At 34.5% G+C, this 57671-nt stretch carries 54 protein-coding genes, 2 pseudogenes and 1 other annotated feature (2 of these 57 running past the window's edge); of the genes and pseudogenes, 32 read left to right on the top strand and 24 right to left on the bottom strand.

From position 1 onward, the window contains the following. Together MHH69_RS14720 and MHH69_RS14715 are read left to right on the top strand one after the other, a co-directional pair. Nucleotides 1-752 carry the 3' portion of a GAF domain-containing sensor histidine kinase gene (locus MHH69_RS14720; protein WP_122970891.1) on the top strand. Its footprint begins 364 nt before the window's first position, so the window shows 752 of its 1116 coding nt (coding positions 365-1116); its start codon lies off the left edge, out of view; the stop codon is at nt 750-752. Between the two features lie 10 nt (nt 753-762). After that, complete coding sequence (locus MHH69_RS14715) at nt 763-1410, top strand: response regulator (RefSeq protein WP_122970890.1); 648 nt, start codon at nt 763-765, stop codon at nt 1408-1410. Between the two features lie 65 nt (nt 1411-1475). Here the strand turns inward: MHH69_RS14715 and MHH69_RS14710 are convergent, their stop codons facing one another. Together MHH69_RS14710 and MHH69_RS14705 are read right to left on the bottom strand one after the other, a co-directional pair. Further along, nucleotides 1476-2375, bottom strand: coding sequence for a cation diffusion facilitator family transporter (locus MHH69_RS14710; protein WP_122970889.1), 900 nt, complete (start codon nt 2373-2375; stop codon nt 1476-1478). Between the two features lie 87 nt (nt 2376-2462). Continuing rightward, nucleotides 2463-3785 carry a hemolysin family protein gene (locus MHH69_RS14705; RefSeq protein WP_174232642.1) on the bottom strand — a complete coding sequence of 441 codons (1323 nt, stop codon included), beginning with the start codon at nt 3783-3785 and terminating at the stop codon, nt 2463-2465. A 742-nt stretch (nt 3786-4527) separates the two neighbouring features. Here MHH69_RS14705 and MHH69_RS14700 point away from each other — a divergent pair. From MHH69_RS14700 to MHH69_RS14690, 3 genes are all read left to right on the top strand, one after another. Further along, the gene (locus MHH69_RS14700; RefSeq protein ID WP_341362617.1) at nt 4528-6273 is read left to right on the top strand and encodes an ABC transporter ATP-binding protein; all 1746 of its coding nucleotides are present in this window, start codon (nt 4528-4530) and stop codon (nt 6271-6273) included. Next, nucleotides 6270-8003: an ABC transporter ATP-binding protein gene (locus MHH69_RS14695; protein ID WP_341362616.1), complete on the top strand. Its 1734-nt coding sequence runs from the start codon at nt 6270-6272 to the stop codon at nt 8001-8003. Before MHH69_RS14700 ends, MHH69_RS14695 begins: the two co-directional genes overlap by 4 nt. Nucleotides 8004-8187: 184 nt before the next feature. Then, a complete protein-coding gene (locus MHH69_RS14690) occupies nt 8188-9480 on the top strand; it encodes an MFS transporter (protein ID WP_445954573.1) in 1293 nt (430 codons plus the stop codon). Nucleotides 9481-9517: 37 nt separating this feature from the next. On the opposite strand, the gene MHH69_RS14685 is transcribed toward MHH69_RS14690, so the two are convergent. Further along, nucleotides 9518-9727, bottom strand: coding sequence for a YheE family protein (locus MHH69_RS14685; RefSeq protein WP_341362615.1), 210 nt, complete (start codon nt 9725-9727; stop codon nt 9518-9520). A gap of 129 nt (nt 9728-9856) precedes the next feature. Between MHH69_RS14685 and MHH69_RS14680 the strand changes: the two genes are divergently transcribed. The 4 genes from MHH69_RS14680 (at nt 9857) to MHH69_RS14665 (ending at nt 14812) form a co-directional block, all read left to right on the top strand. Further along, nucleotides 9857-11002 carry a DUF445 domain-containing protein gene (locus tag MHH69_RS14680; RefSeq protein ID WP_341362614.1) on the top strand — a complete coding sequence of 382 codons (1146 nt, stop codon included), beginning with the start codon at nt 9857-9859 and terminating at the stop codon, nt 11000-11002. 20 nt (nt 11003-11022) lie between these two features. Then, a complete protein-coding gene (locus tag MHH69_RS14675) occupies nt 11023-11367 on the top strand; it encodes a YlbF family regulator (protein ID WP_122970883.1) in 345 nt (114 codons plus the stop codon). 235 nt (nt 11368-11602) lie between these two features. Continuing rightward, nucleotides 11603-13120 (top strand): coproporphyrinogen III oxidase, encoded by a 1518-nt coding sequence (locus tag MHH69_RS14670; RefSeq protein WP_341362613.1) that lies wholly within the window; start codon nt 11603-11605, stop codon nt 13118-13120. A gap of 279 nt (nt 13121-13399) precedes the next feature. Next, nucleotides 13400-14812 (top strand): tetratricopeptide repeat-containing diguanylate cyclase, encoded by a 1413-nt coding sequence (locus tag MHH69_RS14665; RefSeq protein WP_122970881.1) that lies wholly within the window; start codon nt 13400-13402, stop codon nt 14810-14812. A gap of 172 nt (nt 14813-14984) precedes the next feature. Here the strand turns inward: MHH69_RS14665 and MHH69_RS14660 are convergent, their stop codons facing one another. Beyond that, entirely contained in the window at nt 14985-15599 is a 615-nt protein-coding gene (locus tag MHH69_RS14660) for a PH domain-containing protein (RefSeq protein WP_341362612.1), read from the bottom strand. Nucleotides 15600-15823: 224 nt separating this feature from the next. On the opposite strand from MHH69_RS14660, the gene MHH69_RS14655 reads away from it, so the two are divergent. After that, nucleotides 15824-16612, top strand: a complete 789-nt coding sequence (locus MHH69_RS14655) for an HAD family hydrolase (protein ID WP_122970879.1) — start codon at nt 15824-15826, stop codon at nt 16610-16612. A gap of 54 nt (nt 16613-16666) precedes the next feature. Here the strand turns inward: MHH69_RS14655 and MHH69_RS14650 are convergent, their stop codons facing one another. The 6 genes and pseudogenes from MHH69_RS14650 to serA all read right to left on the bottom strand — a co-directional run bounded on the left by MHH69_RS14650 (nt 16667) and on the right by serA (nt 23893). Next, the gene (locus MHH69_RS14650; RefSeq protein ID WP_158599663.1) at nt 16667-16825 is read right to left on the bottom strand and encodes a hypothetical protein; all 159 of its coding nucleotides are present in this window, start codon (nt 16823-16825) and stop codon (nt 16667-16669) included. Nucleotide 16826: 1 nt separating this feature from the next. Beyond that, nucleotides 16827-18047, bottom strand: a pseudogene (locus MHH69_RS14645) (Ger(x)C family spore germination protein); the annotation flags it as partial. Between the two features lie 49 nt (nt 18048-18096). After that, nucleotides 18097-19430, bottom strand: a protein-coding gene (locus MHH69_RS14640; protein ID WP_341361629.1) for an IS3 family transposase whose coding sequence is annotated in 2 segments (ribosomal slippage) — nt 18097-19043 and nt 19043-19430 — 1335 coding nt in all. Because the reading frame shifts where the segments join, the coding sequence is not laid out codon by codon here. Between the two features lie 103 nt (nt 19431-19533). After that, nucleotides 19534-20643: a GerAB/ArcD/ProY family transporter gene (locus MHH69_RS14635; RefSeq protein WP_341362611.1), complete on the bottom strand. Its 1110-nt coding sequence runs from the start codon at nt 20641-20643 to the stop codon at nt 19534-19536. A gap of 2 nt (nt 20644-20645) precedes the next feature. Continuing rightward, nucleotides 20646-22133 carry a spore germination protein gene (locus tag MHH69_RS14630; protein WP_341362610.1) on the bottom strand — a complete coding sequence of 496 codons (1488 nt, stop codon included), beginning with the start codon at nt 22131-22133 and terminating at the stop codon, nt 20646-20648. A 140-nt stretch (nt 22134-22273) separates the two neighbouring features. Beyond that, entirely contained in the window at nt 22274-23893 is a 1620-nt protein-coding gene (gene serA / locus MHH69_RS14625) for a phosphoglycerate dehydrogenase (protein ID WP_122970875.1), read from the bottom strand. A 103-nt stretch (nt 23894-23996) separates the two neighbouring features. Next, nucleotides 23997-24233: a binding site (T-box leader), on the bottom strand. Between the two features lie 356 nt (nt 24234-24589). Here serA and MHH69_RS14620 point away from each other — a divergent pair. Together MHH69_RS14620 and MHH69_RS14615 are read left to right on the top strand one after the other, a co-directional pair. Next, complete coding sequence (locus MHH69_RS14620; protein ID WP_341362609.1) at nt 24590-26236, top strand: FAD-binding dehydrogenase; 1647 nt, start codon at nt 24590-24592, stop codon at nt 26234-26236. 63 nt (nt 26237-26299) lie between these two features. Continuing rightward, nucleotides 26300-27082, top strand: a complete 783-nt coding sequence (locus tag MHH69_RS14615; RefSeq protein WP_122970874.1) for an enoyl-CoA hydratase — start codon at nt 26300-26302, stop codon at nt 27080-27082. A gap of 47 nt (nt 27083-27129) precedes the next feature. Here MHH69_RS14615 and MHH69_RS14610 read toward each other — a convergent pair whose 3' ends face one another. Further along, nucleotides 27130-27315, bottom strand: coding sequence for a YhzD family protein (locus tag MHH69_RS14610; RefSeq protein ID WP_122970873.1), 186 nt, complete (start codon nt 27313-27315; stop codon nt 27130-27132). Nucleotides 27316-27509: 194 nt separating this feature from the next. Between MHH69_RS14610 and yhaM the strand changes: the two genes are divergently transcribed. Further along, on the top strand, nt 27510-28448 hold the full coding sequence (gene yhaM / locus MHH69_RS14605) for a 3'-5' exoribonuclease YhaM (protein ID WP_122970872.1): 939 nt from the start codon (nt 27510-27512) through the stop codon (nt 28446-28448). A gap of 141 nt (nt 28449-28589) precedes the next feature. Here yhaM and MHH69_RS14600 read toward each other — a convergent pair whose 3' ends face one another. Further along, nucleotides 28590-29498: a peptidylprolyl isomerase gene (locus MHH69_RS14600; RefSeq protein ID WP_341362608.1), complete on the bottom strand. Its 909-nt coding sequence runs from the start codon at nt 29496-29498 to the stop codon at nt 28590-28592. Nucleotides 29499-29640: 142 nt separating this feature from the next. Between MHH69_RS14600 and MHH69_RS14595 the strand changes: the two genes are divergently transcribed. After that, nucleotides 29641-29736 (top strand): YjcZ family sporulation protein, encoded by a 96-nt coding sequence (locus tag MHH69_RS14595; protein ID WP_122970870.1) that lies wholly within the window; start codon nt 29641-29643, stop codon nt 29734-29736. Between the two features lie 135 nt (nt 29737-29871). On the opposite strand, the gene MHH69_RS14590 is transcribed toward MHH69_RS14595, so the two are convergent. From MHH69_RS14590 to MHH69_RS14565, 6 genes are all read right to left on the bottom strand, one after another. Beyond that, complete coding sequence (locus tag MHH69_RS14590) at nt 29872-30057, bottom strand: hypothetical protein (RefSeq protein ID WP_122970869.1); 186 nt, start codon at nt 30055-30057, stop codon at nt 29872-29874. 71 nt (nt 30058-30128) lie between these two features. After that, a complete protein-coding gene (locus MHH69_RS14585) occupies nt 30129-30668 on the bottom strand; it encodes a DUF3267 domain-containing protein (RefSeq protein WP_341362607.1) in 540 nt (179 codons plus the stop codon). A 179-nt stretch (nt 30669-30847) separates the two neighbouring features. Then, a complete protein-coding gene (locus MHH69_RS14580) occupies nt 30848-31402 on the bottom strand; it encodes an HTH-type transcriptional regulator Hpr (RefSeq protein ID WP_122970867.1) in 555 nt (184 codons plus the stop codon). Between the two features lie 185 nt (nt 31403-31587). Next, nucleotides 31588-31965, bottom strand: a complete 378-nt coding sequence (locus MHH69_RS14575) for a YtxH domain-containing protein (RefSeq protein WP_122970866.1) — start codon at nt 31963-31965, stop codon at nt 31588-31590. A 172-nt stretch (nt 31966-32137) separates the two neighbouring features. Further along, on the bottom strand, nt 32138-32671 hold the full coding sequence (locus tag MHH69_RS14570; protein WP_122970865.1) for a tryptophan transporter: 534 nt from the start codon (nt 32669-32671) through the stop codon (nt 32138-32140). Between the two features lie 162 nt (nt 32672-32833). Further along, a complete protein-coding gene (locus MHH69_RS14565; RefSeq protein WP_122970864.1) occupies nt 32834-33259 on the bottom strand; it encodes an HIT family protein in 426 nt (141 codons plus the stop codon). A gap of 186 nt (nt 33260-33445) precedes the next feature. On the opposite strand from MHH69_RS14565, the gene MHH69_RS14560 reads away from it, so the two are divergent. Continuing rightward, nucleotides 33446-34186: an ABC transporter ATP-binding protein gene (locus tag MHH69_RS14560; protein WP_122970863.1), complete on the top strand. Its 741-nt coding sequence runs from the start codon at nt 33446-33448 to the stop codon at nt 34184-34186. Next, complete coding sequence (locus MHH69_RS14555) at nt 34179-35378, top strand: ABC transporter permease (protein ID WP_122970862.1); 1200 nt, start codon at nt 34179-34181, stop codon at nt 35376-35378. Before MHH69_RS14560 ends, MHH69_RS14555 begins: the two co-directional genes overlap by 8 nt. Nucleotides 35379-35431: 53 nt before the next feature. On the opposite strand, the gene MHH69_RS14550 is transcribed toward MHH69_RS14555, so the two are convergent. Further along, complete coding sequence (locus MHH69_RS14550; RefSeq protein WP_122970861.1) at nt 35432-35932, bottom strand: helix-turn-helix domain-containing protein; 501 nt, start codon at nt 35930-35932, stop codon at nt 35432-35434. A 215-nt stretch (nt 35933-36147) separates the two neighbouring features. Here MHH69_RS14550 and MHH69_RS14545 point away from each other — a divergent pair, with 215 nt between their 5' ends. After that, nucleotides 36148-37476, top strand: a complete 1329-nt coding sequence (locus MHH69_RS14545) for an MFS transporter (RefSeq protein WP_122970898.1) — start codon at nt 36148-36150, stop codon at nt 37474-37476. A gap of 27 nt (nt 37477-37503) precedes the next feature. Continuing rightward, nucleotides 37504-38487 (top strand): ornithine cyclodeaminase family protein, encoded by a 984-nt coding sequence (locus MHH69_RS14540; RefSeq protein ID WP_341362606.1) that lies wholly within the window; start codon nt 37504-37506, stop codon nt 38485-38487. A 35-nt stretch (nt 38488-38522) separates the two neighbouring features. Here the strand turns inward: MHH69_RS14540 and MHH69_RS14535 are convergent, their stop codons facing one another. Beyond that, nucleotides 38523-39044, bottom strand: a complete 522-nt coding sequence (locus MHH69_RS14535) for an antibiotic biosynthesis monooxygenase family protein (protein ID WP_122970859.1) — start codon at nt 39042-39044, stop codon at nt 38523-38525. Between the two features lie 437 nt (nt 39045-39481). On the opposite strand from MHH69_RS14535, the gene hemE reads away from it, so the two are divergent. The 4 genes from hemE (at nt 39482) to MHH69_RS14515 (ending at nt 43652) form a co-directional block, all read left to right on the top strand. Beyond that, nucleotides 39482-40534, top strand: coding sequence for a uroporphyrinogen decarboxylase (hemE, locus tag MHH69_RS14530; protein WP_341362605.1), 1053 nt, complete (start codon nt 39482-39484; stop codon nt 40532-40534). A 75-nt stretch (nt 40535-40609) separates the two neighbouring features. Continuing rightward, a complete protein-coding gene (gene hemH / locus MHH69_RS14525) occupies nt 40610-41542 on the top strand; it encodes a ferrochelatase (protein ID WP_122970857.1) in 933 nt (310 codons plus the stop codon). 33 nt (nt 41543-41575) lie between these two features. Then, nucleotides 41576-42973 (top strand): protoporphyrinogen oxidase, encoded by a 1398-nt coding sequence (hemY, locus tag MHH69_RS14520; protein ID WP_241559262.1) that lies wholly within the window; start codon nt 41576-41578, stop codon nt 42971-42973. A 142-nt stretch (nt 42974-43115) separates the two neighbouring features. Continuing rightward, nucleotides 43116-43652, top strand: coding sequence for a FixH family protein (locus MHH69_RS14515; protein WP_122970855.1), 537 nt, complete (start codon nt 43116-43118; stop codon nt 43650-43652). A 126-nt stretch (nt 43653-43778) separates the two neighbouring features. Here the strand turns inward: MHH69_RS14515 and yhfH are convergent, their stop codons facing one another. Further along, nucleotides 43779-43904: a protein YhfH gene (gene yhfH, locus MHH69_RS14510; RefSeq protein WP_122970854.1), complete on the bottom strand. Its 126-nt coding sequence runs from the start codon at nt 43902-43904 to the stop codon at nt 43779-43781. 137 nt (nt 43905-44041) lie between these two features. On the opposite strand from yhfH, the gene MHH69_RS14505 reads away from it, so the two are divergent. From MHH69_RS14505 to tnpA, 9 genes are all read left to right on the top strand, one after another. Continuing rightward, entirely contained in the window at nt 44042-45034 is a 993-nt protein-coding gene (locus tag MHH69_RS14505) for a lipoate--protein ligase (protein ID WP_341362604.1), read from the top strand. A 164-nt stretch (nt 45035-45198) separates the two neighbouring features. After that, nucleotides 45199-45903, top strand: a complete 705-nt coding sequence (locus MHH69_RS14500; protein ID WP_191707950.1) for a response regulator transcription factor — start codon at nt 45199-45201, stop codon at nt 45901-45903. Further along, nucleotides 45903-46880 (top strand): sensor histidine kinase, encoded by a 978-nt coding sequence (locus MHH69_RS14495; RefSeq protein WP_122970851.1) that lies wholly within the window; start codon nt 45903-45905, stop codon nt 46878-46880. Before MHH69_RS14500 ends, MHH69_RS14495 begins: the two co-directional genes overlap by 1 nt. Nucleotides 46881-46907: 27 nt before the next feature. Then, nucleotides 46908-47684, top strand: a complete 777-nt coding sequence (locus MHH69_RS14490; protein WP_122970850.1) for an ABC transporter ATP-binding protein — start codon at nt 46908-46910, stop codon at nt 47682-47684. Then, the gene (locus tag MHH69_RS14485) at nt 47656-49587 is read left to right on the top strand and encodes an FtsX-like permease family protein (RefSeq protein ID WP_122970849.1); all 1932 of its coding nucleotides are present in this window, start codon (nt 47656-47658) and stop codon (nt 49585-49587) included. The genes MHH69_RS14490 and MHH69_RS14485 overlap by 29 nt, the downstream gene beginning before the upstream one ends. Before the next feature lie 192 nt (nt 49588-49779). After that, nucleotides 49780-51330, top strand: coding sequence for a fatty acid--CoA ligase family protein (locus MHH69_RS14480; RefSeq protein WP_122970848.1), 1551 nt, complete (start codon nt 49780-49782; stop codon nt 51328-51330). A 157-nt stretch (nt 51331-51487) separates the two neighbouring features. Beyond that, nucleotides 51488-53479 (top strand): S9 family peptidase, encoded by a 1992-nt coding sequence (locus MHH69_RS14475; RefSeq protein WP_341362603.1) that lies wholly within the window; start codon nt 51488-51490, stop codon nt 53477-53479. Between the two features lie 142 nt (nt 53480-53621). Beyond that, complete coding sequence (locus tag MHH69_RS14470; RefSeq protein ID WP_318241022.1) at nt 53622-54092, top strand: S-ribosylhomocysteine lyase; 471 nt, start codon at nt 53622-53624, stop codon at nt 54090-54092. Between the two features lie 608 nt (nt 54093-54700). Beyond that, nucleotides 54701-55156: an IS200/IS605 family transposase gene (tnpA, locus tag MHH69_RS14465; protein WP_341362949.1), complete on the top strand. Its 456-nt coding sequence runs from the start codon at nt 54701-54703 to the stop codon at nt 55154-55156. A 294-nt stretch (nt 55157-55450) separates the two neighbouring features. Here the strand turns inward: tnpA and MHH69_RS14460 are convergent, their stop codons facing one another. Together MHH69_RS14460 and MHH69_RS14455 are read right to left on the bottom strand one after the other, a co-directional pair. After that, entirely contained in the window at nt 55451-55843 is a 393-nt protein-coding gene (locus tag MHH69_RS14460) for a thiol-disulfide oxidoreductase DCC family protein (RefSeq protein WP_122970845.1), read from the bottom strand. 23 nt (nt 55844-55866) lie between these two features. Next, nucleotides 55867-56658: pseudogene (locus tag MHH69_RS14455) on the bottom strand (sporulation-delaying protein SdpB family protein); the annotation flags it as partial. Between the two features lie 81 nt (nt 56659-56739). Here MHH69_RS14455 and MHH69_RS14450 point away from each other — a divergent pair. After that, entirely contained in the window at nt 56740-57120 is a 381-nt protein-coding gene (locus tag MHH69_RS14450; protein WP_122970843.1) for a hypothetical protein, read from the top strand. A gap of 72 nt (nt 57121-57192) precedes the next feature. Here MHH69_RS14450 and MHH69_RS14445 read toward each other — a convergent pair whose 3' ends face one another. Beyond that, nucleotides 57193-57671, bottom strand: partial view of a hypothetical protein gene (locus tag MHH69_RS14445; RefSeq protein WP_122970842.1) — the 3' portion only. It continues 22 nt past the right edge of the window; the window shows 479 of its 501 coding nt (coding positions 23-501); its start codon lies off the right edge, out of view — the gene reads right to left on this strand; the stop codon is at nt 57193-57195.

The raw sequence follows: 57671 nt of genomic DNA, 5'->3' as shown, positions 1-57671 counted from the left end.
CAACAGTACCATTGCAATCGGGGGAAGAACGATTTGGTATTTTAAATGTGGCTTCTCCAAATACAGTAAGTTATACAGAGGAAGAACTGGAATTATTAGAATCGGTTGCCTTTCAAATGGGGTCTGCCATTAAGCGTATTAATTTAACAAAACAAGAACAGGAGATTGCCCTTGTACAGGAAAGAAATCGCCTCGCTAGAGATTTGCACGATTCTGTTAATCAGTTATTGTTTTCCGTCACTTTGACTGCCCGAGCAGGAATTGAGATGAGTGAACAGCAGGAAATAAAAGAAACTTTTAAAGAGATTCAACAACTTACCCAATCAGCTTTAACGGAGATGCGTGCACTGATATGGCAACTGCGTCCAAAAGGATTGGAAAGTGGGTTAATTGAAGCAATAAAAGCCTATGCTGAAATGTTAAATATTAAATTAACAGTAAACGTTTCGGGCGTTATTCAATTCCCGTCCCGTGTGGAAGAAACGTTATTTCGAATTACACAAGAAGCATTAAACAACGTACGAAAACATGCAGGTGTACAAGAAGCGATTATTTATATCACAGTTACATCAACAGATATTTTATTTGTTATTAAAGATGAAGGAAGGGGATTTGTCATCGATCCCAAATTAAGCCTTCCTTCGATTGGATTACAATCGATTAAAGATCGTGCCATTGCTATTGGTGGTACAGCTGATTGGGTTAGTGAAATTGGTAAGGGGACGGAACTGTTAATCCGTCTACCTTATTAGGGGGAGAAAAATGATTCGAGTTTTAATTGCAGACGATCATCATGTCGTACGTCGCGGTTTATTATTCTTTTTAAAAACACAAAAGGATATAGAAGTAATTGGGGAAGCGAAAAATGGGTTTGAAGCGGTCGAGCTGGTAGAATCACTACAACCAGATATCGTCTTAATGGATCTTGTTATGCCTGAAATGGACGGGATACAGGCGACGAAAAAAATTAAAGCAAAATGGCCGAACGTTGCTATCTTAATGCTGACGAGTTTTTCTGATAAAGATCATGTTTTACCTGCCATAGAAGCAGGTGCTGCAGGATATCAGTTAAAAGATATCGAACCAGATGAATTAGTAAATGCCATTAGACAAATTATTCGCGGTGAAAACATTATTCATCCTGTTGCCACTTCCCAATTAGAAGAGGTACTACGGGAAGAAGAAAATTTACCCCATGTGAAAAATCCTTTAACACCGCGGGAAAGGGATGTGTTAGCTGAGTTAACGAAGGGGAAAAGCAACCGAGAAATTGCTTCTTCATTATTTGTAACGGAGAAAACGGTTAAAACCCATATTTCGAATATTTTTACGAAGTTGGAAGTGCAAGATCGAACACAAGCTGCCCTTTATGCAGTAAAACACGGTTTAACCGAAGGCAGTGGGCTATGAATAAATGGGTAAAGTACGAATAAAAAGCAACTTTAAGGAATACCTTAAAGTTGCTTTTTAATACTTTAGAAATGATAATCCTCTTCCACAGCGGTAGGAATTTCATGGGGTTCGATATGGACGAGCACTGTACAAAATGGATTGAATCGTTTCACAGTGGAATCGATTTTTTCTGTAATTTGATGACTTTCCCAAACATTTAAATATGGATTTACTGTTACGGTTACATCGATAAAATGGACATTTCCATGGGTTCTCCCTTTAAAATCCACTAAATCAATAACCCCATCAACATTTTCAATGAGGACGGATAATGTTTCGGTATCTTCAATATCAAAACTGTCCGTTAAAGTTTGAACCGACTCCCAAAAAATTTCGATTGCTGTTTTAATAATAATAATCCCAATAACGAGTGCGGTTAACGTATCAATAATTGGATAACCGATAATTGCTCCGAATATTCCGATTGCTGTCCCGATACTAACAAGGGCATCAGAACGGTTATCATAGGCTGCCGCCTTGACTGCTGAACTATTAATCTTTTTAGCAAGGGACAAGTTATAGCGATATACCGCGTACATAACGAAGGCACTTCCTATTGCAACGACTGCTGTTAACGTAGAAGGGCTTTGGCGTACAGGATTCCATAAATTCATGACCGAACTAAGGAGGACTTGCAAACCAACCATCATCATAATAAATGAAGCGATCATGGAAGCAATCGTTTCCGCTCTAAGATGGCCGTAAGGATGATTTAAATCAGGAGGACGTTGAGAAATTCGAAGTCCAATTAGTACGGCGATAGAAGCAATGATATCTGTTGTATTATTTAATCCATCGGCTTTTAATGCTTCTGAATCTCCAAAATAACCGATTGTAAGTTTGATGGAGCTTAAGAATAAATAGGCAATAATGGAAAGCCATGCCCCTTTTTCCCCAGCTCGTAAATTTGTATATAGCTCCACTTTGTTTCCTCCTGGCAAAACTTTAGAACATGATAAAACGACCTTCCGAAATTCGGAAAGTCGTTTTTAAATAAAGTAAATGTTTAATTAGTTATCTTCTTCTGATTCCTCTTCTTCTGTTTGTGCGGATTCAGGTAATTTTGTTACTTCTATATAAAGAATATGATGTCCATCGGATTCTTTTATTTTAAATTCGTAGCCTTGGAAATCAAAGCTATCGCCTTCAACAGCATCAAATCGTTGTGTTAAGAACCAGCCACCGATAGTATCCACATCTTCATCGTCGATTTCAATTCCTAACATGTCATTTACTTCTTCTACTAACATTTTTGCATCTATTATATAATGATCATTACTAATTTCTTGAACTTCGGGAATTTCATCATCGTCAAATTCATCTTGAATTTCCCCGACAATTTCTTCAATAATATCTTCAATTGTGACTAAACCAGATGTTCCGCCGTACTCATCCATTAGTATTGCCATATGAATTCGTTCTTGTTGTATTTTAAGTAATAAATCACTGATCGGAACTGTTTCAAAAACACGGATAATTGGTTGCATATATTCTTGGATAGATTTGTTACCGTTTGCAGGATCTTTAATATAAGCCGTTAATAAATGTTTTAAGTTTACTAGACCGATTACATGGTCTTTATCTCCATCAATAACAGGGTATCGTGTATATTGTTCCACGCCCATAACTTCAAATACTTCTTTTATAGTTAAATCTTTTTCGATACTAGTAATTTCAGTTCGAGGTACCATAATTTCCTTCGCAGTACGGTCAGAGAATTCAAAAATACTATTAACGTACTCGTATTCTGAATGATTAATCTCTCCACCTTTATAACTATCGGTTAAAATAATGCGAAGTTCTTCTTCAGAATGCGCTACTTCAGATTCAGAAACCATTTTATAACCAAATAATCCAGATAAAGCGCGGGCAGATCCGTTTAACGCTTTAATGAATGGGTACATAACATTATGGAACATAATTAATGGTCCTGATAAGTTTAAAGTAAGTGCTTCTGATTTTTCGATGGCAAACGTTTTGGGAGTTAATTCCCCTACGACAACGTGTAAGTAAGTTACGATGATGAATGCAACAACGACTGAAAGCACTCCAGATATTCTTGGATCTAAATTAAACATATCAAATAAAGGATGTAAAATTAAATCAAAGGTAGGTTCACCTAACCAACCTAAACCTAATGCAGTAATTGTAATACCTAATTGACAAGCTGATAAATACTCATCTAGATTTGAAATAACTTTCTTTGCTTTCATTGCTTTTTTGTTGCCTTCCGCAACTAATTGATCAATACGTGTTGATCGCACTTTTACAATTGCAAACTCTGTTGCAACGAAAAATGCCGTAGCAGCAATTAACAACACAAATGCTGCCAACCGAATGGTTAGCTCTACTATGTCTACGTCCAAATATTTTCTTTGTTTCCAGCCCGAATGAGGGGAGCAAACAAAGAGTACACCTCCTGTTAAATAAAAAATAATTGAATAATACAATGATAAAATATTTTATGCAAAAATACAAATTGAAAACATGCTCTTAGGAAGAATATTCACATTTTTAGAGACGAATTTCCTAGTAGGATTAGATTAATAGATGGTTAAAACAGAAGAGTTACATAGCTTACATAAAAATGTTTTCCCTATTTTCTAAAAATTGTTGACTTTCAAAAAATGGGTGTGCTACCCTTTAATAGAAAATAAACTTAAGGAAAGGGAGGTTAGGATTATGAAAATTAAATTAAATTTGCCGCCAGCAATTCAATATGTTAATCCAAGCCTTCCTATATATTTCTTATGTTTATAGCTTAAACGCGCATAAATTTAAGCAAAAAGGGATACAGGTATTGGATACTTGTATCCTTTTTTTATTGAGCATCTATCACAAAAAAGGATAGGTGCTTTTTTGCTTATAAGACATTCCAAATTATGGATATGTTCGGTGTAGAAGACAATCGAATAAGACATCATGGAAAGGATTTATGTAGAGTTGTTTAAGTACAAAATGTAAGAGAGGGAGAGATGTAATATGAAAAAGTGTTACGTAAGAAAGTTGTTAAAAGATGGGTTTGTAGATAGTGGATAGGAAAGAGAATGATGAATAGGAAAAGAAGGTGCCTAAATGTTTGATGTTTTATTTAAATTAAAATGGTTTTTTAAAAGTTATTGGAAAAGATATACGATTGCAGTCGTTCTCCTAATGATCGCCAATGTAGTGGAAGTAATTCCACCGTGGATAATTGGTGCTGCGATCGATGAAATTGCTATGAATTCGATGACGGCTGACTCGCTACGTAATTATTTATTAGCGATTATTCTAATTATCGTTGTTGGATATGCGATGAATTTCACTTGGCAATATCAATTGTTTGGTGGGGCTATTACCCTCGAACGAATTTTTCGAAAAAAATTGATGCACCAATTTTTAAAAATGACACCAACTTTTTACGAAAAAAATCGAACGGGCGATTTAATGGCTCGTGCTACGAATGATTTAAATGCAGTGTCATTAACGGCAGGGTTTGGCATTATGACCTTGATGGATTCTACAATTTACATGGGTGCCATTATTTTAGCGATGGGGTTTTTAATCTCTTGGAAGCTAACGCTTTTCTCCATGCTCCCGATTCCAATTATGGCAGTACTTATGCAATATTTGGGCAAAATTGTTCATGAACGTTACATGACAGCCCAGGAATCCTTTGGTGAAATAAATGATAGTGTACTTGAGTCGGTAGCGGGTGTTCGGGTTATCCGAGCATATGTACAAGAAAAGAAAGATGAAAAACGCTTTGCACAAATGAGTGAAGAAGTGTACCAAAAAAATATCCATGTAGCGAAAATTAACGCGTTATTCGGTCCGATTACAAAAATTGGTACAGGGATAAGTTATGTCGTTGCTTTAGGATATGGTGCTGTTCTTGTATCAAATGGTGATATGACAGTAGGTCAGCTTGTTACCTTTAACGTCTATTTAGGTTTAGCAGTATGGCCGATGATGGCTATTGGAGAGCTCATTAATGTAATGCAACAAGGTAACGCTTCCCTAGATCGTGTTCAAGAAACTTTAGACTATGAACAGGATGTAAAAAATATAAATAATCCAATAACAGTAGAGAGTCCATCATCTATTGGATTTGATCAATTTTCTTTTAAATATCCGATGTCTCAAATGACAAACTTACAAAATTTATCATTACATTTAAAACAAGGTGAAACTTTAGGAGTTGTCGGGAAGACTGGTGCCGGAAAAACAACTTTTGTAAAACAACTCCTTAGAGAATATCCATTAGGTGAAGGGCAGTTTACGATTGGAGACATTGATATAGCAAAATTATCGAAGGAACAGTTATTAGAGTGGATAGGATACGTTCCGCAAGATCATGTTCTTTTCTCCAGAACAATCCGTGAGAACATTTTATTTGGGAAAGAAGATGCAACAGAAGAAGAAATAAATGAAGCGGTAAGAATGGCTTACTTTGAAAATGATTTAAAAAATTTACCGTTAGGAATGGAAACATTAGTTGGTGAGAAGGGAGTTTCCCTCTCTGGTGGACAAAAGCAGCGGGTATCGATTGCCCGGGCGCTCATTAAAAATCCAGAGATTCTTATATTAGATGATTCCTTATCCGCAGTCGATGCAAAAACGGAAGCAAAAATTATCGAAAATATTGGTCGTGTCCGAAATGGAAAAACAACCATTATTACAACCCATCGTTTATCAGCTATTCAGCATGCAGATCATATTATCGTATTGGATGATGGCCGAATTATAGAAGAAGGTACCCATGAGGAACTTCTTCAAAAGGAAGGCTGGTATAAAGAACAGTACGATCGACAACAGCTAGAGGAGGTGTCTAGCGAATGAGTACGAGTAAACGTTTAGTTCAATATGCATTACTATTTAAAAGACCTATTTATATCGGATTATTTTTACTAACAATCGCGGTATTAACCGATTTGGCAGGACCATTCATCGCGAAATATATTATTGACCATTATATGACACCAGGTTCATTACAGTTTGAACCGATTATTCATTTATTAATTGTGTTTTTTGTATTAGCGATTGCAACTGCTGTTTTAAGATACTTTATGTATATTTATTTACAAATTGGGGCGAACCGAATTATTCAAAAGCTACGCCAAGACGTTTTTGGACATATTCAAACAATGCCCATCGACTATTTTGATAATTTACCTGCTGGGAAAATTGTAGCGCGGGTAACGAATGATACGGAAGCTATTCGTAATTTATATGTTCAAGTGTTATCCCAATTTGCAACAAGCTTTATATCCATTTTCGGAGTATATATAGCTCTTTTCATATTAAATGTGAAAATGGCCCTTGTTGCATTAGTCGTTGTCCCGATCGTTTATTTTTGGATGATTGGTTATCGGAAATATGCTGCCCAATATAACCATGTTGTTCGAACTAAGATTGCAGATATTAATGCGATGATTAATGAGTCGATTCAAGGAATGACCATTATTCAAGCCTTCAAACGGGAAGAGCAAATGAAGGAAGAATTTGCTGAAATGAATAATGAGCATTATGAATATCAAAGAAAATTATTGTTTTTAGATTCAGCGACAGCATTTAATTTAGTGAATGTTTTACGTTTAATCATCTTCGCTATTTTTATTTACTATTTTGGTACCCAGTCCATGACTACTACAGATGTCATTACTGCGGGAACTTTATACGCTTTTGTTGACTATATTACGAGATTATTTAGTCCGATCGTTAATATTGTCAATCAATTCTCCCAATTGGAACGGTCCCTTGTTGCTGGTTCTCGTGTCTTTAAATTGTTAGATCGAAAAGGAGAGCCGATAAGCACACAATCCATTCCAAGATATGAGGGGAATGTAGTGTTTGATAATGTATCCTTTGCTTATAAAGATAATGACTATGTATTGAAAAATATTAATTTTACTGCAAGAAAAGGGGAAACAGTAGCCCTTGTTGGTCATACAGGATCAGGGAAAAGTTCTATAATGAATTTGTTATTCCGCTTCTATGATCCTCAAAAGGGAAAAATTTTAATAGACGGTCAAAATATTCTATCGATCCCCCGTCAAGCCTTTCGTGAGCATATGGGAATCGTATTACAAGACCCTTATTTATTTACAGGAACGATTGCAACAAATGTCAGTTTAGGGGATCCACGTATTTCTAGAGAAACGGTTGAAAAAGCGTTAACTGCAGTAGGGGGAGAAAGGGTTTTAAAAAATCTTGAAAAGGGATTAGATGAACCGGTAATTGAAAAGGGAAGTACCCTATCTTCAGGGCAAAGGCAATTAATATCCTTCGCACGGGCATTAGCCTTTGATCCGGCGATTTTAATACTAGATGAAGCAACGTCTAATATTGACACGGAGACAGAAGAAATTATCCAGCATGCGATGGAAGTTTTGAAAAGAGGAAGAACGACTTTCATTATCGCCCATCGTCTATCAACAATTAAAAATGCTGATCAGATTTTAGTATTAGATAGGGGAGAAATTGTGGAACAAGGGACCCATGATGAGTTAATCGCATTAGGTGGTCGTTATGAGACGATGTACCGATTACAGGCAGGGGCCCTTCAATAAGAAGAAAAGTGAAGCTAGTCCTAAATGAGTTCCCATCGTTATTACAAAAGGGAAGCATTTGGGCTAGCTCTTTTTTATAAAAGTATTGCAGTTTTATAACGAAGGTCGTATATTTAGGGTAACGAAATATATAGAAAATTCGAATTAGTCTTTACATAGTTATGTAAGTGAACGAGTGAAATGTTTGGAAAGCGGTGTAGTCGCTATGTACAAATGGATGAAAAATAGTTATAAAACAATCAAGTCATTTAATCGAAATGTTCGATTGTTTATGGTTGCCAATGTGCTTATTCAAATAGGCATGGGTGTATTTATGGTAATGTACAATCTTTACATTCGGGAGTTAGGTTATTCGGAGGCAGTCAATGGAAGCGTTATTTCTATAAATTCACTCGCAACGGCATTAATGTTAGTACCTGCTGGAATTATTAGTGATCGTTATGGAAGGAAATCCATTCTTTTAATAGGGACGCTTATAACAGCTATAATGCTTTTTGGAAGGAGTATCGTTTCAGTCGAACAACCAATTCTCACCTTTGCCTTTATAACTGGTATCGTTTGGGCGTTTGTTCAAGTATCAGGTGTTCCTTTTCTAGCTGAGAATTCAAAACCAAATGAACGGATTCAATTATTTAGCATTCATTTTTCTTTCGTGACGATAGCAAATGTCCTTGGAAATTTACTTGGGGGATTTGTAGCAGATGGCTTTCAATTCTTTTTCCAATTGGGAGAAGTAGAAAGTATTAGAGGGTCGTTAATGATAGGAGCAGCAATTTTTACAGTCGGATTAATTCCGCTCCTTCAATTAAAAACGAGTGAAAGGTCCCAAAAGGATGAAAAAGCGTTACAAAATAAGCGATTAAAAGAAGATGATAATGGTGACAGCAGCTTTAAGAAAAACTTTAAAATGATTGTTTTATTTGGCATAGCCAATTTAATTATAGGAACTGGATCTGGATTAGTTATTCCGTACTTAAATTTATATTTTGCCAATCGTTTCGATGCATCGAATTCCTATGTAGGGTTCATTATTGCATTAGGATCTGCAATGACAGCCGTTGCAATGTTGATAGGACCGATTTTAGTCAAAAGAGTAGGGAAAGTTCGGGCGTTAGTCATTTTTCAACTTCTATCAATACCATTTTTATTTTTAACTGCTTATACAAATTCGTTGTTCATTGCTTCCGTTGGATTTTTAATGAGGCAGGCATTGATGAATGCAGGAAATCCAATTCAGAGTGCCATTGCGATGGATGTTGTTCATGACAAGTATAAAGGTCTTGGTAACTCGGTAAGTCAGATGGTTTTTAATATTGGTTGGGCAACGATGGGGCTTCCTGCTGCTTGGCTCGTTACGACCTATGGAAATTACTGGGGTTATGCTTATACCTTTACGATTACGGGATGTTTATATTTAGTAGCCTCCACATACTTTTATATCGTTTTTGCTCGAAAATATAAAGTAAAGGAAGTATAAAGAAGGGCGAGTTCGACATATCCGAACTCGCCTTTTATCAATCATAAACATGGAAAAGCATTAATTCATGAATCATTTTTTTAACTGTTTCTTCTTCTTCCTTAGAAGGTTTGGTACCTAACCATACAATTTTTCCATCTTTTTTATACTCAGCTTTATATTGTTGCTGTTTGTAGTAAAAAGATATCGCCCACCCCGGCAATAAATTGTTTTCAAATAAAGGCTTAAATTGAAAATGTTGAATCATACGAATCCCCCTTGAAACTTTCGATTACGTTTATCGTACTAAAAGTGGGAAAGAAAGGCTAACATTATCTTTAAATACATTTCCTTTGATATAATTGGAACACAGTTTGAAAGAAATGAGAGGATTTAGATGGAAAATGTAGTAGTCACGATCATTTTTATGGCAGTAGTTGGAGCATTAATCGGGGGATTTACGAATTATCTTGCGATTAAAATGTTGTTTCGACCATATAATGCACTATACATCAAAAATTGGCGTATACCGTTTACACCAGGTCTCATTCCGAAACGTCGTCAGGAATTATCAAAACAAATTGGTGCAACTGTAAAAAATTATTTATTAACTCCTGAAGTTTTTCAAAAGAGACTATTTAATGAAGACATTCGTTCGTCGGTTTTACAATTTGCCCAAAAGAAAGTCGAAAAAACAGTTTTTACAGATGATAAAACAATATATGACTGGTTAAAGTTAGGCGGATTTGAGCATTTGCCAAATACAATTGAAGAAAAAGTAGATTTGTTAATTGAAAAGCAATTTAACACGATGAAAACAACAATTTCTACTAAATCGATTGAGGAACTTTTACCAAACGATATTCAACAGGCTATCGATAAAAAAATTCCTGAAATCACTTCATACCTTTTAGCAAAAGGGGAGGAATATTTCCAATCCACAAAAGGTGAGATGACGATTAAAAATATGATGGATGACTTTTTAGGTTCAAAAGGTTCCTTCGGTGGAATGATTCAAATGTTATTAGGAGATTCAACTTCCATCGTATCGAAAATTCAAAAGGAAATTATACATTTTTTAAACGCACCTGGAACGAAACATTTATTAGTTAACATTTTCTTAAAAGAATGGGATACTATTAAACAACAGCCGGTTATAGAGTATCTAGAGAATATTGATTTTGATAACATTTTAAAAAATATTCAACGTTACGCAAAACAAGAACTTAACATTCAAGAACATCTTCAAAAAACGATTAGCTATTATTGGCCACAAGGGAATGAATATGTTAAAAATGAGTTGTTACCTAAATTAGTTCATAAAGGGTTTACGGAAGCTGAAAGTAAACTGGAAGATGTATTAAATCGTTTGAATTTAGAGGAAGTAGTTCGGGAACAAGTGGATTCTTTCCCTTTAGAAAAATTAGAAGAGCTTGTAATCGGGATTGCCAACAAAGAATTGCAAATGATTACGATTTTAGGTGCTGTATTAGGTGGAGCAATTGGTATTGTACAAGGATTAATTGTCTATCTTTTAAATTAAAAATGAGAGTGGGAAATTTTTTGATTAACATTTATGAAGACATTAACAAATTAGAAGCGTCTTTACGTCAAACGGATGAATTTAAAATTTTGAAAGATGCAGTTGAAGCTGTTCGAGCAGATGAAGAAGCGACGAAATTGTTTACGAATTTCCGTGATATTCAAATGAAGCTTCAACAAAAGCAAATGAACGGTGAAGAGTTACAAGAAGATGAATTAATCTTTGCACAAAAGGCTGCTCAATTAGCCCAATCAAGCCCGAAAATTTTAGCTATGTTAGAGGCTGAAATGGCTTTAAGCAAAGTAATTGAAGAAGTAAATCGTATATTAGTAAAACCTATCCAGTCTTTATACGACGGATTGTAATAGTTTAAACCACACAAAAAAATTGTGTGGTTTTTTTATGAAGAAAATAAATGTCAATATAAAAGTAATAATGAGCCATTTTAATGAACAATTTGTTATATTTAAATGACATGTTATAATTAACGTTTGAAAATCTCCCTTCACATACATCGCTGATTAGATAAGCTGTTTAGGGAGTAGGAATTCTCCTTTGTTGTTAAATGAACGAATATTAATAGGGAAGAGAGTATAAACGATGAAAAAGATCCAAGTTAATGAAGTGTTTAAAGAAGATTGGAATCGCGTGTTAAATCATATAGCAAATTTATTTTTTGAAGACTCAAAGATTGTAGTAGCTGCCGACGATGCAGAACTTTCTTTTCGTTTTCATTATTCAATAGATAAAGATTTCTCCATTCATACAGCTTGTGAATTAGAAGTAGAAAACGAAACATATACAAGTGATTATTCGATTCGTTATGAATCGGAAGGAACGGAAAAAGAACAAGGTATCCGTATGAAACGTGCCTTGTCCCATGTGATGTTAGATGCCCTTGAGCAATATACAGGCATGACCCAACAATGGGGCATTTTAACGGGAGTGCGTCCTACAAAGCTTTACCACAAATATCGGAAACAAGGATTAAAGGATGAAGAAATATTTGCTATTTTGAAAAAGGATTTCCGTATATCAGATTCTAAAATTGCCCTTATGCGTGAAATTGTTAAACGCCAATTAGAGACAATTCCAGATTTAGACGAAATCGGTAAGGAACTTTCAGTTTATATTGGAGTTCCATTCTGTCCGACAAAGTGTGCCTACTGTACATTCCCAGCCTATGCTATCGCAAGCAATAGGAAAGCTGGTCGTGTCGAATCTTTTATCGATGGATTGCATATCGAAATTCGTGCAATGGGAAAATGGCTTAAAGAAAATAATATGAATATTACTTCCGTTTATTGGGGTGGAGGTACTCCTACTTCAATAGAAGCCCATGAAATGGATGCCCTTTATCAAACGATGTTTGAATCCTTTCCAAATCCAGAGAAAATTAGGGAAATTACGGTAGAAGCAGGTCGCCCTGATACGATTACGATTGAGAAAATAGAAGTATTAAAAAAATGGGGAATTGATCGTATTTCAGTTAATCCTCAAAGTTATACAGATGAAACTTTAAAAGCGATTGGTCGTCATCATTCTGTACAAGAAACAATCGATAAATTTTGGTTATCTCGTAACTCGGGAATGAACAATATTAATATGGATTTAATTATTGGTTTACCAAATGAAGGAATTGAGGAATTCCAACATTCATTAGACGAAAGTGGGAAAATGCAACCTGAGTCGTTAACCGTACACACTTTATCTTTTAAACGGGCTTCGGAAATGACCCATAATAAAGATAAATATAAAGTCGCTGATCGTGAGACGGTTACAAAAATGATGGAAATGGCAAGTACTTGGACAGCTGAAAACGGTTATGTTCCCTATTATTTATACCGTCAAAAAAATATTTTAGGTAATTTAGAAAATGTCGGGTACTGTAAACCAGGAGAAGAAAGCATCTATAATATTGTGATTATGGAAGAAGTTCAGACGATTTTAGGAATAGGTTGTGGCGCTTCAACGAAATTTGTTAATCCGGTAACAGGTAAAATTACACAATTCCATAATCCGAAAGATCCGGCTGCCTATATTATGACTTTTGAAGAGGCTATTGAGAAAAAAATTGAAATGCTAAATGATTTGTACCATACACAGATTAAGCAGTAGATTTTGTAAGACAGAGAATTGTTCTCTGTCTTTTTTTAACACGAACTGTATAAATACAAGTTATTTTTGTTTCAAAGTACTAACATTTTTGTTTTATTTATGTTTCAAAAATCCTTTCATTTTTACAAAATAATAGGTAAAATGAAAGAACCTAAAAGACAGAAAATTCTTTTTATAGTAAATTTAGTATTTGGAAAAATTTGTAATATACTAAAATTTTATGTATAACTTAAATATAAGATTTGAAAAAGTAGTGGGAAATAGATAGGAAGTGAAAATATGCAAGAACTAAAGGAATTAAACATTACGATGACCGCTCTTTCAAGAGAAGAACGTTTCGAAGAGTTTTTTAATTTGTTTGACCCTACGGTAAGTCTTGCATTAGAAGAACAAAATTTCACCATATTAATAGATCTATATTGGAATCGGAGTTGGATTTCTTATCAATTAGGAGATATTCAATCTTGTATTGCTGATTTAAAAAAGGCTTCAGAGTGGATTGATGAGTATGGAACGACTGAACAAAAAATCAAATATTTTAATTCCTTTGCAGCTGCTTGTGGAGAACTTGGTAACAAAGATAAATATTTGGAATATTTAAATAAGGCGAAAAATTTAGCGGTTCAATATAATGATCTATCATTACTTTGCAATATTTATAATAATTTAAGTGTACATTATATAGATATAGGTCAATCGGAAGAAGCAGTTGAACTTCTTACAAAATGTCTTCAATTATCAAAGCAGTTTTACGAAGAGCGTGGTTTTGATATTCCTGCCTATTTACATATTCGGTTAAATTTAGCCAAGGCCTATACAGAACTTCAGCAATTTGATAAAGCTGAAGAGCTTTTTGATTTTTTATTTTCTTACATTGAAGGTAAAAAAATGGTGAAACCTTCTATTTATGTTTATCAATATAAAGGACTATGGTTTAAAAAACAAAAACGTTATGAAGAAGCGTGTGAAATATTAGAGAAAGCAAAAGGGTTTGCATTAAATAACAATGATTTAATTCAATTAGAAGAGATTAATAAAACTTTAGTAGAAATTATGACGGAGCTAAATGATAAAGATCGTTTAATCGCAATTCAGAAAGATTATATTAATATTCTTTTAAAGTTGAAAGAAATTAATTTAAATCAAAATTTAATGCAAATAGAAGTCTCTCAAAATAATAAACAATACGAATCAATGTCAACGAAGGATCCATTAACAAATTGCTATAACCGTCATTATTTTGAAAAAAATATAAAAGAATGGTTAGTAGAAGCTCAACAGCAAGATGGTCTAATCGGGTTTATCATTTTCGATGTAGATTATTTTAAAGAAGTAAATGATCAATACGGCCATTTAGCTGGTGATGATGTATTAAAGAGAATCGCTTACGAGGCAAATCTTTGTTTAGCTAATTATAATAGCTTTTTGGCTAGATATGGCGGAGATGAATTTATTGCAATTTTAAAAGTGGAAAACTTAAAAGAATTACAATCGATTGTGGAAAATCTTCATAAACATCTCACTTCATTAGTGATAGAGGTAAATGATCAAAAAATTCCGATTCATATTAGTATCGGGGTAAGTACGAATTATCGTGGAATGATTACAGATGAAAAGAAAATTTTTAAATTAGCTGATGATGCATTGTATAAATCAAAACGAAATGGGCGAAATCAATATACAGTTAATTAAAAAGAATAGACAAGGGCTATTCTTTTTTATTGTTCAACGTAAGGCAATCAATGAGTCGATTTGAGAGGATGGTAACTTTAAAGGGAATATAGCAATATAATAAAAGTGGTATTAGAAAAGAACTAATACCACTTTTATTTTGGTAGAATATTTTAATTTGCTTTTAAGATGATTAGTTTTTAATAAATAATTCGAACACATCTCCAAAGTCTTCTTTTGAGTAGTTGTTACTGCTTTCTTTTAACCATTGGTTAGCAAATTCAGCAATGGATTTAAAGGATTCGGCAGGGGATGTTTGACCATAACCAGTCGAAGAAACACTTCTTGTCGCATAGTCTAAACTATCAAACATAAAGTTACGATGTTTTTCGTTATCTCGCATCATACGTTCAATTGTAATTAAGCTTTTATAAAGGTCTTTTATTTTTTCTGCATAACTTTTATTAATATCAATTGATAATGGCGTTTCGCCAATTGTGAATTTTATTTCAATATCAAGGTCAATTGTTCCTGCAGTTTCGAGCGATACTTGGCGTAACGTATTATATTTATAATCAAAACGTCTTAATGTACGCTTTTTACTTACTGCGGAATCACCATCAACATGTATAAGGGCAAAATTAGTAAAACAATATTCATCCGCTTTTGTTTTTATAAGGAAGTAAATTTTTTCGCCCTTCTCATGTAAAACGTAATCATCCGATTCTGTTTTATCGTAGTCTTGAGGTTCAATTACTTTACCGATATCCGAAAGTCCTAAAGCGTCTGCTGCAAATTTCTTAATCATAATTTCTCTCCTTTTACTAGTAGCTGCCGTTTCTAAAAACAGATAATGGCTTGTACTAATTTCAAGTTTAATATATTTTCATTTTTCGAAAATTAACCGAATAATTCTGAAAATATGATAAAATAAATATACCATTTTATTTCTATTTTAGAAAGCTACCAATAATTGGTTTATAGTGGGAAATTAATTTCGTTTCAAATAAATTCATACATAGGGAGATCCAAATGCCAATTCATACAATTATTTTTGACTTAGATGATACATTATTATGGGATAAAAAAAGTATACAAACTGCTTTTGAAAAGACATGTTATTATGCTTCAACAAAATATAATATAAAACCGGAGGAGCTGGAGGCTGCGGTTCGGCTCCATGCTCGTAAATTATATGAATCTTATGAGACCTATGAATATACAGTATCGATTGGGATAAATCCCTTTGAAGGATTATGGGGTACCTTTGACGATTCGTCTGAATCATTTCAATTAATGAAAAAAATCGTTCCGACTTATCGAAAAGATGCTTGGACAAACGGTCTGAAAGCTATCGGGATAGATGATGTCGCATTAGGTGCTGAACTAGGTGAACGTTTTGTAGAAGAACGGAAAAACTCACCTTTCGTATATGAAGATACATATAAAGTACTTGATGATTTGAAGGGGAAATATCAGTTAGTTTTATTAACAAATGGAGCACCTAGCTTACAAAATTTAAAATTAAAAATTACCCCGGAAATTAAATCCTATTTTGATCATATTATTATTTCTGGTGATTTTGGAGTCGGAAAACCGGACGCCTCCCTTTTTGAATATATGATGGAGAAAGCAAATATTCAGCCAAATCAAGGGATAATGGTAGGCGATAATTTAAATACAGACATATTAGGTTCTGCTCGTGTCGGTATGAAAAACGTTTGGATTAATCGGGAAGGGAAAAGTAACGATTCTAAAGTAACACCAACCTTCGAAGTGAAGTCTTTAACCGAATTTAAAGAACTGCTAAAGAATTTATAACAAGGAAAGCGAAATGACAGTGCAAATGTCATTTCGCTTTCTATTTTCCTGATGTCATTGTAAAACAGAGAAAAAAGGAACTACTACAATCATTATCGCCAAAATGAAAACGGCAATGGCACCTTTTTTGTTTTGCTCTTTCCATAGGGTGATGGCAAAACCAACTGCGTATAGAAACATGATGACAATAACCAACCAAATGATTAAGTCCAACCTAATCGCCACTTCCTTCTAAAGCAGGAACTTCACTTTGTTTACCAAATTGCCCAAAATTAATGTTAACCGATACATTCACTTGTAAATCAGGATATTTTTCTCCCCAATTGTATTTTTCGTATGCTGGAATCGTTGGAAATTGTTTTCTAACATCAAGGGACCAACCAAATGGTTCCCCTTTAAACTCCTTTTGCGTCTTCTTAATGAGATTATCAAATTTCGTAGTAATACGTTCTTCAATATCATTTTTTAAAATCTTTCTTTTTTTACTATCTACTGCATAGTTAATCATACTATGATTTGATAGAACTTCCACATATAGAGGAATCGTTATATCAATTGTTGGATTATCCCCGTTCAAATTTATCTTCACTTCATTATTTCTTTTCTTTACTAACCTTGTGACAACCTGATGCTCCCTATCAAAAGGGTCGGGAAATGTTGTTAACATATGCCCAGAATTTAATGTATCATTTAGTAGTATAGTAAGTCTTGTTTCTTCGCTCGTTAAAGTCCCTAACATCCTACCTTCTTTAAAAACAGCAGATCCAGCGAATTCTGAATTATTCGTTTGTCCTTCTGCATTAAATTCCCCAGCTATAAAATTATCTTCGCCTTTACGATTGTCTGAAGTGTCTTTTTCAGTAGTAGCGTATATTCCTAAAAAAATCGATCCTTTTGCTTCGGTAATTCTAAAATATTTGTTAATATCCGTATCAGGTATATAACCTGTTCGAATACCATATTCGAGTATTAATTCAAAAAATTTATGAACCCTCGTTTCAAGTTTAGGTTGAGTTTTTTCTAGAAATTGACTAGCATCCTCCTTTGTTACAATCAACCGAACACCTCGTTTTATTTCCGGTTCCTTTGCAACATCATACATTAATCGTACAAAGTTTTTGTCTTTCGCTAATTCTTCCGAAACAAGAAGATAGCCTAGTTGTGTATATGAAACCTGTTTTGTAATGACCGTATTCGCCATATCCTTCGCAGAAATTAAATCATTCGTTTGAAAAGTAATAATTTCTCTTGGAGGTTCATTCGATCCTTGTCCACCTTCTGATCTAGATAATTCAGGATTCGTAATAAGAAATGTTATTTTAATTTGATTTTCTTCTTCTCCTTTATCTAGTCCAATGGCAAAAGCATAGGCCCTTTCATCTATAGCTAACTGATCCCAACAACCACTTAAAAAAATTAACATTAAAAAAAGGCACGATAATTTAAAGTGTACCCTTTGTAAAGGACATTTTTAAAAAAGGCTTTTAAGCAACTTGAAGAAGATGGTGACTGTATTGTGCAGGCGTCATCTTTTTTAAGTTCCATTGACCTCGGTAATGATTGTAATAAGTCATATAACTCTTAATCTCTCTTTTTACTTCTTCTAATGTTTCACACGATTTAAAGTCTGTTTCATCTTTAAAATGACCAAAAAACGATTCTTGTGGGGCATTATCCCAACAGTTTCCACGACGTGACATAGATTGCTCTAGTCCCATTTTCTTTACCATCTTTTGAAATTGGGGGCTGGTATAGTGGAACCCTTGATCAGAGTGAATGAATGCGCCATCGGCCAATTTTATCCCATTCTTTTTCAACATCTTTAATGTATTTAATGCAATATCTAGTGTAATTTTATCCGATGTCTCATATGCTAAAATTTCATTGGTTTCGGCATCTTTTATAGCGGATAAGTAGGCACGTTTTCCTTTTCCATAACTCAAATATGTAATGTCTGTTAATAATACTTTTCTAGCGATTCCTTGCTTAAATTTACGGTTTAATAGATTTGGTAAAGTTCTATGTTCTTTCGTTGCTTTGGCCATTCTTCGATATGGATTTGCTTTTCGAATGGGGCAGATGATTTGAAACTTTTTCATGATACGACGAATTCGCTTTAGGTTATATGTAATTTGATACTGATTTTCTAACGTCATTTTAATTTGACGTGCACCTTTCTTACGACCACGGAAATTGAACGCTTTTAAAATGATTTCTTTGACTGTCTCATCTGCCTGATCACTAGCTTGTCTACTAAGTTGTGCTTCTTCTGAAAAATAACGATAGTAGCCCGATCGAGAGACTCCAACTAATTTACAAAGGTAGCTTACCATTCTTTTTAAGCGGTGTTTTTCTATCACATACTGGATCAACTGAAATTTTTGTTCCGCTGTTAATTTCTCTTTTTCTTTATCAACAACCTTTCTGCTAAATCGATCTTTTTTAGTAGTTCATTTTCTGCACGTAATAATGCATTTTGCGCCTCTAACCTTGCGTACTTTTCTTCTATACTTAATTCTCGCTCAAGTGGACGTCCTGAAGAGTGTTTACGTGTATCCACAAGCCCAGCTACACCATTCTTTTGATAAGCAGCACGCCATCGCTCTAAAGCAGACTTTGCACGTTTTTTACCTACGATATCAATATCAAATCCTGCATCTTCAAAAATTTGAAGTGGAAATTTCCCTTCCTCATATTCTTTAATGGCTCTTGCTTTAAATTCATCTGTATATGTTATTGCTTTTTCACTCACTGCTTTTACATAAGGATGTTTCTTGAGTAATTTCTGTTCTTGATCTGTAAATAACTTTTTCGACATGTTCTTCCGCTCCATCAACCATTTATTTTATTTCATTATAAATAAAAGTACCCTATAAGAGAGACCTTTTTTCAAGTGTCTTTCTTATAGGGTACATTTTAATTTACTCAGCTGCTTTCTTTTTATCATTTTTTGAACCTCCTTTTAGCTTTGTTAATACCCATATAACAAATGGTAGGAACAAAAACACTGGAGTAACTAGTTTTAAAAATTCTCCTCTTAACGTATAAATTGCAAAGGTTGGAGTTTCAGGTATCATACCGAAAAATACGATTAATGTTGCAAGTATAGGGATAATGAATTCCTTTTGACTAATTTTAAATAGAGTGCTGAATAATAAGACGCTTATATAAAAGTAAAAGGAAAATCTCGCAAAAGTTGCAATTAACCAAAAGGGAAAGAATAGCGACTCTGTATTTCTTATAAACCCGAGTTGGATTGTTCGTATAGACTCATGGTAAGGATAGCCGATTAGCTTTATACCATTAAAATCAAACAGCATTACATAAGACATAATGGCTGTAGAAATTTCAATCGTTATAAAGGCTAACCCAATCCACATCCCTTTTTTTAAAACCTTTGTACTCTTTAAATACGAAGCAATGAATGCAAAATAAAATAAATCTGCAAAAATAGATATATAAGATGTACTTCCTTTTATAATTTCCCATTTTCCTGTTCCAAATAGAGGGAAAATAAATTCGGGACGACCTTGTAAAACTATTAATACTAAAACGGTTAATGCGGTAACTTTTACACCGGCAATAATAATCCATGCATAGGAACTAATATGTTCAAAACCTTTTTTTGCTCCATATGCCGCTACAGAAATTAATACTGCGTAAATAACAATAGTAGGTGTATCGTTAAAGTACATCGTTCCCATAATATCTGTATAAATGGAGGAATCGATGATAAGGGCATAGATTTGAATAATCCATAATGCGAATAGGACGAAAAATCCAACATATTTCCCGAATACTTCTTTAATAATTTCAACAAAAGTTTTATTTGGATATATTGTGAAAATTTTTAGTATAAAAAAAACGGGTAAGATGGTTGTGACCCCAATAATAATAGGTGCCATCCAAGCAGCACTTCCCATACTACTAAAAAATAGACTTGGTGTATCATCCTCCAATTTTGTTCCGATTGTAAGAATAATAATGGCGATAAATTCTCTTGTACCAATTGTCCCCTTTGTTTTGTCCATCGCTATTCTCCTGCTTTTTTATCCATATCTTTCGGTTTTAAATAACCGGGTCTAAATATTTGATTTTGTAATAATTTCCGGAACACAGTATCCTTTGAGGAAACATATTTTGGTGTCATCGGAGATAAATATGGAACCCCAAAAGTCTTGATGGATAGCATATAAAATAAAATGACAGTAAATACTGCTGCCATCCCATAAAATCCGAAAAGTGCCCCTGAGATAATAAATAGAAATCTTAATAATCGAATGGTGAAATTCATATTAATATCACCAATTACAAAGGAGGATAAGCCGCCAAGGGCAACGATAACGACTACAAGTGGACTGACAATATTCGCTTGTACAGCCGCTTGTCCTAATATTAAAGCTCCAACAATGCCAATGGTTGGACCAATCGGGCTTGGCACTCTTAAACCAGCTTCCCTAATAAGTTCGAAGGCGATTTCCATTAACAATATTTCAATGACCGATGGGAATGGTACAATTTCTCTAGTTGCTGAGATTGCTAAAAGTAAATCTGTTGGAATCATTTCCACATGATAATTTGTGATGGAAATATAGGTAGCAGATGCAAATAAAGTGATAAATAAGGCTAAAATCCGTAATGATCTTATAAAGTTTGCAAATAGTATACGTAAATAATTTTCTTCGGAAAGATGAAAAAAAGACCAAAAAGTCGCGGGTAATACTAAAGATGTCGGTGAATTATCCATTAGTAAAATGATAAAACCATCTTCTAAATAGGCAACTGCCCGATCTGGTTTTTCCGTATTTAAAATAGTTGGAAAAATGGATTTTTCCCGGTCTTCAATAAATTGTTCTAATAAAGAGAGGTTTTGTATAGATGCTACATCTAGTGAATTGACTCTTTCTTTCACTGATTGAAGTAATTCGTCATTTACTAAATCCTTCATGTAAAGAATATATAATTCATTATTGGCTCTTACGGAAACTGGGGTTATTTCAACAATGAGACTTTCATTTTTAATCTTCTTCCGAATTAATGAAATGTTCGCCACTGCTTGTTCATTAAATGCTTCCTTTGGTCCTTTAAGGGATACTTCATTTTCTGCTTTTTCTATAGATCTTCCTTGAAATTTGCTTGCATCGATAATATAAGCCATGGAATGTCCATCAACGAGAATTACAACATTTCCTTTATTTATTTCTTTTAATATATCCCCAATTATTTCTACATTTTTAATTGTTTTCGTTGATAGAATATCTTGAACTTCCTTCGAATCATCACTATTTAATAGTAGGTTTTTTATAACTTGATTTTCAATGACTTGGGAATCTGTAATGGTACTTATATAGATGATAGAAGCCTTTTTATTTAATCCGCCAATAAGAAGGTTTCGAACTTTAACATCACTATTGATAGGAATCGAGTAAAAGGAATTGAAAATCTCCATAGTACTTTGTAAATTTCCACTAATTGTTTCTTTCTTTAGAGAAATTGGATCTAATGATAATTGTTCCGACAATGATGGTTGCCCCTTTCTCTTTTTCCAGAAATACAATACTTTTATATTGCTCATAAATAATGGTTTTATGTACTTTATCAAGTATTAAATTAAGAAAAAAGCAGCGCAATTTTTTCTTTGCGCGGCTTTTTATATAAGTATTATAAAGTAATTGCTTTAACTTCATCTATATTTTCAAGTTGAGCTACGTATTGTAAATCGAATTCGGTTACATCGTTATCAATTGTCAACATCATGACAGCAGTGCCGCCAATTTGATCTCGACCAACTTGCATTGTGGCGATGTTAATATTTTTTTCAGCTAATTTTGTGGCAACACGACCAATTGCACCTGGTTTATCTGTATTTTTAATATAAAGTAGGCGACCTTCAGGAATAACATCTACAACATAATTTTCTACTTTTACGATACGAGCCCCAAGGCCGTTTAATAATGTTCCTGCTACTGAGTGTACTTCATGCTCTGTTTTAACTTCTACTGTGATTAGATTCGTAAAACCTTTCGCAGTAGTCGTTTTATGCTCATTAATTTTAATCCCAATTCGTTCAGATAAATAACGGGCATTTACATCGTTTACGTGGTCACCATGATTTTTTATGAGCAATCCTTTTAATCCATTAGATGTTAATGGACGGACATCGTAATTTGCTACTTCACCAGCATAAGAAATATTCACTTCTTTAATGGCTTCAGTCGTCACTTGAGATAAGAAAGAACCCAATTTCTCAGCTAATTCAAAGAACGGTTCTACTTGTGCCAATAACTCTTTTGGAATCGAAGGCATATTCACAGGATTTGTAACCGTACCTGTTTTAAAGAATTTAATAATATCATTTGAAACGTCCACGGCTACTGATTCTTGCGCTTCTATTGTGGAAGCACCTAAGTGAGGAGTAGCAATGACTTGGGGTAAATTCAATAATTTGTGATCTGTCGCTGGCTCTTCAACGAATACGTCAAGGGCTGCACCGGCAACTTTTCCTTCGACGATTGCATCGTATAAATCGTCTTCGTTAATAATTCCACCACGGGCACAGTTAATAATTCGAACGCCGTCTTTCATGATAGCGAATTTTTCTTTATTTAATAAGTTACGAGTCTCCGGTAGAAGCGGTGTATGAACTGAAATAAAGTCAGCAGCTTGAACGACTTCATCTACTGTTCCTTTTGTTACGCCTAGTTCTTTTGCTCGCTCTTCTGTTAAAAATGGGTCATAAGCAATAACGTTCATTCGTTGACCTTTTGCGCGGTAAGCTACCTCTGTACCGATACGCCCGAAACCAAGGACACCTAACGTTTTGTTTTTAAGCTCAACGCCAACGTAAGATTTACGATCCCAAATTCCATTTTTTAAAGAGTTGTAGGCTTGGGGAATATGACGAGCTAGGGAAGTCATCATCGCGATTGTATGTTCAGCTGCAGAATTCGTATTCCCATCTGGTGCATTAACGACGATAATTCCGTGTTCTGTTGCTGCTGCCAAGTCGATATTATCAACACCTACACCAGCACGTCCGATTAATTTTAAGGATTTTGCTGCTTCGATAATTTCCCGTGTGACTTTTGTTTGGCTACGTACTAAAAGAACATGGACGTCAGCTAGTTTAGAAATTAATTGTTGTGGTGTGAGACCTGTATCGACGATTACATTTAAGTTTAATTCGGTTTCCTGGCGAAGGGGGAAAATACCATCTTCACTTAGGGGATCAGCAATAAATACATTAATTTCATCTGTTGTCGTAGCAGTTTTTGTTACCATTTGAATAATACGCTCCTTTAAATATGTTTTTTCTAAAGATTTTGATAATTTAGAAGGGAAAGCTTCTAAAAAATATAAAAAGCCTTTTGCTCCCTACAATTAAGTAAGGGGCGAAAGGCTAAATTAACATTCTTACGCGGTACCACCCTTTTTCGTTGCTGAAATAGACTCAGACAACCTTTAAGCAAATGCGTAACGTGCACGATTACGGATTAGCATACTTGTATTTCCGCTAATCTATTCGGGAGTGGAACTTCAATCATAGAAAACACTGATTTTCACCAACCATCAGCTCTCTTAAGTTTTCGAGGAAAGAGTATGTCTCCGTCCTAATATTTTTCGTTGATTTAATTGTTAACATCATAATCCCTATTGTTCAGTTTTGTCAACATGTTTTCAAAAAAAATTTCGTTATAAGATAATAATACCTATTATATACGAATATTATCTAGTTTATTTTATATAACGTTCGTATTTATATCCATCCTTATACGCTATTAACATTGGGAAAATGGTAGAAGTATCAGAATATTAGGTTGATTTTATTCGATTAAATTAACTAAATTGAGGTTTTTAAGATTTTTCGTCTTTTAAAGAAAATCAGGCAAGTAAGTTAATTTATTCTTCAATGAAAAGAGGAAATAAAAAGAATGTTCAAGAAAGATAACATTATACATTTCAAAAAGGGGTGGAAGTGTGAAATACGACGTCATCATTGTTGGGGCTGGGCTCGCTGGATTAACTGCAGCTTGTGAATTACTTGATGGGAATAAAAAAGTACTAATTGTTGATCAAGAACCGGCAAATTCGATAGGGGGCCAAGCTTTTTGGTCTTTTGGGGGAGTGTTTTTAGTCGATTCTCCAGAACAAAGAAGATTAGGTATTAAAGATAGTAAAGAATTAGCATGGCAAGATTGGCTTGGTACAGCTGGTTTTGACAGACTGGAAGATGAAGATGTATGGAGTTATAAATGGGCACAAGCATATGTAGAGTTTGCAGCTGAAGAAAAGTACGAATGGCTAAAGTTAATCGGCATTAAATTTTTCCCTATCGTAGGCTGGGCAGAGCGGGGAGGGGCGTTAGCTGGCGGACATGGCAATTCAGTGCCTCGATTTCATATCGTTTGGGGTACGGGACCAGGACTTGTAGAGCCCTTTGCAAAAAAAGTACTGCAAGCTGAAAAGGTAGGGAAAATCGATTATAAGCCACGTCATAGAGTTGATGAACTTATAACAAAAAACGGTGAGGTCATAGGGATTAGTGGAAAGGTACTTGAAGAATGTCAAATTGAACGGGGACAGGAAAGTTCGAGAATAGAAGTGGCTGATTTTGAATATTTTGCAGAGTCAGTCATTGTTGCTAGTGGTGGAATCGGAGCGAATATGGAACTCGTTCGACAAAACTGGCCGAAAAGGTTAGGCAACCCACCGAAGCAGATGATTGCAGGAGTGCCCGCCTTTGTTGATGGAAGAATGTTAAAAATCTCAGAAAATGCTGGTGCTCGTATAGTGAACAAGGACCGCATGTGGCATTATACGGAAGGTTTGAAAAACTGGAAACCGATTTGGAACAATCATGGAATTAGAATATTACCGGGCCCTTCTTCCATGTGGTTTGATGCACTAGGGAATCGTTTCAGTGCCCCAAATTTCCCTGGCTTTGATACGTTAAGTACGTTAGAGGCTATACAAAAAACGGGACACGACTATTCGTGGTTCATATTAACAGAAAAAATTATTGAGAAGGAGTTTGCCCTTTCTGGCTCAGAACAAAATCCTGATCTGACGAATAAAAGTTATTTACAGTTATTGAAGCGCGTTTTACCGGGACCTCCGACTCCAATTAAATCTTTTAAAGAATTTGGAGAAGATTTCATTGTAGAAAGAAGTTTAAAAGATTTAGTGGATGGAATGAATCAACTTGTTGGAAATGACTTATTAGATTTTATGAAAATAAAAGAACAAATTTTGGCAAGAGACAGGGAAATAGAGAATAAATTTACGAAAGACATACAGGTAATGGCCATTCAAAGTGCAAGAAATTACGTAGGCGACAAACTAATACGGGTAGCAAAACCCCATAAATTCCTTGATCCACAAAATGGTCCATTAATAGCGGTTAGATTAAATTTGTTAACGCGAAAAACATTAGGTGGCCTACAAACAAATTTAAATGGTCAAGTATTAAATGAAGCAGGAGAAATCTTGAAAGGGTTATATGCAGCAGGTGAAGTGAGCGGCTTCGGTGGCGGAGGTATCCATGGCTACCGATCACTAGAAGGGACTTTTGTTGGCGGCTGTTTGTTTTCCGGGAGACAAGTAGGGAATTATTTAAGTAAATAAAGGATATTTGATGATAGAAATTGAATAGTTAACTATAAATTGTAAAAATTAGGGGATGGTATGATGGCTTATGAAACAATAAAAGTAGAGATGGCAGATCGACGTGCAACGTTAACCTTTAACAGACCGAATGTGGCAAATGCCATGGATTTTCAAATGATGAAAGAACTAGCCGATTGTTTAGAATTTCTGAAAGATAATCCTGAAGTTCAAATTTTAGTAATAAAAGGCGAAGGGAACATCTTTTCAGCTGGCGGGGATATTAAAATGATGATGACGTCCGGTGATCCGAAAGATTTCGGAAACATCATGGAATATATTTCAAGAATGGTTTTAGCTTTGTATCAGTTGCCAATGATTACAATTGCACAAATCCACGGTGCAGCTGCAGGATTAGGGTTTAGTTTAGCGTTAGGTTGTGACATTATTGTTGCCGAAGAGAAAAGTAAACTTGCCATGAACTTTATCGGTATTGGTTTAATTCCTGATGGCGGTGGCCACTTCTTTATGAAAGAACGGGTAGGTACATCAAAGGCAAAACAACTTATATGGGCTGGAAATGTTATGAGTCCAGAAGAAGCCCTTGATTTAGGTTTAATCGATCATAAAGTGGGAGAAGGAGAGTCAGAATCCTTTGTCGATCAATTAGTCGGTAAAATTTTATCTTCTCCGATTTTAGCGATGTTAGAAACGAAGTCGATTTTACATAAACAAAAATTATCTGAACTAACATCGATATTAGAATTAGAATCAGAAGGGCAAGTACGTATGCGTAAAACGGAAGACCATTTAGAAGGCATTAAAGCATTCATTGAAAAAAGAACGCAGCAATTTAAGGGGAAATAATAGATAGGCGTCTCTGCTTTTGGAGACGCCTAATAATTTGTATTAACTTAAATGTGAAATAAAATCAATTTTCCCTTCGAATTAACAAGACGATGGGTTTTATTTTCTACCCCATGCTCTTCAATTTGTTTTTGGCCCTTTTCTTTAGCAACCTCTTCACTTTCGAATGTCCAAATTTCATCAAATAAAATTTCCCCTGTTTTTTCAAATGCTGTAAAACGAAAATTCTCCATTGTACCCCCACCTTTTTACATACTAGAAGATATAATACATTATACATAATCTATCGAATTAATTCATTGAAAATAAAGAAAATTTGATTAATGGAATGTTCTTTTGATTTTAAATCGTATCTATTAGGTTCCCGTGTTACAATAGTAATATAAGAGTTTCATACGGAATGAAGAGAAAAAGGAGTGTTTTCGATATGAAAGGAATAACCCAACTCCAAGCGGGGGAATCAGTGAATCAATTTTTACTAATTAAACAAGCAACAAAAGGAGTTACAACAGTAGGCAAACCTTTCATGACACTCATCTTACAAGATAAGAGTGGGGATATTGAGGCGAAATTATGGGATACGAACGAAGAGCATGAAAATATGTATCGTCCTGAAGTTATCGTACATATTGGTGGGGAGATTCACGATTATCGTGGGAAAAACCAGCTTCGAATTAAACAAATAAGGGTTGCTCGAGCAGATGAAGGTATTCAAATAAATGATTTATTACCGTCTGCATCTACACCGAAAGAAGAGCTTTTTGAAGAACTGACACAATTTTTCTTTGAAATTAAAAATCCAAATATTTCACGAATTACACGATACATTATAAAAAAATATCAATCAGAACTATCCGTTTTTCCAGCCGCTTCGAAAAATCATCATGATTATGCTTCTGGATTAATCGATCATGTTGTGTCAATGCTTCGTCTAGGAAAATCAATTTGTGATCTTTATCCGACGTTAAATCGCGATTTAATTTATGCAGGAATTATATTGCACGATATTGGGAAAGTAAAAGAACTGACGGGTCCGATTGCTACAGCCTATACGGTAGAAGGAAATTTATTAGGCCATATTTCCATTATGGTTGATGAAATTGGTCAGGCTGCTAAGGAATTAGGCATTGATGGGGAAGAAGTTGTCATTTTAAAACATATTGTGTTATCCCATCACGGTAAAGAGGAATGGGGTAGCCCGAAAAAGCCAATGGTTCAAGAAGCTGAAATTCTCCATTACATTGATAATATTGATGCCAAAATGAACATGTTAACAAGGGCATTATCGAAAACAAAACCTGGTGAGTTTACGGAAAGACTTTTCCCACTTGATAATCGTTCTTTCTACAAGCCAACCTTTGAGTAATTAGCAGTTCACAATGAAATAAAAATATTAAAAGCTGTTACCTAATAAGGTAACGGCTTTTTTAGTAGGGAAGGAAACGACAAATATAAAATATGAAAAAGCGTAGTATTTGAAAAATACTACGCTTTTAAATCAATTTGATTATTTATCTGATTTTTCGTCTTCAGTAGCTTTTTCATCTTCAGCAGCTTTATCGTCAGACGCTTTCTCTTCCGTTGCTGTGTAGTGGTCTAAAGCTGTTTTTAAGTCTTTATCTTTAATATCTACTTTAGCTTCTTTTACTAGCTCTACTACTTTTGATTGCCAGTCGCCTTTTTGTGCTAAGGCTTTTCTAATTTCATCTTCTTTTTCTTCCAATGTACCGTAATCTTTTACTTCACGCTTGTCCGTTACTTGGATAATATGGTAACCATATTGTGTTTGAACTGGTTCACTAATTTCATTTACTTCTAAAGCATAAGCAGCATCATTGAATTCATCTACCATTGATCCGACAGTAAACCATCCAAGTTCTCCACCGTTAGAAGCAGAACCGTCTGTTGAATATTCTTTAGCTAATGCAGCAAAATCTTCACCAGCATTTAGTTTTTCTTTCACATTACGAGCTGTTTCTTCGTCAGCTACTAAAATGTGACGTGCATTTAATTCATATTTTCCTTGATTGTAATATTTTTCAATTTGTTCGTCCGTTACATCTTCTGCAAGAGCTTTTTCTTGTAAAAGAGAGAAACGAACGTTATCTTTGAATGCTTCCTCAGTTAGGCCGTTTGATGATAATACAGATTCAAAAGAATCACCATATTGTTCTTTAACAGCTTTGAATTGCTCATCTACTTCCTCATCCGTCACTTTGTATTTACTTTCTAAAATTTGTTCAATGACAACTTGCTCTAATAGGGCATTACCTGCAAGTTTTTTAATATCATCGTAAAATTCATCTTTCGAAATATCTCCATATGAAGTTGAAACAACTACCTCATCACCAGAGTTACATGCTGATAGAGCGAAAACGGAAGTAGCTAGTGTTAGTGCTAAAAACGGTTTTTTCATAAGTAATAAACTCTCCTAACTTCGATTGAAATCAATAGTAACTATAACATAAACGGATTAAAAACAAAAATGGTTGCATGTTTATTTGCCTATATGCCACGAACATGCATGCATACTATAGTTTTTGAAAGGGGGTGTCGTGATGGGAAGCTATAATGGCGGATATGGTAGTGGTTTCGCGTTATTAGTTGTGTTGTTCATTTTATTAATCATTGTAGGTGCTGCGTTCATTTACTAATAAAACAACATACGTAACGAAACAGGCAGGGAGCTAATGTTTAGCATTAGCTCTCTTATCTTTTTATCCATACCAACTTCTTTAAACCCCTATATTGCAACCATTGTAAGTCAAAATTAATTTTTCAAGTTTCTTTTACATTGCAACGTAAACTTCAACGTAAAAGGAAACTAATAAAATGGTAACCAGTACATTTATGGTACGGAATATTTTTTCATGCTTTTCTTCTGGAATTTCTTTTAACATGACAAGTGCATATGTCATGCGGTTTATTTGAAACAAATAAAACACTGAGAATAGCACTACAACGAAAAGTAGCAAGTCTATTCCTCCCCTCTTTCACTTCCTTTAAGGATACAAAAAATGTCAATGTAATACAAGTAATTATACCACTAAAGGGTTCTTACTAAAATTTCACAACCCTTGGGTGTTTCTTCAATGACAGCATCTTTAGGAGCAACAATTAAATTTTTTACATATAAAAGATCCACAAAACAAATACTGCAATGATACCCCAATAAAATACAACTGAAGTGGGTGTACTGGGGAATAGAAATAGCAAATATGATGAGTATTGTATTTATTATGATAAACGGTGCTAATAACGTAAAAATATATCGTTTTTTTGAAATAATAGTTTTAATACGCATGCGAATGATTGGAATAAACTTGTAATCGATACGCATTCGAAATTTAACAAAGACTCGATAATCGAAAAGCGAGTAGTAATGGATAAGCTTATGTAATGGATAGAGTAATAGTAACACAACGACAAATAGCCAAAAATTATCATCCCGATATAAAGTTGGGTGTAAGCGATTAAATACTAAATAAGAAAAGGAAAAAACTAGTATAAATAAGGAAGTTACCATGATCGCTATCCAAGTTGATCCATATTCTTTTTTTATGTTTATTGTTTTCCAACAATGCAAGATAAATGACCCCATTTAAAATTTATAGTGAAAATATTGTAATGGAAAAAAGGTCTTAATGCTACACCAATTTTTTGAAAATCTTTTTAAGAAAAAGAAAAGAGTGTATCGCTACACTCATAATCATCCTTGACATTCTAAAACATATTCATACTTTATAAAGGGTTTTGATTTGTCATTTATCTTTTCACAATCAATTTGTCTTCATCTTCAACGATAGAAGAACGGAAGTTTTTAAATGAACGCTCAAAAATTTCAATAAAATCTTCCCCATAAATGTTACGTATAACGGCCATAACATCAAGAAATTCTGGAAATCTACCATACAATTCTTTTAATGCTAGAGATCCTTCAAGGATTGAATGATGTGTATCGTAATAATGATCGTACATAAGTAGAATTAGATCCTCGCCTTTTTGAGTCAGCTCGACATAAGTATTACGTTTGTCATCATCCCGCTTAGAGAACTTTAATAGGCCCCTTTCTTCTAGTTTTTTTGAGAAGTTAAAAGCAGTTGAAACATGCATTACTCCGAATCTTGCAACATCGGAAATGGATGCTCCTTTTAGATGGAAGGCAATCCATAAAATATGATGTTCATTGATGTTTAAATCATAGGGCTTAATCCATTGTTGCCAGTCTTTCTCTACAGCTTTCCATAATGCTTTTGACAATTGAGCAATTCTTTGGCTATAAAGCATTGCTTCTTTCATTGTGTATGAATCATCAGACAAAGCGAACACCTACTTTCTTCTTTCCTTAACATTATGAAAATATTATAGCAATAAAAGAAAAAAGTTTAAAGTTAGAAAAATTAAATAATTGAATTTTGCCTGAAAAATATTAAAATTTACGATGAAATAATTAAAAATTACCCATTTAATAACCATAAATTAGGTATAAATGAGTAATTGTTTTTTTATTCTTTTTTCTTGTTATTATTGATTTCTGATAAATTATTCTCGATTTCGGCGATAGATCTCTGTAATCCTTCTATTTCTTCTTTTAACTTCTCTGTATCCGATCCAATTTCTTGTCTAAAATTGGAAATGGAACCTTTTAAGTCATTCATTATATTTGGGATATTATTTTTCGCTTCGTTTTTTAAAGTTATAATCGACTCTTTCACTGAACTGGAATGGTGTTGAATTTCAGATAATCTTGTTTTAGCAATTTTTAAATTTCGTGCAACATTTGAACGAAGCTCATTTCCCGATTGGGGAGTAGAAAAAATAATAGCAGTTAATCCTCCGATAATTCCTGTTGATAATCCGATTAAAAATGGTTTCGCACGCATATTTATCACTCCTATATTGTAATCGATAGTTTATTATTTTCTTCTATATATATAAAAGTTTCCCTCTCTTCCCCATATTAAACCATGAATGAACATTTAAAAAAAGTAAGAGCAGAAAGGATTTGTCTAGAAAAAAAGTAGACAAAGTGAATGTACTTTGTCTACTTTTCATTTAAGCTTGGGATATTGACGTGTTGAATTTTGCACGTTTTAATAGGTTTGTAATAATTGGGTAGATAATGATAAACGCAATCGCATTTAATAATACAGCTGGTAAAACAACAAGGACAAATAATGCCCCAAATGCTTGCCCTCCAGGTAATCCTACTAACATTAACGCCATTGACAGGAAAGTAGTTCCAGAAAGTAATGTACCTAAACAAACTAATACTGTTCCAACCGCTATTTTTTGAGCTACTTTACGTAATGCTACCACAATAACAAAGAAGACAATACCTGTCACAACTTTATCAATTATATTCGGAACGAATCCACCGGGGAATGTGGAAAATAGACCAGATAAAATACCCGTTGCAATAGCTAACAAAAATGTCTCCTTAAAGGTAGGGAATAATAAAATCCCAATAAACATCATCGTTAACATAAAATCTGGTTTCATCCCTTCACCGTAACCAGGGATTATAAGATAAAGTGCTGCACCTATACCAACTAAAAGCGCCATTAAAACTAAATTTTTTGTATTCATTTACAAAACTCTCCTCTACTTTTCTATGCTCTCATTTCCTAACGTGCACTCGTTGCCGTTAGCGAAACTTACATTGATTTTAATCGCTTAATAAATATTTTGCAACCTCATATAATAGAATACAATTCAACGAATTTCATATAATTGTAAAAGGATACAATCTTAGTCGTTTAAGTTTTCTTTTATTTGAGATGCGATCGTTTGTAAAACATCAGAAGTAAACTCGTTTTGTTTTGTTTCCCATTTAACTTTTAAACCATCTGTTTCATCATAACGAGGGATAAAGTGTAAATGGTAATGGAACACAGATTGTCCTGCAAAGGCACCGTTGTTATTAATTGTGTTCATTCCTTGTGGATGAAAGGCATCTTTAATTGCATTAGCAATTTTAGGTGCAACGGAATAAAGTTTGGATGCAACTTCTTCTGGCATTTCAAATAAATCTTGGACATGTTGTTTCGGAATTAATAAAGTATGTCCCTTTGTTAAAGGTGAAACATCCATAAATGCATAGACGTTTTCATCTTCGTAAACTTTTGTACTTGGAATGGTACCGTCAATGATTTTACAAAAAATACAATCGTTCAAAATAAACACCCTTTCAAGTAAAGTAGTGAGACATGCCGCCTAATTGGCGATATGCTTAGTTTTTCAAAGACATCGTATACCGCTTGATTAGCAATATTCGTGTTTTTCTTATATTTTAACATATGACAACTGATTCCATTCGCATTTTTTGTTAAACTGTAGAAAGAATAGGAGTGACGTAAAAAAATGACATTGTTACAACTAACAGATGTAACCGGTGGATATACAAGAAAGCCAGTAATAAAAGATTTAACTTTTTCAATTGGTCAAGGTGAGCTTGTTGGTTTAATTGGTTTAAATGGAGCGGGGAAGAGTACGACGATAAAACATATTATCGGTACACTTTTACCACAAAGTGGGGAAATTCGTTTAAATGGTGTCACGTTGAATGAGGATATAAAAAAATATCGATCTTCCTTTTCCTATATACCAGAAACACCTGTGTTATATGATGAATTAACTTTAAAAGAACATTTAGAATTAACAGCAATGGCTTATGACATTGATCAATATACATTGAAATCACGTTCAGAAGATTTATTAAAGGAATTTCGAATGGAAAAACGTTTAAATTGGTTTCCATCCCATTTTTCAAAGGGGATGCGCCAAAAAGTAATGATTATGTGTGCATTTCTAGTAAATCCACAGTTATATATTATTGATGAACCGTTCGTTGGATTGGATCCATTAGGAATTCAATCTTTACTAGACCAGATGGATGAAAAGAAAAAAGATGGTGCTTCTATTTTAATGTCTACCCACATATTATCAACGGCCGAAAAGCATTGTGATCGAATTATTTTATTACATGAAGGTCGAGTTCGAGCACAAGGGACGATGAATGATTTACGAAGAGCCTTTAATATGCCAGATGCTACATTAGATGATCTATATATCGCAATGACAAAGGAGCAAGACCATGAATAATTTGAACGAGGTCTGGTCTAAGCGATTTACCCACTATATGAATGAAGTGCAAAAATATATGCGTTTCGTTTTCACCGGGCATTTGGCGCTTGTTCTAGTTTTTGTCATTGGTGCCGTTGGATATCAATATAGTGAATGGTTAAAAGTTGTCAAACCGTCTTTCCCAGCGGAATGGATTGTAGCGCTTATTATAGGTATCATTTTAGCACTCAGTCGACCTGTTACATTGTTGCGTGAGCCGGATCAAGTTTATTTGTTACCGTTAGAATCTAAAATGTCTTTATATTTTAAAAAGGCACTGACATGGACTTTTTGGTCTCAAATTGGACTAGTATCCGTTGTTTACATTGTGGCGATTCCTTTGTTAAATACAGTGACAGAATTATCATCTGCCCAAATTTGGACTGTATTGATAATCATTATTCTTTTAAAATATTTGAATGTGCAAATTGAGTTTCATTATCGATATGCGAATAGAGGATATAACGTTGGAGTAGACAAAGTAACTCGTGCCGTTCTTTCAATTTTAACGGTGCAATCTATTTTAACTGCACGCTTTTCCTTTGTTATTCTTTTTATCGTTTTACTTTTAATATACGATTGGGCATTAGTAAGACGGGTGAAGGAACAACCAATCCCTTATGAGCATTTTGTAAAACTAGAACAAAACCGCATGATGGGCTTTTATCGATTTGCCAACTATTTTACAGATGTCCCTCATTTGCGTGGTTCGATTCGCCGAAGAAGTTGGTTAAATTTTGTTTATTCTATTGTTCCTTACAGTCAAAAAAGTACCCAAAATTATTTAGTATATCGAACGTTTATCCGAACTGATGATCATTTTTATTTATGGGTACGTTTAACAGCCATTTCTGGCATTGTCGTATTGTTAGTGAACATTCCAATTGTTACGTGGATTGTTGCAGCGGCCCTTTCGTTTGCAACAACGATTCAACTAAAATATGCCCTTCTATCTTCAGGAGATTTTAGAATGGATCGGCTTTATCCAGTTGTAAAGACGCAACGAAAACAGGCAGTTCAAAAAGTGTTACGTCTTTTTATGGTTATTCAAGCCATTATTGTAACGATTTGCGCCTTAGGACAACCTTTGTTTTTTGTATTACCGGTTATTGTTATAGCGATAAGTGAAGTAACCTTTATGATGACAAAGGATCCTTCTGAAGAATATTAAACAAAAGAAAAGGAGTACTTAAGTTGTGAGATGCTTAAGTACTCCTTTTACTATTAATTTGTAGAAACTAATAGAAACTGAACATCTTGTTCACTATTATTCCACCAATTGTGGTTTCTTGTGGATTCTAACATGATGGAGTCGTTTTCTTTCAGTTCAATCATATTGCCTTCAAGGGATAATGTTAATGTTCCAGATAAAACGTATATAAATTCATGTCCATAATGGGTAAGTTCTTTAATTTCCTTTTCCCTCGGTTTTAGTGTAACAAGTATCGGGTGAAAGGATGGGTTTTTAATATTATTTGAAAGATCCTCATAATAAAAGGGGAAGCTTTTCACTTCTGGGCTATCATGATTTGTATCGGAAAAAAATATACTTGGATTAACGTAAAGAGCATCACTAATTTTCCTCAATGATTCTAATGTAACATTACATTTGTTTCGTTCTACTTGAGATAAGAAACTAATGGAAACCCCTGTAAGTTCTGAAAGAGTTTTTAATGTCATTTTCTTCTTTTTTCTTATTTTTCGGAGTCGTTCACCTATCGTCATGTCTAACACCTCCTAATATTTCCATAAAAAATTATACGCTAGTATTCTACTTAACTCAAACCTATAAAAAACTATTGACTGAAAATTCTAAAATGTGTAATATTTGATTTGAAATAATTTAAGTGTCACTTAAATTTTTGTACATACTTTTTTTCTTTCTTCGATTTTTAGTGACATAAAAAAATTAAGGAGGAAATGTAGTGAGTAAAAATCAAATGGTGAAAGTATGGATTGCAAGTTTAGTAGGTAGTTCAATTGAATGGTTTGATTATTTCTTATACGGTACAGTTGCCGCATTAGTATTTAATCAAGTGTTTTTTGTCGCCGATGATCCAACCGTCGGCCTATTGTTATCATATGCTTCATTAGCTTTAGCCTTCTTTATACGCCCATTAGGTGGTGTTATTTTTAGTCATATCGGAGACCGGATAGGACGCAAAAAAACCCTAGTTGTGACTCTTACAATTATGGGTGTTGCAACTGTATTGATGGGGTTATTACCAACTTATCAAGCCATAGGCGTTGCGGCTCCTATTCTATTAATTACCCTTCGTTTAGTTCAAGGAATTGGGATTGGCGGTGAATGGGGAGGTTCATTGCTTCTAGCAGTAGAATATGCTCCAAAGGACAAACGAGGATTATTTGGTGCCTTCCCACAAATGGGCGTTACGATTGGGATGTTTTTAGGTTCAGGTGCTTTAACGTTCATCACTTCGGTTGTTTCTCAAGATGCCTTTATTTCTTGGGGATGGCGTATTCCATTTATAGCAAGTGCAGTTTTAGTTATTTTCGGTCTATGGATTCGTAAAGGGCTTGATGAGACACCTTCCTTTAAAAAGGTACAAGAATCAGGAGAGATTCCAAAATTACCGATTGTTGATATTTTTAAATACCATTGGAAAGAAGTATTAATCGCCATTGGTGGAAAAGTTGTTGAAACAGCTCCATTTTATATTTTTGCAACGTTTATCGTGTCCTATGGAACGAGTAATTTAGGTTTTACCAATACACAAGTTTTAGTAGCGGTTATGATTGCCACAATTATTACTACGCTGTTAATGCCAGTTATGGGGAGTTTATCTGACAAGATTGGACGGAAAAAAGTTTATATTTGGGGTACGATTGGGATGATTTTATACGCATTCCCATACTTCTTACTACTTGAACAACGTACTTTTGCAACGTTATTAATTGCAACGATTATCGGACTAGGTATTATTTGGGCTCCAATTACTGCTGTATTAGGAACGATGTTCTCTGAAATTTTCGACGCAAAAGTACGTTATACAGGAGTTTCATTAGGGTACCAAATTGGTGCTGCAGTTGCCGGTGGAACAGCTCCATTAGTAGCTACTGCTTTATTAGTTCAATTTAACAATTCCTATGTTCCAGTTGCTATTTACATTATATTAACAGCCGTTATTTCTTTAATTGCTGTATTTTCTGTAAGAGAAAAGAGTAATAAAGAATTAGATGAATTCGAAACTGTAAGTAAAGAGGTTAAAACAGAGGGAAAAGAACGGGAAAAGACTGCTGTACATTAGTAAATAAAAATAACGGAGATGTTATGATTGATACTATTAAATGAACAAGAGATTAAAAGTTTTTATACAATTGAAGATGCTATTTCCGATGTTCGAGAAACGTTGATTGCAAAAGGTCAAAATAAAGTTCAATCCCCCCATCGAACGATTTTAGAGTTTCCAGAAAGGAATGCTTCCTCTCTTTATATGCCAAGCGCGGATTTGGAAAATAAAGTGGCTGCGGTGAAAGTTGTCACGATTTTTCCAAATAATTATGAAAAGGGATTACCAACAACTCAAGGAGTCATCGTTCTAACGAGTACGGAGACGGGGGAGCATTTATCTTTCCTTAATGCTTCTTATTTAACGAGATTGCGGACTGGCGCGATGACTGCTTTAGCAACAGATTATCTTGCTAAGGAAAGTTCTGAAGTGTTAACGGTTATTGGAACAGGTGGAATGGCATTTGAACAAGTACTTGGTGTATTAGCGGTCCGGAATATTCGAGAAATACTTTTAGTCAATCGAACGAAGGAACGAGCTCTAGTATTTTTACAAAAGTTAAAGGATTTTGGCGTATCAGCGATTATTACCGTTGAAGAGGAAGTGAATGTAGCCGTCAGTAAAGCCGATATTATTTGTTGTGCTACGAAATCGACAACACCTGTCTTTAACGGGGATTATTTAAAACCGGGTACCCATGTGAACGGCGTCGGTTCTTATTTACCCCATATGCATGAAATCGATGAAACAACGATTGAATCCGCTTCTAAAATTGTGGTAGATGATGTACATGGTGCAAAGGATGAAGCTGGGGAACTTATTAATGCTAATCACAAAGGTGTTTGGTCCTTTGAACAACTATATGGGGAATTGGAATCTTTAGTAAGCGGCCATTTAATAGGAAGAGAAAATGAAAAGGAAATAACATTTTTTAAATCTGTTGGCGCAGCTTATTATGATTTGGCTGTTGCAAAGGGTGTCTATTATAAAGCATTAGAGGATAAACGAGGAATAACGATTGAAGTATAGTGAAGTAGGGGTGTCCATTGACACCCCTATATTTTTTATTGTTCACTTTCCATTAATTTACCTGAATAAGTCGTAAGGTAACTGGCTGCGTTAAAAATATTTTGTTTTTTTACACCCGGTGTTGTACCACTAGGTTTACTATGGGCTTCTTTAAAGGATTGGGAGTTTTTCCATGTTTCAAAGGAGTTTGGACCAGTCCACTGGGTAAGGACGATATACGTATCAGAAGCTAACGGACGTAACAAACGGAAAGCGATGAATCCCGGTTCGTTTTCAATCGTTTTCGAACGTTCTAAAAAACGTTTTTCAAAAATAGGTCTACCTTCATCCGATACAGGGATATGATTAAAAACGAAATACCCCCGTTGCTCAATTTCATTCACACTATCTAATACTTCATATTTTCGTGGAGTAGCAAATAGAGTTTTTCCTTCAGTTTCATGGAGTAAAACGGAAGTTCCAGAACCATGTAAAACAATCATATGTTCCTTTGAACGATATTTTTTCATTAACTTCTCCATATATTCCGCAGTTCCAGATGTTAAATAAATAAACAAACGTAACCAAACCCCTTTCATAAATTTCTATTGATTTCATCAAAGCAAAAGAAGTAACGTTTGTCAAAAATAATTCATGATAAAAACCTTTCGTTAAAGAACAATTTTATGACATTTCGTCGATAAAACTATACAATATGATGGTAAAAGTATATATTTGAAAACGGATATCAATGAACTAATATATTTCTTTGTTCATTTTTTGCTTTTCTTAAGGTGAGTGTAAAAAATGAACAAAGATCACCCAATTGTCTTTATTACGAACTCGTAACGAATGTTTAGAACGGTACGTTTGCATCAACGAGTGAAATGAAATAAAGGTAGTTTTTATTTTTTTGCTTTATTCTTTATAGGGATACCTATACTGAATATAAATATGCTTTGCTCGAAAGAAAAGTAGGAAACAGGGCTTATTAAATTGAGGGGAAGGTACTAAAATGAAAGCGATTAATGATACATTATTGCGGGCTGCAAGAGGAGAGCGTACAGAGTACACACCTGTTTGGTATATGCGTCAAGCTGGCCGTTCACAACCAGAATACCGAAAAATAAAAGAAAAATATTCATTAGAAGAAATTACCCATCAACCGGAATTATGTGCTTATGTCACAAGATTACCTGTAGAAAACTACAATGTTGATGCAGCAATTCTTTATAAAGACATTGTAACACCGCTTCCAGGTATTGGTGTTGATGTGAAAATTAAAGCAGGCGTTGGACCAGTTATCTCTAATCCAATACGCACAGTAGCTGATGTGGAGAAATTAGGAGAATTCAATGCAAAAGAACATACACCATTCGTTTTGGAAACAATTAAATTGTTAACGGAAGAACAATTAAATGTACCATTAATTGGCTTCGCTGGTGCACCTTTCACTTTAGCAAGTTATATGATTGAAGGTGGTCCTTCACGTAACTACAATAAAACAAAATCATTTATGGTATCAGAGCCAAAAGCATGGTTTGCTTTAATGGACAAGCTAGGTGATATGATTATTAATGACGTTACAGCTCAAATTGAAGCTGGCGCTAAAGCGATTCAAGTATTTGATTCTTGGGTTGGCGCTTTAAACGTAGAAGACTACCGCGTTTTCATTAAACCAGTGATGACACGTATTTTTGCTGAATTGCGAAAAGAAAATGTCCCATTAATCCAATTTGGAGTAGGTGCAAGCCATTTAGTTAATGAATGGAATGATCTACCTATTGATGTTGTTGGCTTAGATTGGCGCATGCCAATTCGAAAAGCTCGTGAATTAGGCGTACAGAAAGCTGTGCAAGGTAACCTTGATCCTTCATTGTTGTTAGCAGATTGGTCTGTAATTGAACAAAGTACAAAAGATATTATCGATCAAGGACTAGAAGTACCTGGTCACATCTTCAATCTAGGTCATGGCGTGTTCCCTGAAGTCAATCCAGATGTACTAAAACGCCTTACAACTTTCATTCATGAATACAGTCGTGAAAGAGTAAGTCAGTTAGGTCAATAAGGTAGTGAATTCGCTAAGGAAATGTTTTAGCAAAATAATATATAACAATAAGTAAAATTTTATGAGGTGAAAAAATTGAAACCAGTACGTGGATTATTAGTAATGGCATATGGAACACCATATAAAGAAGAAGATATTGAACGATATTACACACATATTCGTCATGGACGTAAACCTTCTGAAGAACATTTAGAAGATTTAAAAAGTCGTTATAAAGCAATCGGTGGGATTTCACCCCTTGCAGAAATGACGAAAAAACAAGCTCAAGCCCTTGAAGCTCGTTTAAATGAAGTGCAAGATGAAGTAGAATATAAATTTTATATCGGTTTAAAACATATCGAACCATTTATTGAAGATGCAGTAGAAGCAATGGTAAAAGACGGTATTGAAGAAGCCGTTTCTATCGTTTTAGCACCACACTTCTCAACGTTTTCAATTAAATCCTACAATGGTAGAGCAAAAGAAGCGATTGAAAAATTAGGCAGCTCTATGAAATTAACGTCTGTAGAAGCTTGGTATAACGAACCGAAGTTCATCGAATATTGGAAAGAAGCTGTGAATCATGCATTTGCTGAAATGGACGAAGAAGAACGTGAAAAAGCTTGTCTAATCGTTTCCAATCACTCATTACCAGAAAAAATTAAAGAAGCTGGCGATCCATATGAAGACCAATTAATTGAAACTGCTCGTTTAATTCAACAAGCTACAGGTGTGAAAAATGTGGAGGTTGGCTGGCAATCTGCTGGTCAAACACCAGAGCCTTGGCTTGGACCAGATGTTCAAGATTTAACACGTGAACTTTATGAAGAAAAAGGATTCCGTTCATTCGTGTACATTCCTGTAGGATTTGTGACAGAACATTTAGAAGTTCTTTATGATAACGATTATGAATGTAAAGTTGTTTGTGATGAGCTTGGTGCGAACTATCGTCGTCCACCAATGCCAAACACGCATCCGTTATTTATAGATGCGATGGTGGATGCTATTTATAATAAATTGGCTAATTAATTTTAGAGAGTGATGATGAGGGTGACTTTAAGGATGCGAAAAGTTGCTGTTATAGGCGGAGGTATTACCGGTTTAACGGCAGCGTTCTATTTACAAAGAAAAGCACAATTGAACAATTTGCCGATTGAGGTCGTGTTAATCGAATCATCTTTACGTTTAGGGGGTAAAATCCAAACTTTAAGGAAGGATGGATTTATTATCGAACGGGGTCCTGAATCTTTTTTAGACTATAACAATAGTGTTCGTGATCTAGCTAAAGATTTAGGTATCGAACAAAAGATGATGAAGAATAACAATGGACTTACGTATGTAGCAGTCGGTAGCAATCTGTATCCAATTCCAAACAATTTTATGTTTGGATCGCTTGAAGTCTCTTCATTCATTACGTCTGGTTTATTTTCTTTAACTGGCAAAATTCGTGCTGCAGGGGATTTATTGTTACCTAAAACAAGGGATTTGGAGGATGAACCGATTGGGGATTTCTTTAGACGCCGTTTTGGTAAAGAAGTTGTTGAAAATTTAGTAGAACCTTTACTTGCAGGAACTTTTGCGGGGGACATCGACCATTTAAGTATCAAGTCGATGTTTCCCCAATTTTATCAGCTTGAAAAGAAACATCGAAGTTTAATTCTTGGTTTGAAAAAATCGGGAGAAGCATTAAGAAAAGAGCATATTGAGTCCTACCAAACTTTTGAAAATGGTTTAGAAACCCTTGTTGAAACTTTGGAATCCCAACTATCGCCCAATTCCATTTTAAAGGGAGTAAAAGTGGAATCTATTGATAAATTAAATGACGGTACGATTCAATTATTCTCTAATAATATGGCACCGATTAAATGTGATGCTGTTATTATGACGACGCCATTTAATGTGACAAAAGATATTTTTACAAGTTATGGCTTGTTGGAACATACACCAATAATGCAATATGCCACAATAGCAACGGTAACTATGGCCTTTAAACAAGGAGAAGTTGAAAAATATCAAGATGCAATGAATTTTTTTGTATCTAGAAATAGTGACTTTGCCATTACGACATGTACTTGGTGCAATCATAAATGGGAAAATGTTGCCCCAGAAGGCTATGATTTGTTGCGAGTATATATTGGGCGTGTTGGTGATGAAGCCATTGTGGAACTATCAGATAGTGATATTGAAAAAACGGTTCTAAATGATTTAGAGAGAGCCATTGGTTTAACGGAAGCACCAATATTTACAGTTGTTTCCCGTTGGAAGCAATCGATGCCCCAATATACAGTAGGGCATGAAAAACGTATGGAATCCATGAAAGAACAATTGGAGGAAGAGTTCCCTAATGTTAAATTAGTAGGAAGTTCTTATGAAGGTATTAGTGTTCCAGATTGTGTTTCCCAAGGAAAAAGCGTTGCAGATGAAATGTTAAATAAAATGTTTGAAATGCAGCTTATTTAAATTAAATCTTGAACATAGCTGTCGAATCTTAAATGGATAGACAGCTTTTATTTTTTAGAAAAGAATAAGCTCTTATTTCGAATGAAAATGAAAGTTTTGTAACCGATGAAGTTTTTCTATCTAAAAGTTGGAGGAAAAAACAATGAAAAAGTGGTTCGCAAGTTTCGTAGCAATTACGGCGCTATTAGTAGGATGTTCGTCCAATGACAAAGAAGTAGATACGAATGAAGGGCCAATAGATGCAGCGTCACTAGAAGTAGTTGTAGACATATTAACGCCTGAAAAAGTAGCAGTAAATGAACCGGTTGAATTAGCTGCCCATGTCTCTCAAAATGGTGAGAATATCAACGATGCAGAGTCTGTTGAATTTGAAGTTTGGGAATCGGGATATCGAGATGAAGGGCAAATGATGGATGGTAAGCTAGAAGCAGATGGTGTTTATAAAGCGGAAATTACCTTTGATCATGATGGGGTGTATTATATGTATGCCCATACAACGGCAAGGGGATTACACGTTATGCCGAAACAACAAATCATTGTCGGTAATCCAGATATGAGTAAAGTAAAAGAAGATAATAGTGATGATTCAATGCCAAGTGACCAAGGAGAATCTACAGAAACTGATCATAGTAATCACGGTGAGCATAGCGAATCAAATGAAGAAAGCAATCATCATTAAACAATCAAATTGAAAACCCTCAAAGCTTGAGCGAGCTTTGAGGGTTTTATCGTGTAAGCTATTTACTTATAGGTTCATCTAATAAGATGAAGGTTAATACTGAATCAATAATACACCGACTGACGACTAGAGAGAATTACATTTATCGCAAGTGTTGCCGTAACATTCACTTTGTTCTTCCATTTTGTCCCCACATTGTACACAAACTTTGTCAGGTAAATTTTTGAAGAATTCAACAACGTTTTCTAACAAGAGCCGCCCCTCCTTTTGGACATCTGTTATATTACTGATTTGATATTTTTAATTGTATTATAACAGTTTGTTTTCGTCAACACATAATTTCAATTTTCGTGTAAAATAGTAACTGTATTTGAAGAGGAGTGAAAACAATGTATTTTATCGATAATAAAGGGATTACAGACCCCCGTATTAACTTAGCAATAGAAGAATATATTTTAAGAAATATGGATATAGAAAAGGACGATTATTTACTGTTCTATATCAATCAACCCTCCATTATTATTGGGAAAAATCAAAACACGATTGAAGAAATCAATACTGACTATGTAGAGGAAAATGGAATCATTGTTGTAAGACGTTTATCCGGTGGTGGAGCAGTTTATCATGATTTGAACAATTTAAACTTTAGCTTTTTAACGAAGGATGATGGCAACAGCTTCCACAACTATAAAAAGTTCACACAGCCTGTTGTAGATGCACTTGCGAAACTTGGTGTAAATGCCGAACTTTCCGGTCGTAATGATATTTTAGCGGAAGGCCGTAAAGTATCGGGGAACGCCCAATATTCAACGAGAGGGCGTATGTTTAGTCATGGAACTTTAATGTTTAATACAGATGTGGATGCGGTTGCTTCCGCGCTAAAAGTGAAAAAAGATAAAATCGAGTCAAAAGGGATTAAGTCTGTTCGTTCTCGAGTTGGTAATATTTCCGATTATTTAAAAGAACCGATGACGGTAGAGCAGTTTAGAATGGAAATTTTAAAATCGATTTTCGGTGGAGAAGAAAACATTCAATACTACAATTTAACTGACGAAGATTGGGAAAAAATTCATCAAATTTCAAAAGAACGTTATCAAACATGGGAATGGAACTATGGAAAATCACCTCGTTTTAACATTCAAAAAACGAACCGTTTCCCTTCAGGCAGTATCGATATCCGTTTAGAGGTAAATAAAGGAATCATTGAAGAGGCTAAAATTTTCGGAGATTTCTTCGGTGTAGGTGATGTAGAAGAAATTGAAAAACGTTTAATTGGGACAAAGTATGATCGTTCTAGCATTGACATTGCTTTAGAATCAATTGATATTCCTCACTATTTCGGTGGTGTCACAAAAGAAGAATTTTTAAAATTAATCTATTAATACTCCCTTTTTACTAAAAAGGTGCTCCATTTCTACTAACGGGGCATCTTTTTTATATTTCAAGATGATACGAATAGAAAAAAAGTAGCTCCAGGTTTATGACCTATCGACTTTTTGATAAAATAAAGTAATTAAGCATTCCAAAATATAACGGAGGAATGAGTATGGTAAACACAAGGATATTCATTGTGGAGGACGATCATAAGATTGCTTCCCTTTTAGCAGATACATTAAGAAAATATCAATATGAAGTAGAGATTGTACAAAATTTTGATGAAATCGTAGAGGAATGTAATTCTTTTGCCCCTCACATTATTTTATTAGATATTAATTTACCTTCCTATGATGGCTATTATTGGTGCCGACAATTAAGACAACATACAAAATGTCCCATTATATTTATCTCAGCACGTTCTGGGGAAATGGATCAAATTTTTGCGTTAGAAAATGGCGGAGATGATTTTATTACAAAGCCATTTAATTATGAAATTGTTTTAGCGAAAATTAAAAGTCATTTAAGAAGAACTTATGGGGAGTATTCTTCTAGACAAGAAGAACGTACCGTCCTTTTAGGTCAGTTAACCCTTTATTTAGAAAGAATGGAACTACATTTAAGGGAAATTGAAATTCCATTGCAAAAGAAAGAGTGTATCATTTTAGATTTGCTCATGGGCCAATCTCCGAAAGTCGTATCGAGGGAAAAATTACTGGAAGAATTATGGGATGACCAAACTTTCGTCGATGAAAATACGTTGAATGTTAATATGACCCGTGTTCGAAAAAAACTAGCTGATTACGGCGTTCTTTCGGTCATTGAAACGGTTCGTGGGGCAGGATATCGTTTCGTGTTGAATGCGGAGGAAATGTAATGGGGTTAAAGTTATTTATAAAGGATAATTGGTCATTAGTAGTTTTTGAGCTATTTATCGTTCTTTTTATATTATCCGTTTATTGGTTGGATGGATTTCGAAATATTAATACCGCTATCTATACAATTATTATTAGTTTAATATTAACGGTTTCCTATTTAGGAGTTCGCTATTTTTTCCGTCATCGATATTTGAATAAGATTACCCAATTACCTTTCACGATGGAAGACGCCCTACAGAAAAACGCTAAATCCCCGGAACATTTTCAAACGGAACAATTTTTACAAGAACTATATCGAGTGTATCAACATGAAGTACAAGCTTTGTATGCCACTCAAACAAGACATGAAAAGTTTTTAAACCAATGGATTCATCAAATGAAAACACCTATTGCCGTATTGGAGTTGTTGTTGCAAGAAGATGGCCCTCTTGATAAAAACAGTGTCCAGGAGGAAGTAGAACGGTTAAGACGTGGACTGGAAATGGTGTTAATGAATGCAAGACTCGATAAGTTCGAAGATGATATGCAAGTCGAACAAGTAAACTTAAAACAAATCGTCAATGCAACTATAAACGACAACAAACGTTTATTTATAACAAATCGAGTCTTTCCAGAAACCCATATTGATGAAGATTTAACGGTTGCCAGTGATTCGAAATGGTTAAAATTTATTTTAGGTCAATTTATTACAAATGCCGTGAAGTATACATTTGAACAAAATAAACGCATCATCGTGTCCGCAACAAAGAATGAATCGAAAGTGACGTTAACCGTAAAAGATGAAGGAATAGGTATTCCAAAGTCAGATTTGACCCGAGTGACGAAAGCCTTTTTCACAGGGGAAAATGGACGTAAAACCGGCGAATCTACGGGGATGGGATTATATTTAGCGAAGGAAATATGTGAGAAATTAGGGCACGAATTATTGATTGAATCTGAAGTAGGGGTAGGAACGACTATCATACTAACTTTCTAATACTATTTGATATGAGGGAATGGAACAATGCCAATATTACAAGTGAAAGATGTAACAAAAGTATATGAAGGAAAAGTAACGAATCGAGCATTAAATCAGCTTTCCTTTGATGTGGAGCAAGGGGAGTTTTTAGCTGTAATGGGTCCCTCAGGTAGCGGGAAATCCACGTTATTAAATTTAATCTCGACGATTGATCGTCCCACTTCCGGTGAAATTATTTTCAATGATATGAAGCCACAAAGCTTAAGTCCAAATGAACTAGCCTATTTTAGAAGAAGGGAACTAGGATTTGTTTTTCAAGATTTTAATTTGTTGCCTATGTTAACGGTAGAGGAAAATATCATTTTACCTTTAACTCTCGATCAAAAGCCGGTAGAGATGATGGAAGAAAGGTTGAAAAATTTAGCTAAAAGGCTCGATTTAACTTCCTACTTACATAAAAGACCGAATGAAATTTCCGGTGGACAAGCTCAAAAGGTAGCTATTGCGAGGGCGTTAATTCATGAGCCTACGATTATTTTAGCTGATGAACCGACAGGGAATTTAGACTCAAATAATTCCCGTGAAGTGCTTGAGCTGTTAAGTAAAATCAATGAAGAAAAACGGGCAACAATTATTATGGTTACCCATGACCCAATTGCCGCGAGTTTTTGTGATCGGGTGTTATTTATAAAAGATGGTGAATTTTTCAATGAAATTCATCGGGATGATAGACGCCAAACATTTTTCCAACGAATACTAAATGTGCTGAGCTTACTAGGGGGAGGACAAGTAGGTGACCTTTCATCAATTCGCTTACCGTAATGTGATACGAAATATTCGAATTTATGCCGCTTTCTTTATGGCAAGCTTTTTTTCCGTATTTGTTTTCTTTATATATTCGATGCTGATGTTCCATCCCGCAACGGAGAATGGCTTTTTAGGGAATGTCCCAATTCTTTGGATGGTCATTGCTGAAATCATTTTAGTGCTGTTTTCTTGGTTTTTTATTTTCTATTCGATGAAAGCTTTTTTAGAAGCTAGATCGAAAGAATTTGCGATTTTGCTTCACTTAGGGATGGAGAGAAGACAGCTTTCGAAGCTCATTTTTTTGGAGACGATTATTATCGGCTCCATTTCTATTGTGTTAGGGATTATTTTTGGATTTTCCTTTTCTAAATTTTTCTTTATGATTGTCCGGGAAATTTTATTTTTGGAAGATCTACCCCTTTATCTTTCATGGGAACCATTTTTATTAACGATTGGTGTTTATTTAAGTGCTTTCATTTTTATTTCGTTATTTTGTTTCCATTTTGCACCGGAGAAAAATATTATTGATGTATTTAATGGACCAAAAAGTGTTGAAATACAGGTGGACTATACGAAAAACAAAGCGATACTTGGGCTTATCTTCATCGTTTTGAGCTACTGTTTAGCTCTTCTTACTACACGGGGAACCTTCGAAATTTTTTCAGTATTAATTCCGATTTTTATTACGATTGGTACGTATTACTTTTTCGCCCATACGACCCAATATTTCTTTGCCAGGGTAAAGGGGAGAAAAAGTCTTTATTGGAAAAAATCCCGAATGCTACCGATTGCAGAACAGACGTTTATTTTTAAAAACAACGGAAAAATTTACTTTATTATGACGATGGTATCTACATTAGCCTTTTTATCGATTGGATTGCTTGCTGCTTTTTCATCTTATACATCCCAATACGATAAACTGAATCCTTTAGGGTTAATTTATAAAGGGCATATCGATAATCCGTATGAACATAAACATATTCAATCCATCGTATCGGAGTTAGAGCATAAAGGATTATCTTATCAACTTACCCAATTTACTGTGTTAAAGCAGACATCATCTTTCACCAATTATGAAGTGGAAGTTTTTAGTGAGTCTGACATTAATAGTTTATTATTTTCTTATGGCTATCCGTTAATTAACTTATCGAAGGGGGAAGGAATGTTTATTCCTTATTCGGAAGATTCGATTAAGAAATTGGCCAAACGAACAGTAGACACTGTTTTAGTTGAAAACAATGTACCTATCCATATTGACGAAGTATATCCAAAGTTAATCTTTCCAAGAACTATCGTTGGTTTAAATGCCATTATTATTAGTGATGAAGATTTTAAACAACTAGTACATCCATATAGTGGATTCCCTGAAGTAGAACCAGGGTATCATTTATATACGTTCGATATTCCCCAGTGGATTGAAGCGAATGAAGTCGGATTTAATATTCAACAAAAGGTTTCGAAGGAGTATTTAAAAGATGAATATCATTTACCTTATTATTTTGAAAATGCAGGATTAAATTATTCGTATCTTTTATCTACGTATTCATTACTTACTTTAGTAGGCTTACTAGTAGCAGCAGTCTTTTTATTAGCAGCAGGTAGTTTTATTTACTTTAAATTGCATACGAATTTAGAAGCTGATAAGAAAAAATTCGATGTGTTAAAACGTATGGGGATCTCCAATAGTGAGCTGAAATCCCTTGTTACGAAACACCTATTACCTCAATTTTTCTTACCATGGGGTGTTGCACTATTCCATAGTCTTTTTGCATTCTTTACGCTGCAAAATTTATTGAGAGATTTTGCTAATATATCAATTGTTAAAGAAGTTGTTATCTCCTTTAGCCTATTAATCCTTTTGCAACTTATTTATTTTTATTTAATTCGATGGCGCTATTTAGCTCATGTTCGAGATTAACAAAATAAATGTTATTAGTAGAATAATTTTTCGTTTTCGAAGAGAAAAATGTAATAAAATACTAAAATAGATTGTTTTATTTATTAATATAAATAATTTATAATATTTAGAAAATGAATAGTAATTCATTTTCATCTCCCTTTTGTCAATTTCGTAGCAAAAGGGAGTTAAGCGCAAAGGGGGAAGGGTGTTTTGAATTTAGTTGAACGTGTTCGACAAACAGCATTAGAACAACCCGAAAGACGTGCATATCATTTTTTAGGGAGTGACACTACATACGGTGAGTTCGAACAAACAGTAAGTCGTTTTGCATGGGCATTACAACAACTTGGGGTGGAAAAGGGAGATCATGTGGCGTTTTTATTAGGAAATACTCCACATTTTTTAATTTCGTTGTATGCGACAATGCGAATCGGAGCAACTGCAATACCAGTAAATCCAACGTATACGCAGGAAGAAATATCGTACATTATTCAAAATGGTGATGTGAAAGTAGTCATCGCCCTTGATAGTTTACTACCATTCGTAGAAGCGGGGGTAAACGTATTACCACAGGTAGAAAAGTACATTATTTGTGAAACATCATTGAATATAGAGGAACGAATAGAATCCCTTTCTTCAATAGCAAAGGAAAAGACGTTTTTATTTTCTGAAGTACTAGGGGAGGCTACATCCTCCATAGATCCAGTTCATGTGGAAGAGGATGATGTGGCAATTATTTTATATACTTCAGGAACGACGGGCTATCCAAAGGGAGCTATGTTAACCCATCGCAACCTGTACTCCAACGCACGGGATGTTGGGCATTATTTAGAAATGAATCCGGATGACCGAGTTATTGCTACTCTACCTGTATTTCACGTGTTTGCCTTAACGGTTGTTGTCAATGCGCCGTTACTTCAAGGGGCTACGGTACTATTAGCGCCAAAATTTAGTCCAAGTGAAATTTATGAACTTGCTGGAAGGGAACAGGCAACAGTATTTGCAGGTGTACCGACAATGTTCAATTTTCTTTATCAATTTGATGGCAATACGGAAAATTTCTCACACTTACGTCTAGCCGTTTCAGGTGGGGCACCATTACCTGTTCAAGTTCTTTATAATTTTGAAGAGAAATTTAAAGTACGCGTTTCAGAAGGTTATGGTTTGTCAGAAGCTTCACCCGTAACATGTTTCAATCCATTGGATCGGGAACGTAAAGCTGGATCGATTGGGATGTCCATTCCAAATGTTGATAATAAAATTGTTGATGAAAATGGAAATGAGGTCCCAGTTGGAGAAGTAGGCGAATTAATTGTTCGTGGTCCGAATGTGATGAAAGGCTATTATAAAATGCCAGAAGAAACGTATAATGCGATTCGTGGTGAATGGTTATATACTGGTGATTTGGCGAAAAAGGATGAAGAAGATTACTTCTATATTGTCGATCGGAAAAAAGATATGATTATTGTGGGCGGATTTAATGTGTATCCCCGTGAAGTGGAAGAAGTATTATTCTCTCATCCGAATGTGTTAGAAGCGGCAGTCGTCGGTATGCCTGATTCCAATTTAGGAGAAGCAGTACATGCCTATGTTGTATTAAAAGAAAATAATACGTCTATTGAAGAATTACAACAGTATTGTTCCAATCGTCTTGTGAAATATAAAGTTCCGACTGTAATCGAGCTGTTAGATGAACTACCGAAAAATTCGACAGGGAAAATATTACGCCGTTCCTTAAAAGAATTTGAGAGAGCGAAATAAATAGATGGAAAGAGATTATCTCCAATAAGGGGGATAATCTTTTTTATTTTCTATTAGATTCTATATTTTTGATAATTAAAAATAGTTTGACATAAATGGTCGTCGTGATAAACTTTATATTACGGAAATCGAAATATTGAAAAGGATGGTGGAACAAATGGTTACAAAAAGAAAGCTGAAAAAAGAGGATTTGTTTAAAATTCAGTCCATTACAAACCCACAATTTTCTCCGTCAGAAAAGGAAGCTGTCTTTCTTAATACGTTTATTGATGAAAAAGAGGATCAATATTTTAACCATTTATATTATGTAAATGTAGATTCTAATGAAGTCGTTCAATGGACTTTTGAAAAGGAACGAATTTCAAATCCTAAATGGTCACCAGATGGAAAACAAGTTGCCTTCATTTCCAATCGTAATGAAAAAAATCAACTTTATATGATAAATAAAAGTGGTGGCGAAGCAAAAAAAATAACAGACCTTGAAGAAGGAATCCAATCATTTTTATGGTCACCATGTGGGGAAAAAATATGGTTTACGAGTAGCTTGAAGGAAGGGGCAACCTTTGCTGAAAAGGTGAAAAAAGAGGAAGAAAAGGAAAAACTAGAAGCTTATACTGTACACAAAATGCGTTATAAAATGGATGGGGTAAAGGGACATGGGCTTGTTAAACAAAAGGTTTCCTCCCAAATTGGCTTTGTTTCTTTAAAAGATAACTCCATTCAACAGTTTACAGAAGGGAAAGATTCTTACTCTTTAAATGATATTTCTCCTGACGGAAAAAAACTTATTATCGGTATAAAACATCATGATCAGCCTGATTATGAATTTAATAATCCATTATTTATTGTAGATGTTGAAACGAAAAACAGAACGGTATTAGTAGACCAGGAAGGTTACTATGGCGGGGCAAAATATTCATATGATGGTAGATATATAGCTTATGTTGGAAGCGATGCAACTTATAAAAACGCGACCCACTCCAACGTGTATATTTATGATACGGAGACTGAGTTAACTCAAAATTTAACAGAAAGCATTGATAGCCCTGTAGGTGATTATGCTGTTGCCGATGTTCAGCAAGGGGTTGCAGCTCCAGATGTAGTTTGGACGAAAGACAATGATTTATATTTCCAGCTGTCTACAACGGGGGATGTTCAATTATATTATGCAAGTTTAGATGGGGCTGTTTATCCTGCGACACCAGAAGGGGAGCACGTGTATGATTATGCCATTTGGAACAACGGTCAAATTGCATTAGTTTGTGTATCGAATCCTGTTTCCCCAGGGGAGTTATATAAAGTTGATATTGCGAAGGGCGAACGAAATCAAATCACGCACTTTAATGATGAATGGTTAGAAGAAGTTGAACTTGTAAAACCGGAATCCTTTTACTACACAAGTACAAATGATGTATCTGTCCATGGTTGGTTAATGAAACCTAGCCAATTTAAAGATGGGGAAAAGTATCCATTAATTGTTGAAATTCATGGTGGTCCTCATACGATGTATGCCAATACATTCTTCCATGAAATGCAGCTGTTAGCAGCTCAAGGTTACGGTGTACTTTATGTAAATCCAAGGGGAAGCCATGGCTATAGTCAAACGTTTGTTGATGCAGTGCGCGGTGATTATGGTGGAGGAGATTATGAAGACATTATGGCTGGTTTGGATGAAGTCCTTCGCGAGCATTTTTGGATTGATGCAGAACGCCTAGGAGTTACAGGAGGTTCTTACGGTGGATTTATGACAAATTGGATTGTCGGTCATACGAACCGTTTTAAAGCAGCGGTAACGCAACGAAGCATATCTAACTGGATTAGTTTCTTTGGCGTTTCTGATATTGGTTATTATTTTACACCGTGGCAAATTGGTGCCGATATGACAGATCCAGAAAAGCTATGGCATCATTCTCCATTAAAATACGCGAAAAATATTGAAACACCGTTATTAATATTGCATAGTGAACTGGATTTCCGCTGTCCAATTGAACAAGCCGAACAATTATTTATTACATTAAAATCGATGGGGAAAGAAACGAGTTTCGTTCGATTCCCTGACAATAATCATAACTTATCTCGTACAGGTACACCGAGCCTACGAATCGAGCGTTTAACTCAAATTATTACATGGTTTAAAAACTATTTATAAAATTTGAAGGAATGGTGTTGTCACCAGTGACAGAAATAAGCCAAACCTGTAAAATAGTATAGATAAATGAGAGTTGAATATCCGTCTACTATTCATGATTGCTCGTTTACAATCAAGGAAATTAGAAATGAGGTATAAAATCGTGCCAAAAATGAATGTTGAAAGTTTCAATTTAGATCATACAAAAGTGGCAGCGCCATATGTAAGACTTGCCGGGATTAAGGAAGGGCAAAATGGCGATGTTGTCCGTAAATATGATGTCCGTTTCAAACAACCAAACGAAGAACATATGAAAATGGATGCTCTTCACTCAATAGAGCACCTTATGGCAGAAAATATTCGTAACCATACGGACTTTGTAGTCGATATGAGTCCGATGGGATGCCAAACAGGTTTTTATTTAACGATGATTAACCATGATGACTATGAAGAAGTGTTAACGATTTTAGAAAAGACATTACAAGATGTTGTTAACGCTACGGAAGTTCCTGCTTGTAATGAAGTGCAATGTGGCTGGGCAGCAAACCATAGTTTAGAAGGTGCCCAAAATCTTGCAAAAGAAATGTTAGAAAAACGCAGCGAATGGTCAACGGTTTTTAAAGAGGAACAATAAGAAAAATTATTACTTCAGATTGTAGGCAAACTTGAAAATTCTAGTTTGTCTACAATCTGAGTTTAATTCTCAAATTTTGCTACTAATTTTGTTGTTTTTACTTTATTACTGATTCTTTTAACTTAGCAAACACTGTTCTTTTTGAGAACTATTCTTTTCCTTAGTGTCGCTAATATATTATCGAACACTTTTATAACATTTTTTTATTTAATGAATCAAAATTTGATATAAGGAAGATGAATGGTTGTAGTAAAATCCAAAGTATACACCCATTAAAAAAGAGAGATTCTTCGATGAAGATGAAATAGACCTATCTCCTGGTATTTACAAATTAATTATCCCAAGTCTATATTAAACTCAAAATGTCATCAGTGAAATAAATAACAAACTAAAATGACCAGCCTTTCCTTAATTATTAAAGACTGGTCTTATACTCTAGACAAAGTCGCTTTCGACGACTTTGTCTATTATTAATTCTTTTAAAACCACGTGCTCTGCACGTGTGAAAATATACTTTTAGAGTGGTAATGGAGATGGAATTAAAAACTCCTCTCGATATAATGAAAATGGCCGTCAAACCAAATTCAAATCGAGAGGAGTTTTGCTCAATGTCGAGCGACAATAGTTTATCACACACAAGATGGAATTGTAAGTATCACATAGTTTTTATACCAAAATACAGAAGGAAAGTAATCTACGGTGAATTAAGAAAAGACATCGGAGCGATTTTAAGACGTCTATGTGAAATGAAAGACGTAGAACTCATAGAAGGACATGCAATGCCAGATCATATACATATGCTGGTTAAAATTCCTCCAAAATTATCCGTATCACAATTCGTAGGCTATTTAAAAGGAAAGAGTTCTTTAATGATTCACGATAGACATGCAAATTTAAAATATAAACACGGAAATCGAACGTTTTGGGCAAAAGGATATTATGTCACTACAGTAGGTCTTAACGAAAAAGCGGTAGCAAAATACATTAGGGAACAAGAAGCTGAAGATCGATTACGTGATCAAATGACGAGTAGAGAATATATAGACCCATTTAAACGAGATTAAAGAACAAATACGGTTGACGGTCAATTAAAAAAGCCCCTTTAGGGGCAGTTAGTAAGGAGCCCTTATAGGGCGTTACTAAAACCGCCTGTTTTACAGGCGGATATTTATTTTTTTATTCAGTAAATCATATTCTGACAAATAACTGATGTAAAATTAGTATTAAAATTAAAAAAATTCAAAAAGTAACATTAAAGTTTGGTAATAATTTGTATATTTCGATACTCTGTGACCGTTCTTTAATTGTTAAGAACTATGCTTTTTTCTTGAAAAAATATAATCTCCATTTAGTCCATATTAATCTAAGAAACGTTTGCGAACTTCTGGAGAAGGAATCATACAAGTTTCTCTTTTACCAAACCACCTATAGCGGTTTTTTGCAACAATATTATAAATGAAATCTCTTAATGGTTTAGGGATGATTATCAATATATACCCCGTCTTATACCATCCTTTTAAATTTTTGCAAATTCGAAGTACTGCAGAAGATTTATAATGATATTTATTATTTTCCAACAGAAAAATACTATCAATATCATGTGGCGCACTATACTTATTTAATAAACAAATCCCGATTTCACTCTGTAATGATGCAAATTTAAAATAGCCTTTTTTATCATTTTTAATTATGAATTGAACTGCACAATCACAAAAGTTACAATCCCCATCAAATAAAATAATCCCGCTCATTTTTTTCAATCCTTTTTTATTTTTTACTTAAAGATACTCCGTCCTGAACTATCTACAAAGAAACGTTTAGTGTTTTTCAAATTAATATATTTTTTCAATGTCTTTTTTACTTTTGTAAATGAATATTCGTTATTCCACTGTCTTAAATACAATATAACAGCTGCACACATTGTGATTCCAAAAGTTACAATCCCAATCGTAAAAATAATCCCAATGTGAAAAATAATCCCTAAATTGTGTCCAAATCTTTTAAGTGGACTTGAAGCAAACATACAGATAACCAAAAACAATTCGAAAACAGTGACTGCCCATGTTACCAGAATAATGAATGGGCTATTTAATAATGGTTCTAATACATTTAATTGATAAGGAGGTAAGCCGAAAATTGGATCACTAAAGAAATAATATAGTGCAGTTCCATCTGCCCATTCAGGATTTTTTAATCGTTCTAAAGCAGCATTAAGATATATAATACCCACCTGAATTTTTATTAATATCATAAATAGCCAAGTTATATATTTGCTATAAAAATTGTTACAATTTTCAACAGTCTTGTAAAAATGATTCTTTCTTCTATCCAAAAGTGTGATTGGAATTAACAAAAAAGTAAGGACGGTATTTATCTGTTCTCCACCGTCTATTGTAGTAGCTGACCACTGAAGGGTATATGCTATATACCAATGAATAATACCGGTATATTGGGGTCTCCAGCCACTTGCGATAATAAAGAGGCAGAGGATCATTAAAAATCTAATTAATTCTAGAGAAATGTTAAAATGGTCAGCAACACAAAATGCAGAAGGAGCAGTTAAATATTCGCAAGATACGTCACCAAAAAGGCAAAATCAAAAGAAGGGGAGAAAGCTGCCGTCGCTATTGTTGAGTACATCGAGGAAGTGGATCCTACATATTTTGATGAGCTAAAAAGCTCTATTGAAAATAAGGACCCAAATAAACTGGTTGAGACATTAGCAGAGGGAGAAAAGTTAATTGTTTCTTATGCCGAAGATAGCGGAAATAAAACAGAGGTATTAACTGAGGAAGATGTAGTTACACCTCAAGCATGTGGTCCAACAGTATGCGTTTTAGTTGTAGTAGCAGGCGTATACTTATATGTTGGCGGTGTTCAGGGCGTAGTTCTACAAACTGGGGCTGCAATTACAACAGGTATATGGAAATATGTTGCATATACATCAAGTTCCGTTCAACAGGCGTATGCTATTGAACAAGCAGCTGTAGAAACATTGGATATGTTGACAGAACAATCGGGAAAATAGGGCATTTTTTAGAAAAGGCATACTCTTTGAGGAGAATGCCTTTTCCATTTCAATCATATCGAGGTATTTTAACTATTTATCAAAGGTATTTATCCAAATTAAACCTACAATGATAATGATCAGATTAGAGAGGAAGAAGGCAACAATACCTATACTATTAATATTTCCACTTGTTACATCATTTATAATATTATTTAATAATAATGCAATTAATACAGAAATAAATAAAGAAAAATTTGTGCTTAACACTTGTAAGAATACCTGAATTTTTGTTTTTATGTTATTTTGGGCATTTATTTCATCTTCGTTAGTCTTAAAAGTACTGTGAAATTTTTTCATGTCTACCTTTACCTTTTTTCCAAGTAGAAATGTAATGATATATACTAAAATGTTAATCCCTATTAGTAAATAATATTCAGAAGCATTTCCAAACGAATCAGCAGTTCCACCGAAAGAGAAGTGAATTGGTACTTGAGGATTATTATTACTTATAATGACATAGCTGATCACGATTAATTGGAAAAAAACAGTTAAACTGAAAAAAATATGCA

Origin of the sequence: Ureibacillus sp. FSL E2-3493 (assembly GCF_038077515.1) — a bacterium.
GTDB lineage: Bacteria > Bacillota > Bacilli > Bacillales_A > Planococcaceae > Ureibacillus > Ureibacillus halotolerans.
The sequence above is the reverse complement of the archived record's forward strand: the minus strand, read 5'-3'. Positions and strand labels throughout refer to the sequence as shown.

Excerpts from the sequence above, each read along its gene's own strand:
- MHH69_RS14715 (WP_122970890.1), top strand. The coding sequence starts at position 763 with ATGATTCGAGTTTTAATTGCAGACGATCATCATGTCGTACGTCGCGGT.
- MHH69_RS14700 (WP_341362617.1), top strand. The coding sequence starts at position 4,528 with ATGTTTGATGTTTTATTTAAATTAAAATGGTTTTTTAAAAGTTATTGG.
- MHH69_RS14695 (WP_341362616.1), top strand. The coding sequence starts at position 6,270 with ATGAGTACGAGTAAACGTTTAGTTCAATATGCATTACTATTTAAAAGA.
- MHH69_RS14685 (WP_341362615.1), bottom strand. The coding sequence starts at position 9,727 with ATGATTCAACATTTTCAATTTAAGCCTTTATTTGAAAACAATTTATTG.
- MHH69_RS14680 (WP_341362614.1), top strand. The coding sequence starts at position 9,857 with ATGGAAAATGTAGTAGTCACGATCATTTTTATGGCAGTAGTTGGAGCA.
- MHH69_RS14670 (WP_341362613.1), top strand. The coding sequence starts at position 11,603 with ATGAAAAAGATCCAAGTTAATGAAGTGTTTAAAGAAGATTGGAATCGC.
- MHH69_RS14665 (WP_122970881.1), top strand. The coding sequence starts at position 13,400 with ATGCAAGAACTAAAGGAATTAAACATTACGATGACCGCTCTTTCAAGA.
- MHH69_RS14660 (WP_341362612.1), bottom strand. The coding sequence starts at position 15,599 with ATGATTAAGAAATTTGCAGCAGACGCTTTAGGACTTTCGGATATCGGT.
- MHH69_RS14655 (WP_122970879.1), top strand. The coding sequence starts at position 15,824 with ATGCCAATTCATACAATTATTTTTGACTTAGATGATACATTATTATGG.
- MHH69_RS14635 (WP_341362611.1), bottom strand. The coding sequence starts at position 20,643 with ATGGACAAAACAAAGGGGACAATTGGTACAAGAGAATTTATCGCCATT.
- serA (WP_122970875.1), bottom strand. The coding sequence starts at position 23,893 with ATGGTAACAAAAACTGCTACGACAACAGATGAAATTAATGTATTTATT.
- MHH69_RS14615 (WP_122970874.1), top strand. The coding sequence starts at position 26,300 with ATGGCTTATGAAACAATAAAAGTAGAGATGGCAGATCGACGTGCAACG.
- MHH69_RS14610 (WP_122970873.1), bottom strand. The coding sequence starts at position 27,315 with ATGGAGAATTTTCGTTTTACAGCATTTGAAAAAACAGGGGAAATTTTA.
- yhaM (WP_122970872.1), top strand. The coding sequence starts at position 27,510 with ATGAAAGGAATAACCCAACTCCAAGCGGGGGAATCAGTGAATCAATTT.
- MHH69_RS14600 (WP_341362608.1), bottom strand. The coding sequence starts at position 29,498 with ATGAAAAAACCGTTTTTAGCACTAACACTAGCTACTTCCGTTTTCGCT.
- MHH69_RS14595 (WP_122970870.1), top strand. The coding sequence starts at position 29,641 with ATGGGAAGCTATAATGGCGGATATGGTAGTGGTTTCGCGTTATTAGTT.
- MHH69_RS14575 (WP_122970866.1), bottom strand. The coding sequence starts at position 31,965 with ATGCGTGCGAAACCATTTTTAATCGGATTATCAACAGGAATTATCGGA.
- MHH69_RS14570 (WP_122970865.1), bottom strand. The coding sequence starts at position 32,671 with ATGAATACAAAAAATTTAGTTTTAATGGCGCTTTTAGTTGGTATAGGT.
- MHH69_RS14560 (WP_122970863.1), top strand. The coding sequence starts at position 33,446 with ATGACATTGTTACAACTAACAGATGTAACCGGTGGATATACAAGAAAG.
- MHH69_RS14555 (WP_122970862.1), top strand. The coding sequence starts at position 34,179 with ATGAATAATTTGAACGAGGTCTGGTCTAAGCGATTTACCCACTATATG.
- MHH69_RS14550 (WP_122970861.1), bottom strand. The coding sequence starts at position 35,932 with ATGACGATAGGTGAACGACTCCGAAAAATAAGAAAAAAGAAGAAAATG.
- MHH69_RS14545 (WP_122970898.1), top strand. The coding sequence starts at position 36,148 with ATGGTGAAAGTATGGATTGCAAGTTTAGTAGGTAGTTCAATTGAATGG.
- hemE (WP_341362605.1), top strand. The coding sequence starts at position 39,482 with ATGAAAGCGATTAATGATACATTATTGCGGGCTGCAAGAGGAGAGCGT.
- hemY (WP_241559262.1), top strand. The coding sequence starts at position 41,576 with ATGCGAAAAGTTGCTGTTATAGGCGGAGGTATTACCGGTTTAACGGCA.
- MHH69_RS14515 (WP_122970855.1), top strand. The coding sequence starts at position 43,116 with ATGAAAAAGTGGTTCGCAAGTTTCGTAGCAATTACGGCGCTATTAGTA.
- MHH69_RS14505 (WP_341362604.1), top strand. The coding sequence starts at position 44,042 with ATGTATTTTATCGATAATAAAGGGATTACAGACCCCCGTATTAACTTA.
- MHH69_RS14500 (WP_191707950.1), top strand. The coding sequence starts at position 45,199 with ATGGTAAACACAAGGATATTCATTGTGGAGGACGATCATAAGATTGCT.
- MHH69_RS14495 (WP_122970851.1), top strand. The coding sequence starts at position 45,903 with ATGGGGTTAAAGTTATTTATAAAGGATAATTGGTCATTAGTAGTTTTT.
- MHH69_RS14490 (WP_122970850.1), top strand. The coding sequence starts at position 46,908 with ATGCCAATATTACAAGTGAAAGATGTAACAAAAGTATATGAAGGAAAA.
- MHH69_RS14475 (WP_341362603.1), top strand. The coding sequence starts at position 51,488 with ATGGTTACAAAAAGAAAGCTGAAAAAAGAGGATTTGTTTAAAATTCAG.
- tnpA (WP_341362949.1), top strand. The coding sequence starts at position 54,701 with ATGTCGAGCGACAATAGTTTATCACACACAAGATGGAATTGTAAGTAT.
- MHH69_RS14460 (WP_122970845.1), bottom strand. The coding sequence starts at position 55,843 with ATGAGCGGGATTATTTTATTTGATGGGGATTGTAACTTTTGTGATTGT.